General features: G+C 40.0%; 44 protein-coding genes (1 of these 44 only partly in view). 19 read left to right on the forward strand and 25 right to left on the reverse strand.

From position 1 onward, the window contains the following. Positions 1–65 precede the first annotated feature (65 nt). The 3 genes from H6G06_RS21950 to H6G06_RS21960 all read left to right on the forward strand — a co-directional run bounded on the left by H6G06_RS21950 (position 66) and on the right by H6G06_RS21960 (position 2,816). Complete coding sequence (locus H6G06_RS21950) at positions 66–245, forward strand: hypothetical protein (RefSeq protein ID WP_190564043.1); 180 nt, start codon at positions 66–68, stop codon at positions 243–245. 528 nt (positions 246–773) lie between these two features. Then, entirely contained in the window at positions 774–2,480 is a 1,707-nt protein-coding gene (gene kaiC, locus H6G06_RS21955) for a circadian clock protein KaiC (protein WP_190564045.1), read from the forward strand. A 24-nt stretch (positions 2,481–2,504) separates the two neighbouring features. Then, complete coding sequence (locus H6G06_RS21960; RefSeq protein WP_190564047.1) at positions 2,505–2,816, forward strand: circadian clock KaiB family protein; 312 nt, start codon at positions 2,505–2,507, stop codon at positions 2,814–2,816. A 72-nt stretch (positions 2,817–2,888) separates the two neighbouring features. Here the strand turns inward: H6G06_RS21960 and H6G06_RS21965 are convergent, their stop codons facing one another. The 7 genes from H6G06_RS21965 to sipA form a co-directional block, all read right to left on the reverse strand. Beyond that, positions 2,889–3,110, reverse strand: a complete 222-nt coding sequence (locus H6G06_RS21965; RefSeq protein WP_190564049.1) for a DUF4327 family protein — start codon at positions 3,108–3,110, stop codon at positions 2,889–2,891. 85 nt (positions 3,111–3,195) lie between these two features. Further along, a complete protein-coding gene (locus H6G06_RS21970; protein WP_190564050.1) occupies positions 3,196–3,501 on the reverse strand; it encodes a hypothetical protein in 306 nt (101 codons plus the stop codon). A 970-nt stretch (positions 3,502–4,471) separates the two neighbouring features. Continuing rightward, the gene (locus H6G06_RS21975) at positions 4,472–6,340 is read right to left on the reverse strand and encodes a CheR family methyltransferase (protein WP_190564052.1); all 1,869 of its coding nucleotides are present in this window, start codon (positions 6,338–6,340) and stop codon (positions 4,472–4,474) included. Positions 6,341–7,297: 957 nt separating this feature from the next. Next, a complete protein-coding gene (locus tag H6G06_RS21980; protein ID WP_190564054.1) occupies positions 7,298–8,170 on the reverse strand; it encodes a polyphosphate kinase 2 family protein in 873 nt (290 codons plus the stop codon). Between the two features lie 41 nt (positions 8,171–8,211). Beyond that, positions 8,212–8,682, reverse strand: coding sequence for a hypothetical protein (locus H6G06_RS21985; RefSeq protein WP_190564056.1), 471 nt, complete (start codon positions 8,680–8,682; stop codon positions 8,212–8,214). Positions 8,683–9,012: 330 nt separating this feature from the next. Beyond that, on the reverse strand, positions 9,013–9,570 hold the full coding sequence (locus H6G06_RS21990) for a peroxiredoxin (protein ID WP_190564154.1): 558 nt from the start codon (positions 9,568–9,570) through the stop codon (positions 9,013–9,015). A 50-nt stretch (positions 9,571–9,620) separates the two neighbouring features. Then, the gene (gene sipA / locus H6G06_RS21995; RefSeq protein WP_190564058.1) at positions 9,621–9,869 is read right to left on the reverse strand and encodes a regulatory protein SipA; all 249 of its coding nucleotides are present in this window, start codon (positions 9,867–9,869) and stop codon (positions 9,621–9,623) included. 121 nt (positions 9,870–9,990) lie between these two features. Here sipA and gntT point away from each other — a divergent pair, with 121 nt between their 5' ends. Continuing rightward, positions 9,991–11,349 carry a guanitoxin biosynthesis MATE family efflux transporter GntT gene (gene gntT, locus H6G06_RS22000; protein WP_190564060.1) on the forward strand — a complete coding sequence of 453 codons (1,359 nt, stop codon included), beginning with the start codon at positions 9,991–9,993 and terminating at the stop codon, positions 11,347–11,349. Positions 11,350–12,005: 656 nt separating this feature from the next. Here gntT and H6G06_RS22005 read toward each other — a convergent pair. After that, positions 12,006–12,491 (reverse strand): Spy/CpxP family protein refolding chaperone, encoded by a 486-nt coding sequence (locus tag H6G06_RS22005; protein ID WP_190564062.1) that lies wholly within the window; start codon positions 12,489–12,491, stop codon positions 12,006–12,008. Positions 12,492–12,806: 315 nt separating this feature from the next. Here H6G06_RS22005 and H6G06_RS22010 point away from each other — a divergent pair, with 315 nt between their 5' ends. From H6G06_RS22010 to H6G06_RS22035, 6 genes are all read left to right on the forward strand, one after another. After that, positions 12,807–14,015, forward strand: coding sequence for a sensor histidine kinase (locus tag H6G06_RS22010; protein WP_190564064.1), 1,209 nt, complete (start codon positions 12,807–12,809; stop codon positions 14,013–14,015). Then, positions 14,012–14,674, forward strand: a complete 663-nt coding sequence (locus H6G06_RS22015) for a response regulator (protein ID WP_190564066.1) — start codon at positions 14,012–14,014, stop codon at positions 14,672–14,674. The genes H6G06_RS22010 and H6G06_RS22015 overlap by 4 nt, the downstream gene beginning before the upstream one ends. 455 nt (positions 14,675–15,129) lie before the next feature. After that, positions 15,130–15,501, forward strand: coding sequence for a roadblock/LC7 domain-containing protein (locus H6G06_RS22020; RefSeq protein WP_190564068.1), 372 nt, complete (start codon positions 15,130–15,132; stop codon positions 15,499–15,501). Between the two features lie 166 nt (positions 15,502–15,667). Next, positions 15,668–16,207 (forward strand): GTP-binding protein, encoded by a 540-nt coding sequence (locus tag H6G06_RS22025; protein ID WP_190564070.1) that lies wholly within the window; start codon positions 15,668–15,670, stop codon positions 16,205–16,207. Positions 16,208–16,332: 125 nt separating this feature from the next. Continuing rightward, a complete protein-coding gene (locus H6G06_RS22030) occupies positions 16,333–17,262 on the forward strand; it encodes a DUF4388 domain-containing protein (protein ID WP_190564072.1) in 930 nt (309 codons plus the stop codon). A 272-nt stretch (positions 17,263–17,534) separates the two neighbouring features. After that, positions 17,535–18,089 (forward strand): protoglobin domain-containing protein, encoded by a 555-nt coding sequence (locus H6G06_RS22035; RefSeq protein WP_190564074.1) that lies wholly within the window; start codon positions 17,535–17,537, stop codon positions 18,087–18,089. A 122-nt stretch (positions 18,090–18,211) separates the two neighbouring features. On the opposite strand, the gene H6G06_RS22040 is transcribed toward H6G06_RS22035, so the two are convergent. After that, on the reverse strand, positions 18,212–18,646 hold the full coding sequence (locus tag H6G06_RS22040) for a nucleoside deaminase (protein WP_190564076.1): 435 nt from the start codon (positions 18,644–18,646) through the stop codon (positions 18,212–18,214). 247 nt (positions 18,647–18,893) lie between these two features. Here H6G06_RS22040 and H6G06_RS22045 point away from each other — a divergent pair, with 247 nt between their 5' ends. From H6G06_RS22045 to H6G06_RS22075, 7 genes are all read left to right on the forward strand, one after another. After that, the gene (locus H6G06_RS22045; RefSeq protein ID WP_190564156.1) at positions 18,894–19,685 is read left to right on the forward strand and encodes an ion transporter; all 792 of its coding nucleotides are present in this window, start codon (positions 18,894–18,896) and stop codon (positions 19,683–19,685) included. A gap of 224 nt (positions 19,686–19,909) precedes the next feature. Next, positions 19,910–20,989 (forward strand): TIGR04222 domain-containing membrane protein, encoded by a 1,080-nt coding sequence (locus H6G06_RS22050; RefSeq protein ID WP_190564078.1) that lies wholly within the window; start codon positions 19,910–19,912, stop codon positions 20,987–20,989. A gap of 5 nt (positions 20,990–20,994) precedes the next feature. Continuing rightward, entirely contained in the window at positions 20,995–21,828 is an 834-nt protein-coding gene (locus H6G06_RS22055; RefSeq protein WP_190564080.1) for an MbnB/TglH/ChrH family RiPP precursor modification enzyme, read from the forward strand. Then, complete coding sequence (locus H6G06_RS22060) at positions 21,819–22,400, forward strand: hypothetical protein (protein WP_190564082.1); 582 nt, start codon at positions 21,819–21,821, stop codon at positions 22,398–22,400. Before H6G06_RS22055 ends, H6G06_RS22060 begins: the two co-directional genes overlap by 10 nt. A 35-nt stretch (positions 22,401–22,435) precedes the next feature. Continuing rightward, on the forward strand, positions 22,436–23,971 hold the full coding sequence (locus H6G06_RS22065; protein ID WP_190564084.1) for a DUF1565 domain-containing protein: 1,536 nt from the start codon (positions 22,436–22,438) through the stop codon (positions 23,969–23,971). A 593-nt stretch (positions 23,972–24,564) separates the two neighbouring features. Next, positions 24,565–30,483 (forward strand): PAS domain S-box protein, encoded by a 5,919-nt coding sequence (locus tag H6G06_RS22070; protein ID WP_190564086.1) that lies wholly within the window; start codon positions 24,565–24,567, stop codon positions 30,481–30,483. A 231-nt stretch (positions 30,484–30,714) separates the two neighbouring features. Further along, positions 30,715–31,785, forward strand: a complete 1,071-nt coding sequence (locus H6G06_RS22075; RefSeq protein ID WP_190564088.1) for a hybrid sensor histidine kinase/response regulator — start codon at positions 30,715–30,717, stop codon at positions 31,783–31,785. A gap of 119 nt (positions 31,786–31,904) precedes the next feature. On the opposite strand, the gene H6G06_RS22080 is transcribed toward H6G06_RS22075, so the two are convergent. From H6G06_RS22080 to acpP, 7 genes are all read right to left on the reverse strand, one after another. Continuing rightward, the gene (locus H6G06_RS22080; RefSeq protein WP_242039818.1) at positions 31,905–36,266 is read right to left on the reverse strand and encodes a response regulator; all 4,362 of its coding nucleotides are present in this window, start codon (positions 36,264–36,266) and stop codon (positions 31,905–31,907) included. Between the two features lie 69 nt (positions 36,267–36,335). Continuing rightward, the gene (locus H6G06_RS22085) at positions 36,336–37,817 is read right to left on the reverse strand and encodes a diguanylate cyclase (protein WP_190564090.1); all 1,482 of its coding nucleotides are present in this window, start codon (positions 37,815–37,817) and stop codon (positions 36,336–36,338) included. Between the two features lie 68 nt (positions 37,818–37,885). Next, positions 37,886–41,920: a GAF domain-containing hybrid sensor histidine kinase/response regulator gene (locus H6G06_RS22090; protein WP_190564092.1), complete on the reverse strand. Its 4,035-nt coding sequence runs from the start codon at positions 41,918–41,920 to the stop codon at positions 37,886–37,888. A 570-nt stretch (positions 41,921–42,490) separates the two neighbouring features. After that, the gene (locus H6G06_RS22095; RefSeq protein WP_190564094.1) at positions 42,491–43,096 is read right to left on the reverse strand and encodes a DUF4360 domain-containing protein; all 606 of its coding nucleotides are present in this window, start codon (positions 43,094–43,096) and stop codon (positions 42,491–42,493) included. Between the two features lie 715 nt (positions 43,097–43,811). Beyond that, the gene (gene tkt / locus H6G06_RS22100; protein WP_190564096.1) at positions 43,812–45,824 is read right to left on the reverse strand and encodes a transketolase; all 2,013 of its coding nucleotides are present in this window, start codon (positions 45,822–45,824) and stop codon (positions 43,812–43,814) included. A gap of 357 nt (positions 45,825–46,181) precedes the next feature. Further along, entirely contained in the window at positions 46,182–47,432 is a 1,251-nt protein-coding gene (fabF, locus tag H6G06_RS22105) for a beta-ketoacyl-ACP synthase II (protein ID WP_190564098.1), read from the reverse strand. 202 nt (positions 47,433–47,634) lie between these two features. Beyond that, a complete protein-coding gene (gene acpP, locus H6G06_RS22110; protein ID WP_190564100.1) occupies positions 47,635–47,895 on the reverse strand; it encodes an acyl carrier protein in 261 nt (86 codons plus the stop codon). 247 nt (positions 47,896–48,142) lie between these two features. Between acpP and H6G06_RS22115 the strand changes: the two genes are divergently transcribed. After that, positions 48,143–49,048 carry a CoB--CoM heterodisulfide reductase iron-sulfur subunit B family protein gene (locus tag H6G06_RS22115; protein WP_190564102.1) on the forward strand — a complete coding sequence of 302 codons (906 nt, stop codon included), beginning with the start codon at positions 48,143–48,145 and terminating at the stop codon, positions 49,046–49,048. Positions 49,049–49,200: 152 nt separating this feature from the next. On the opposite strand, the gene H6G06_RS22120 is transcribed toward H6G06_RS22115, so the two are convergent. The 9 genes from H6G06_RS22120 to H6G06_RS22160 form a co-directional block, all read right to left on the reverse strand. Next, entirely contained in the window at positions 49,201–49,575 is a 375-nt protein-coding gene (locus tag H6G06_RS22120) for a clan AA aspartic protease (protein ID WP_190564104.1), read from the reverse strand. Beyond that, positions 49,572–49,844, reverse strand: coding sequence for a hypothetical protein (locus H6G06_RS22125; protein ID WP_190564106.1), 273 nt, complete (start codon positions 49,842–49,844; stop codon positions 49,572–49,574). The genes H6G06_RS22120 and H6G06_RS22125 overlap by 4 nt, the downstream gene beginning before the upstream one ends. A gap of 192 nt (positions 49,845–50,036) precedes the next feature. Continuing rightward, entirely contained in the window at positions 50,037–50,462 is a 426-nt protein-coding gene (locus H6G06_RS22130) for a group I intron-associated PD-(D/E)XK endonuclease (RefSeq protein WP_190564108.1), read from the reverse strand. Between the two features lie 110 nt (positions 50,463–50,572). Further along, positions 50,573–51,040, reverse strand: a complete 468-nt coding sequence (locus H6G06_RS22135) for a hypothetical protein (protein ID WP_206754720.1) — start codon at positions 51,038–51,040, stop codon at positions 50,573–50,575. A 570-nt stretch (positions 51,041–51,610) separates the two neighbouring features. Further along, the gene (locus H6G06_RS22140) at positions 51,611–52,564 is read right to left on the reverse strand and encodes an asparaginase (protein WP_190564112.1); all 954 of its coding nucleotides are present in this window, start codon (positions 52,562–52,564) and stop codon (positions 51,611–51,613) included. 146 nt (positions 52,565–52,710) lie between these two features. Continuing rightward, the gene (locus H6G06_RS22145) at positions 52,711–53,211 is read right to left on the reverse strand and encodes a CGLD27 family protein (protein WP_190564114.1); all 501 of its coding nucleotides are present in this window, start codon (positions 53,209–53,211) and stop codon (positions 52,711–52,713) included. Between the two features lie 17 nt (positions 53,212–53,228). Further along, the gene (rsfS, locus tag H6G06_RS22150) at positions 53,229–53,669 is read right to left on the reverse strand and encodes a ribosome silencing factor (RefSeq protein ID WP_190564116.1); all 441 of its coding nucleotides are present in this window, start codon (positions 53,667–53,669) and stop codon (positions 53,229–53,231) included. A 206-nt stretch (positions 53,670–53,875) separates the two neighbouring features. Then, on the reverse strand, positions 53,876–55,147 hold the full coding sequence (locus H6G06_RS22155; protein WP_190564118.1) for a glycosyltransferase family 4 protein: 1,272 nt from the start codon (positions 55,145–55,147) through the stop codon (positions 53,876–53,878). 787 nt (positions 55,148–55,934) lie between these two features. Further along, a complete protein-coding gene (locus tag H6G06_RS22160; protein ID WP_190564120.1) occupies positions 55,935–56,984 on the reverse strand; it encodes a sugar transferase in 1,050 nt (349 codons plus the stop codon). Between the two features lie 248 nt (positions 56,985–57,232). Here H6G06_RS22160 and H6G06_RS22165 point away from each other — a divergent pair, with 248 nt between their 5' ends. Continuing rightward, positions 57,233–57,671 carry the 5' portion of a 7-carboxy-7-deazaguanine synthase QueE gene (locus H6G06_RS22165; protein WP_190564160.1) on the forward strand. 359 nt of this gene lie beyond the right edge of the window, so the window shows 439 of its 798 coding nt (coding positions 1–439); the start codon lies at positions 57,233–57,235; the stop codon falls past the right edge of the window.

Consider the following 57,671-nt stretch of genomic DNA (forward strand, 5'->3'; position numbering starts at 1 on the left):
CTGCTTGGCCAACTAAGTGCCTGGTAGAGACGGGTGAAATTTTGATTAAAAAGGATTTGAGAAACATGAATTACTGTCCTTGCTGTTCTGATTTACTTTTAAAACATATTCGTAATTCGCAAAATTACTGGTTTTGTCGTTCCTGCTGGCAAGAAATGCCAGTCATCAAAATAAATCTTTCAGTTTCTTTGGCAGAAGCTATTTTAGTTAAAATCCCTCGACAAACTCCAAGACTTGTCGCTTAAGAGGGAAGGAGAAAGAAAAAACCTGGATTGTCAAACTTCGCCAAATATCTGTCTAAGGATGCTAAAAATATGTCTCTGTAACTAAGTCAATATAATTAAACATAAAATGCTCAAGAGATAGATCTCCTACTTATTAGACATCTCCGGTAATTAAATGTGCGTAAATGTGCGTGGTTTGAAACCCTTGTAGAGACGTTCCGGCGGAACGTCTCTACCATATTTCCGGAGAGGTCTATTAGAGAATTCCGGGATCTGAGTATATAGTTTTTTAAGTTGAAGCTACAATAAACTGTAACTGTTCACTCTCTGTTTTTCGTTCAAATTACCTTATATAGGCGTTCCCATGCTCGTGAGGTACAAAATTCTTTAGTTTTAGGGAACTCTTAACTCTTAACAAAGAATAAATTGGTGTGTACTTCATTAGACTGGGAAACGCTATAATCTCATCAGATTTATTAGCCAGCATCTATCTTTGCTGGCTTTTCAGTGTTGAAACAGTAAAACCTATTTATTTTCTACCTCTCTCTCATGGTTGAACAAAATACAAGAAGAAACCCTCATCAAAAGGTTTTTCCAAAATGCCCTACTGGAATCGAAGGATTAGATAAAGTTACAGACGGAGGTTTACCCCAAGGTCGTCCCACATTAATTTGCGGTTCTGCTGGCTGTGGCAAAACCCTCATGGGTGTTGAGTTTTTGGTGCGAGGAGCAACAGAGTATGATGAACCAGGTGTGTTGATATCTTTTGAAGAAAGTCCGGAAGATTTGGCACAAAATGTTGCATCTTTAGGATGGGATCTAGAACAGCTAATTCATGGACAAAAATTAGCAATTGACTATATTCACATCGATCCCTATGAAATTCAAGAAGTAGGTAATTATGATTTAGAAGGCTTATTTATTCGCATTGGTAGTTTATTAGATCAAATCCAAGCTAAAAGAATTGTTTTGGATACAATCGAAGTTTTATTTATCAGCTTTAACAATGCCTCAATTGTGCGGGCAGAATTACGGCGCTTGTTTCGTTGGCTCAAACAAAAAGGCGTAACAGCGATTATTACTGGAGAACGAGGTGAAAATACTCTAACTCGGCAAGGTTTAGAAGAATACGTTTCCGATTGTGTAATTAGACTAGATCAACGAGTACAAGATGAACTTTCCACAAGACGACTACAAATTATTAAATACAGGGGTTCTCAGCATGGCACAAACGAGTATCCTTTCTTAATTACAGAAGATGGAATATCAGTTTTGCCAATTACCTCGGTTGCTTTAGAGCATCAAGTGTCAACTGAGCGCATTTCCTCTGGTGTGCCTCGATTAGATACAATGCTTGGGAATGAAGGTTTCTTTCGGGGGAGTAGCATTCTAATTACAGGTACAGCTGGAACCGGGAAAAGTAGTTTTTCTGCCCATTTTGCTGCTGCCACTTGTGAGCGCAAAGAAAGATGCTTGTATCTGGCTACAGAAGAGGCTCCCCAACAAATTCTGCGGAATATGAGTTCACTTGGTTTGGACTTGCAACCCTACGTTGAGCAGGGATTACTTTATTTTCAGGCAGTTCGTCCTACCGCTTACGGTTTAGAAATGCACCTGATGATGTTACACCAATACTTGCAGAAATTCAAAATCAGTACGGTGATCATTGACCCGATGAGCAATTTAACTATCTCCGGTTCTGGACATCAAACCAAAATTTTCTTTATCCGGTTGATAGATTTTCTCAAGTCGCATAATATCACAGTGTTACTCACTAATCTCACTCCCGGTAACAGTTCCTTTGAATATACAGAAATTGGTGTTTCTTCATTGATGGATACCTGGATTGATTTGCGAACAGTAGAAAGTAATGGTGAACGCAATCGAATTTTGTATATACTCAAATCCCGTGGGATGCCACACTCTAACCAGGCAAGAGAATTTCTGATTACATCTCAAGGCATTGAACTGCTGGATATATATTTAGGACAGGGTATGGTTATGACTGGTAGTGCTAGAGCTAACCAGGAGGCTCAAGAAAAATTAGCAGCTACCACACGCGAGCTATTATTAGAACGTAAAAAAAGAGAATTGGAACGCAAAGAATTACTTATAAAATCACAAATTGCTGCCTTACAAGCAGAATTGACAGTTGAACAAGAAGAGTTTAAGATTTTAAACCAACAGGAATTTATTCATCACAACAATCTACAACAAGAACGCGAAATCATAGCTCAATTACGTAAAGCAGATTAGTTAGAAATTAGAGGATTTTTTGTTATGGAACAGTTAAATCAAAATCATCTGCCAGGCTCAGAGATTTGGCTATTACGGCTTTATATTGCTGGACAAACACCCAAATCATTGACTGCATTTGCTAACTTAAAGAAAATTTGTGAACAAAACCTCCAGGGTCAATATCAAATTGAAGTAGTTGATTTGATTCAACATCCTCATCTGGCTCGACAAGATCAAATTCTGGCAGTTCCGACTTTAATTCGTAAATTACCCCCTCCTATTAAGCAAATTATTGGAGATTTATCTAATACAGAAAAAGTATTGCTTGGTTTAGCCATTCAACCACTGAATTAGAAGTAATTAGAGAGAAAAAATGTTGATGATTGAGATTCTATTGCTGATTGTTGTCTGTTGAATTCTTACCTTTTAATCTTCTTCCTGTGGTTTACAAGCAATCAGGTCAATAATTCTATCTCTGAGCAAATATTCGTTTTTTTCTAGTTCATGCTCAAAATCAGCCCATTCACCATCAAGAATATACTTAAACAGTGTATAAATTGGCTGCTGAGGTTGAACAAGTCCCTTGCTTACAAGTCGGCTTGCTCTTTCTTTGATAAATTCAATGTCGTACTTAACAACAGTATCCATAGCTATTTTTTTTGGTTATCCATCAAAAGATTAAAAGACAAAAAAATTTATATTAATCAAGGCGAAAATTAAACTCATGCAAGACTCATGCAGGTGAAGATAAAGTTGTTGTTTTTTTATTGGCAACACCATTATTTCTCTTCAGAGAACCCAAACGAGCTAATTTCATATTGGGTAGGGGGGGATAGAAAGGAGTCAGGCCAACTTCGGCAGAACTTGGTATATTTGCATCTGTGCCAGTCTTGCCTGCCGATGGTAGCGTTTTCCCAGCGTTTCTTGCTGCACCTTCAGGAGTTATGATGGTTCCACCACAAAGTTGCTCAGAGGAAGTATCAGTTAGTTCTTCGACTAACTCAGTGATGGATAGAATAGCTGTCTTGTTAGTAAACATTTTATCGCCAGTTCCATTTCACTAGACACTTGACAAGAATAAATGAAATTAATTACTTTTGGAATGAACCTTAAGAGATAATTATTTAGTTAGAGGAGCTAATCTAGAGTAGCTAATCGCTACGCTACCGCTTACTGCTATTACCCTCTTTGTTCAATTTATTTAGGGTTTGCTGAGAAAGTCTTCTAGTGGAGGCTATACTGTTCGGTTAAGGATTTTTGTAGGTTGGGTTGAACAAAGTGAAACCCAACAAACCCTTGTAAATGTTGGGTTATGCCTTCGGCACACTGCGTGAACATTCCTCAACCCAACCTACATAATTTCATTTTTTGAGCTTAACCGACAAGTATTGCTAGTGGAGGTAGGCAACAGGGAACAGGGAACAGTTTTAAGTGTTGAGTAGGGAAAAATTTTCCTTTGAGTAAGACTCACAGGACTTACACACTGGCATATTAAGTAACTTGGCACAATTAAATATAAAACCTCTCTCCAAACCTCTCCCCTACCAGGAGAGAGGCTTTGACTCCCCCTTCCCTAGCAGGGAAGGGGGTTGGGGGTTAGGTTTATATTATATTTTTTAACGCCCACTTACTTAGCGTTTCCTAATCACATGAGTTATATCATACAGGACTTACGCAAAACAGAACGGAAGTAGGGGTAATACCGCAACGGGCAAGCAAGCTACATGAATTACCTCTACCCAAGAATCAGGTTTTGAGTTCAATCTTGCGTAATACCAATTTTATGTGAGGCTGCACAGAATGATGACATCAATAGACATCTGGTGGTAATTAAATGTGCGTGGTTTGAAACCCTTGTAGAGACGTTCCGGCGGAACGTCTCTACCATATTTCCGGAGAGGTCTAATAGACTTGTCCATCTTTATCTGTGTTTATCTGCGTTTATCTGCGGTCAATTATTCTTGATATCTTATTCTATGCAACTTCATATCAATTTGGTATAAGTTCTGTTATTGATGAGAAATCATACTTCTGATTTTATCTACATCTGCCATAATCAATACGACTCCTTCTATTTTTTTGTCGATTAGGGGAGTGAGAGCGACATAACATTTGATTTGTCTGCCACGGCGATTAGTAGTGTCTAAAATCATTTCTTGGAAATCTGTTTTACCTGCTAGGATTTCGCAGATTGGCGATCGCAAATCTTCCACAGGCAACCCAATATCTAAGATAAACAGAGACTTATTTATAACTTCATCATTCCGTAAGCCCCATAAATCTTCTACTAAATGATGCCAAATTAAAATGTTAAAATTTTTGTCAATGACAAGCATTCCTGTTTGCAAACTTTTGAGAATGGAAGTGATAAAAATATTGCTACGGTTAATTTCTAACGTGCGATCGCTTAACTCATAATTGATTGTCTGTAATTCCTCATTGGCAGATTGTAGTTCTTCATTCATTGTTTCCAGTTCTTGATTGGTAGACTGGAGTTCTTCGTTAGTAGTTTCTAATTCTTCATTAGTAGACTGAAGTTCTTCGTTAGTGGTTTCTAATTCTTCATTAGTAGACTGAAGTTCTTCGTTGGTGGTTTCTAAATCTTGCTGAGAACGTTGCAGTGCTTCTTGAAGTTGAATATAACGGGTGACATCATTAAAGGTGATGCTGACACCTAATAAGCTGAAATTATCGTCTTCCAGAGGTGTAATCCGCACATCCAAATATTGCTTTTCTGAGTTAGATACATAGCGTTCTACATTTGTGATATTGATGGGACGGCGTTCTTTATATGCTCTTTCAATCAGCGATCGCAACTCTATGGGTCGATAGGAAAGTTCCAAATCCTGAAATGGACGATCTAAATCCCTCTTTGAAAGACCAAACAAAGTGCGGGCTGGCTCGTTAAGCATCACTAATACACCATCAATATTAATGACTATTTCTGCCACTGGGACTGCATCAAAGGCTAACTCTCGCAGTCGAATGTGTTTAGATAAACCACGGCTAGAGTCATCTTCTGGTGAATCTGGAATCTCCAAGAGGCGATCGCGTATATTTGGTGATGATATCTTAGTAAAGATCCGGTTTTTCAAGTCTACAGAGGTGAATAAATTGGAATACATCAACAGCATCTCTGCTTTACCTAAAAACAGATAGCCAGTATCATTCAAGGCAAAATGAAAACGAGCCATTATTCGCCCTTGAACCTCAGAATTGAAATACATCAACGTGTTGCGACACACCAGCAAATCTAACCGAGAAATCGGCGCATCTAGAAATAAATTATGACGACCAAAAATCACACAACGACGCAAGTCTTGACGGAATATATAATTATTCCCCACTAAATCAAAATATTTATCCCGTAGTTCCGTGGGTACAGTATCGAGATCTTTGGCTAAATATACAGCTTGACGAGCTTGGTTGAGAGCCTCTTCATCAATATCTGTAGCATAAATTTTGACTCGCTGACGAAAATCTTCTGCTCCCAATGCTTCAGCCAACAGTATTGCTATAGTATAAGCTTCTTCTCCAGATGCACAACCAGCAGACCAAATACGAATCTGCTCACTATTCTTTTTCCTTTTAATGATATTAGGAATGACTTTATTTCCTAAATATTCCCAAGTAGAAGCATCTCGAAAAAAATCAGTTACATTAATCAAAATAGTATTGAACAAATAATTAAATTCTTCTGGGTGAACTTCTAGATAGTCTACATAATCATTAAAGTTATCTATGCTTAGTGATTGTAGGCGCTTATTTACTCTACGCAGCAAAGTTGAACGCTTATAGCCAGTGAAATCAAAACCCCGATTTTGTCTGACATGAATTAGGAGATTTTCAAAGTTGTGGTTTTTTTCTGAGGAATTCATAGGATAAAAAATGCAGAATCAGATTTCAATATGTTTTGGTGTTTTATGCGGAGTAAGCATAATTTCAATGACAAGCAATTAGTGTTTCACTCTTTTCTGTATACAAAATTAAAACCACACTACCAGTAAACTAGACTCACATCTTGCACCAGGCGACTGGAAGTCACGGCTATACATACAAAACCCACCTGCGTGGGTTTCAAACCCTTGATTTTCCGTGAGTCCGTGCAGACGGACTTACTTCGTATAGCAGTATCTTTCTAATCACCAGGGCTTGGTGCAAGATGTGAGTAGACTTAGTAATCTAACATCATCAAAATTAAGAAAACCGTACCCTAATTTTAAAATCAACCTCAATTTATTCATTTTTTCCAAACTTTTAAGCATTATTCATAATCAATATAACTCTTGGAAATCGTTACATCTTAATACTTTCAATCATGGTAATTTAAGGATATGCCCTACAGGAAATTTCATCTTTTAGTACCCCATTACATTACATATCATTTCTTGCTGCCAATAATGGAAAAATCTACAATCCTTTATAATAACGGAAACTTTTACTCTATTTATATATTAATTTTTTGTAGCAATTTCATCTAATTTTTATTATTTTATAGAATTTTCTACGACTTATGCAAGTGTCACATCCAACATCTCTTGTAGAATGCCTCAGACTGCACGAATCCTGTCAAGAAACAGCTAAATTCTTCAAATTCCCCCTTTTTAAGGGTGAGTTAGGGGGATCTGAAGATATTTGATACATCAAAAAAGACTTTTAAAACGTCCTCTTAGAGGATGTTTTAAAAGTTTTGAATGTATAAATAAACCCCTCTCCAAACCTCTCCCCGACGCGGGGAGAGGCTTTGAAACCCCCATTTCCTCGTAGGGAAGGGGGGAAGGGGGGTTAGGTTGCCGAAGATTATTGGTTTCATCTAATACTTTTCAAACAACCTCTTAGTCAATTTCACTTTCTAGCATTTTTTTAGCTTCTAAAAGCTTCTGCTTATACTCTTCACTAACAATAGGATATTGTAAATTTAATTCTCTTAATTTAGCGCAGATAATTTCCGAGACAACCAAACGTGTAAACCACTTGCGATCAGCAGGAATAATATGCCAAGGAGACCATTCCGTGCTAGTGTGGTTAAAAACATCCTCATAAGCCATCATGTAATCATCCCAAAATGCACGTTCTCGCACATCGTTAGCCGAAAATTTCCAATTTTTTTCAGGTGATTCAATTCTGTCTAAAAAACGTTTTTTCTGTTCTTTTTTCGAGACATTGAGAAAAAACTTGAGAACAATAATCCCATTATTTACCAAATATTTTTCAAAATTATTAATTTCCTCAAAACGCTGCTGCCATATTTGATTACCATCACCAATATAGTGAAGTTTTTGTTTTTCCAGAATTTCTGGATGTACGCGCACCACCAGTAATTCTTCATAATATGAACGGTTAAATATACCAATTCTCCCCCGTTCTGGTAAAGCCTTCATCGAGCGCCACAGGTAATCATGATCTAATTCTTCATCACTGGGTGCTTTGAAACTAAAAACCTGACATCCTTGAGGATTTACCCCAGACATCACGTGTTTAATAGTGCTATCTTTGCCAGCAGCATCCATCGCTTGAAAAATAATCAGCAAAGCATAAGTATTTTGAGCATAGAGAATATTTTGATAATTAGCTAATTCTTTAATACCTGCCTTTAATTTTATTTTCGCCTCCGCTTCTTCATGAAATTCAGCTTTATAACTTGGGTCATAATCATTTATTAAAGAAATCTTAGCCCCAGGATAAACAATAAAAGGATCATGATTCATCTGCAATAGCACCTTAGTACAACTCAACTCTGAAATTGTGTCTAACTTTTGTGGTAATGACGCATTACTTCTCTACCAATTATAAACATTCCTGTCACACCCAGACAAACACACCCTATATATGGATACCAATATTTTCCTATTTGCTCAACTGTACTTAATTCCGGATGTAAGGTATTTATGTACAGTAATAATACCAGAATCATCAACGCCCCAAAGCCGACAAAAGTTAGACCAATATAAATCCTTGCGGGTTGCAGTTCAAAATCGCTAATATTTTTAATATCGATTGCGGCTAAATCCTGAAGTAATTCTTCTGCTAAAAATGATGTTAATTGCAATTTTTTACTCATTTTTGGCGGTAAAATCGAACTGAGTGTAGCTACAGTGGGGCGACGTAGCCAAGCCTCAGTATCTCGTAACAATTCTAGAGGCTGACGGCTATTTGTTGTTTGAGCAAGTTTGTTATTATCTGTAGCAGTTGGGGTAGTAGCTTTGCTTTCACGGTTCATACCTACTATGGCTGATGATAACCAAGAATATCCACTAGCCTAGCGGATTTTCATGGGATTGGTGATAACTCAATAGACATCTGGTGGTAATTAAATGTGCGTGGTTTGAAACCCTTGTAGAGACGTTCCGCCGGAACTTGTAGAGACGTTCCGCCGGAATTTGTAGAGACGTTCCGCCGGAACTTGTAGAGACGTTCCGCCGGAACGTCTCTACCATATTTCCGGAGAGGTCTAATAATTAAGTTGAAACTTATCAGTGATACAGCACTTTGCGTAGCGGCTAGGTACAAGAGGTCAGTTAGTCGCGCAAAGTGCTGGAACTGACAACTTCTAAGAATCAGCGGACTGTAACTTTTCCAGTCGTGCTAAAACTTCTGTACTGTGAATATTGGGATTCACCTTGACAAAAGTCTCCCGGATCATCCCCTGTGGATCAATGATAAAACTATGACGCATAGATACATAGCCAATCCAAGAACCATAAGCTTTACTGACTGCACCATTAGTATCCGCTAACAAGGGGAATTTTAGCCCTTCAGAATCACAAAATTCCGCGTGGGAATCAATATCATCCGCACTCACACCAATAACCTGAGTGTTTTTTTTCAGATATTTGGGTAAGTCTTGTTGAAAACGCCGCGCTTCGATAGTGCAACCAGATGTAAAATCTTTGGGATAAAAATACAAAACTACCCACTGACCACGCAAATCAGAAAGGGAAATTTTGCCATCTCCTGTGTTGGTGGGTAAGGTGAAATCAGGCGCTGGTTGGTTGATTGCAGGTAGTTTACCACCCAAAGCATTAGCAGTGGGGGTAAAGTTCAACCAACTGATTAGGGATAAGCAGGTGGCAAATAAAATAGTGATAAAAGTGCGACGAGAAATCATTTTGCAAACCAGAATCATAACTTAACACAAGTTAACATTCTTGCTGACTGCTATTCTGGATCAGGCTGAGATGCAGGCGGATTTTCTGTACTTTCGATGTATTGGCTATCGATGAGGAAAGTACCTCTAGTAAAGCGTACACCCCAATATCCACCGGGGCGACGGTCAATAACTATACCTTCTTCACCAATGCTAATCACTTCAGGCGGACGTAACATGGGCATGGGGTCAGCAGTTTTGACGTATGGTGGTAAGGCAACAACACGGACTTTACTACCCATGGGGAATTCTTGAGACATTTTCCAATATTGAGAAAGTACAACAATTTCTCACTTTTAACAGGGTTTTGCTGCATTTTCCACATCTGTTTTTTGATGATGGCAATAAACTTCAGTAGTGCTAACTTAAATCAAAAATGCTATGCCTGATGCCGTCTCAACTAAATACGATTTTTTACCCCGATTTTATCGGCTTGCAACTGTAAGTGTGTTGTCTAATCTGATGGTTCCCCTGGCAGGGTTGGTAGATATTGCCTTTTTGGGACATTTGGCAGATATCCGTCACTTAGCTGGGGTGATTTTGGCAACTATTCTTTTTGACTACCTTTATCGGGTTTTAAAATTTATGCGGTCGAGTACCAATGCTCTGACTGCTCAAGCTGCGGGACTGGATGAACCAAAAGCTGTGCTATTGGCGGGATTACGCAGTGGTTTAATTGCCTTATCTGTAGGGTTAGTTATTCTACTGTTGCAATACCCTATACAGAAGTTTGGTTTTTTTGTTTTGAGTGGTTCTCCAGCAATTGAAGCTTCTGGAGTCGATTATTTCAACGGAAGAATTTGGGGCGCACCTGCTGTTTTGCTCAATTTTGTCCTCTTTGGTTGGTTTTTAGGACGGGAAATGAATGGTGTAGTGCTGCTGATGTCTATCGTTGGTAATGGTTCTAATGTGTTGCTTGACTATCTGATGATTGTTAAGTGGGGTTGGGAAAGCATGGGAGCCGGTTTAGCAACAGCTTTAAGTCAGTATTTGGCGCTAGGAGTTGGTTTGGTTGGGGTTGGTTTGAGTATCGAGTGGCAAGTGTTACCAGATGCGCTGTTAGGAATGTTTGATTGGGTAGCACTTAAAGATACTTTTGCTCTCAAGAGTAATATTTTGATTCGATATGTAGCGATGATTTCTGCCTACTCTATTTTTACTAATCTCAGTGCAGTGCTAGGAACAGATGTTTTAGCAGAAAATGGCTTGCTGCTGCAAATTGCTTTTTTGAGTCAGTTCGCAGTTCAAGGTGTGGGAGTGACAACGCAAACCCTGACTGGCAATTTTAAAAGTAAGGGCAATCGAGAACAGATGATCCCATTGCTAACTGTCTCTATGGTGGCAGGTTTGGCGATCGCTTTGCCCTTTGCTTTTATATCTATGATTTTTCCAGAGCAAGTTTTTGGGCTGTTGACTAATCACCCAGAGTTAAACACCAACATTACTAAGTATACAATCTGGCTGTTACCTGTTTTGCTAATTACAGCGATCGCTTTCATTCTCGAAGGTTACTTTATCGGTTTAAAGGCAGGTGCAAGCTTACGTAACGCTGTATTACTGGCTTTTTTCGTGGGTTTTATTCCCCTAGCGATCGCCGCTTGGTATTTCCACAACAACCACCTCTTATGGGCAACTCTTGTCTCTTACATGACAACTATCATGGTAGCATTGGCGATACAGCTACCCCAAACTTTGAATGCCCAAGACGTAGAAAATCACCAACCTCTAGCTAATTCTTAACTAGACTCAATCAAAACAATTGACTATTTTTTAAACATTATCTGAGGTAGGGTTATATCTAACAATACAATCCTGATGTGATAAGCCATAAGTAAGTGGGCGTTAAAAATTGTCGTGATGACAAGGGAACAGGGAACAGGGAACGGGGAAGAGGGTTTTGGTGAATTTACTTTTTGTTACATACTACTCTTCGAGAAGCCGCTACGCGTCTACGGTTTTTTCCCGCCGACTTACTTAGCTCATTTTTATATTCTTCTTTCTGACTCCTGAGTCCTGAATTCCTATATTCTATTTTTTCTTGAAAAACCCTACAGAAATCGCAAACATCATGAGTAATGGGAAAAAGGCAAGAGGCAGAAGTTCTTTAATAGACCTCTCCAGAAATATGGTAGAGACGTTCCGCCGGAACGTCTCTACAAGGGTTTCAAACCACGCACATTTAATTACCACCAGATGTCTAATTGTGATTTTTGACTTTTGACTTGATTAGGACTTACGCAAGTGTCACATCAAACATCTCTCATAGGTTACATCAGACCACATAAATCCTTTCAATAAACCGATTTTTGACATCTGACGCACCCTACTAATATGCCAGTTGCGTAAGTCCTGTTGATTTATCTCCCCAGTTCCCCTTTTTAAGGGGTTGGGGGAATCTAAAGAGAATTATTACTACCTTGTTGACGACGTGATTTCCAATTCTGCTGCATTTGTTTCATTTGTTCCCGTTGTGCTGGAGTCAAGACAGCTTCCATCTGTTGTTTTGATGACTCCTTAATTTCCCGCATTCTAGTTTTTTGTGCTTCAGTTAAATTCAAGGAAGCAAAAATATCTTTTTTCCCTCTTCCTCTACCTTCACCCTGTGAACGTTGATTTTGAATTTCTTGCATTGCAGCTTTTAATTGTTCTTTTTGTGCTGTAGTCAGAACTTTATCTATTTCTGCACGGGTATTGCTGCGAATTTCCTGCATTCTGGCTTTTTGTGCATCACTTAGTCCTAACTTTTTCCAAGGACCTTTTTTTGCGAATTCTTTACCTGCTTGAGGAGAAGGGGTGGTTTCTTGCGCTTGCGCTACAAAAGGGGTTGCGGTTAAGGTGAGAGCAAAAGCAGCAGCTATAAATGATAATGTCTTACTTTTCATAAATTCCCTTGTGTTTTTCCTGGTTGGATGTCACTATAATATGAAATCATCCCCTGTTAGCACATGAGTAGAAAGTCACGTCTACAACCATGACTTTAGTCATGTTTCAAATCCGAGAAATATATATCACAATAAAATAGTAATAACTTAAAAATACAGAATAAGCTCATCAACAAGCTACGCTCACAGAATTAAGAACCCAAAATCAACAAAGCTTATAGCCATTGGGTTGATGACTTGAACAAAATATATATTGTGGAAATTCTTGTGCTGGCAAGCATTCTCTGACTCCTGACTCCTGACTCCTGACTTTTTATGTCTCGTCCTATCCTAATTAATAATCATCCATTTCGGTTTCTGCTTTATTTAGAATGGGTATTGCTGGGGCTTTCCGTATTAATGGTAATTTTGCCCTCACCATCACCAAAATTTGCTGCATCGTTTCCTGGGTTAACTATCTGTAGTTTAGCATTTTTTGGGTTGATGGGTTTAAGATTACCTACCAGTAATCAAGTTGAGAAAATTCTATATACAGCTAGTGAAGTATTTTTAATTTTAATTACGGGTTTTTTCGGCGGTAGAACAGCTAGATTATTTCCTTTTTTATACTTAATTTTGGTAACTCGCAGTTGCTTAATTTTTCAATTGCCAGGACGTTTAACAGTTACTTTTTTATCCTTTATTTTCTTTTTAATGACACTGAAGACTCGCTTGCCACCTCATAAAGTAGGACCAGTATTACAAGATAAATTTCGTTTTTTCAGTTTTAGTTTAGCAGTTTTATTTGGATTAAGTTTAATATTTGTTTTACTATTGATGAATGCCGTCTTATCTGAACGTGAAAGTCGAGATAAATTAGCTCATGCTAACGAAAAACTCCGTCAATATGCCCTGAAAATCGAAAATCAAGCTACCTTAGAAGAGCGCAACCGCATTGCTAGAGAAATTCATGATTCTCTAGGACATTCTCTTACTGCTTTAAATCTACAATTAGAAACCGCGTTAAAACTTTCTAAGTCTGATATGCCGAGAGCCATGACATTTTTAGCGACAGCTAAGGAACTGGGAACAAAAGCGTTACAGGATGTCCGTCAATCAGTTTCTACTATGCGATCACACCCTTTACAATCACAATCTTTAGCAGAGGCTATTGCTATCTTAGTAGAAGATTTTCAACGTGCCAATGGGATTTTACCAACTTGTCTAATTTCTCTAGAATATCCACTACCCACAGAAATGAGTATTCCCATTTACCGGATTATTCAAGAATCATTTACAAATATTTCTAAATATGCGAAAGCCACATCTGTACAACTAAAATTAACTACAACAAATCAGGCTATTAAATTAATAGTTAAAGATAATGGTAAAGGTTTTGATATCGCACAAAATACCAGCGGTTTTGGTTTGCAAAGTATGCGCGATCGCACTTTAGCTTTAGGTGGGGAATTTACTATTAATTCTGCTCATGGTGCAGGTTGTCATATTATAGTTACTATTCCTTTAACTAGGGAAAAATCATGATTAAAGTTTTACTGGTAGATGACCAAGGTTTAATTCGTCAAGGTTTAAAAGCATTATTAGAATTAGAAACAGATTTAGAAATAGTTGGAGAAGCCGAAAATGGAGAAGTTGCGATTAATTTAGTGGAACAATTACACCCAGATGTAGTTCTGATGGATATCAGAATGCCCATCATGGATGGAGTTGCAGCAACCAGAGAAATTCAAACCCGCTTTCCGACTACAAAAGTTTTAGTATTGACAACTTTTGATGATGATGAATATGTCAAAGCCGCATTACAGAATGGAGCAATGGGTTATTTACTTAAAGATACACCGTCAGAAGAGTTAGCTGTTGCTATTCGCGCTGTTGATAAAGGATATTCTCAACTAGGGCCAGGAATAGTCACAAAACTTTTAACTCAGTTTCCACCTACAGCACGCAACCCAACACCATCCGTACCACCAAATTTAACCGAATTAACACCTAGAGAGAAAGAGGTTCTATACTTAATTGCTACAGGTGCTAGTAACCGTGAAATTGCTCAGGAACTCTACATTTCTGAAGGAACAGTCAAAAATCATGTTACTAACATTTTAAGTAGACTTAATTTGCGCGATCGCACCCAAGCAGCTATTCTTGCTAATACATTTTTATCCCACTTAGAGCCACATACTTAACTACATTACTACCTGATATTTCTGAGAATTATTGCTGTTTGAAAGTGACTGGATGTATAGCATATTTTTGCGTACTCAGCAATATTATTGACAAAAATTCATACAAATTTCATAAAGACTTAACCTAATCTAAAAGTACCAGGCTCCAGTGTAAATTGTCCAGCAAGCCCTCCCTGCCTGTATTTCCGAGCCTAAGTCAAAAAAAGAGATTGTTTATATTTACTTAACTTATAGATGGGATAACTTAAACTAAATTCAGTATTTTCCCGGTATGAGATTAACCTTTCCTTCAGCATAATATAAGTCAATGGGGAACGGAAGCAGCAGCATTCATTTACACATTTTCACTATTGCTAAAAAAAGTAACAGGTGCATAATCCAATAAAGATGTAGGTCTTTGATCCCCGATTTGCTCAAATCCCCAACTCAAATTTAGAAAAATAGAGAATACCAATATGGCCATCAATACAGAAAAACTGAGCATGATTTTACAAAACTTTGTAGCATCTACAGCTGATGTTCAAGGAGCAGCACTTGTCACCCCAGATGGTCTATCTTTAGGTGCAAGTTTGCCTGGTGGAATGGACGAAGAAAGGGTATCAGCAATGTCGGCATCCATGCTATCTTTGGGTGAAAGAATTGGGGTTGAGTTAGCTAGAGGTACAATTGAGCGCATCTTTGTAGAAGGTAAAAAAGGCTTTGGTATTTTAACTGGTTGCGGTGAAGATGCAGTATTCCTAGTTTTGGCTAGTGAATCTGCTAAACAGGGTGTATTAATGCTAGAAATTAAACGTGTTCTTACAGAACTCAAACTAGTTTTGGCCTAAATGCTGTATATCAAAGTTCACGCAATTATAAGTTCCCTTCTGGAAAAATACAGATAAAGCGAGGGAACTTTCTACCCAATACCAAAAAACTATCAACGACATTTAGGAGCGTAGTCAAGCTAGTGAATAATTACTCATTATCTGTTTATTTATGGAGTAAATAAACATGGAGATTATGCGCTTAATTGTCACGGGATCTGTAGGTGCGGGTAAGTCCACTTTTATCCGATCTGTCAGTGAAATTGAAGTAGTAGATACAGATACCCGTGCCACTGATGAAACCGCATTACTGAAACAAAGAACGACTGTTGCCTTTGACTTTGGTCGTCTGCAATTTGGTCCTGAGATGGCTCTACACCTTTATGGTACACCTGGACAGTCTCGCTTTGATTTCATGTGGGATATTTTGATTCGCAAAGCTCATGCTTATATCGTACTCATAGCCGCACATAGAGCCAGAGAATTTCGTTATGCACGTAAAATCATTAACTTCATGCAAGACCGGGTTGAGATTCCCATGATTATTGGTTTAACACATACCGATTGTGCTGGAGCTTGGTCTGAAGAAGATGTGTACCTTGCTATTGGATATGTTGATGAGGCTGAACGACCTCCTATGGTTAGAGTCAACCCCAATGAAAGAGACTCTGTAGCTGAAGCAGTCATTGTCTTAGTGCAGCATTTGATGGAAAGTTGTCCAGTTTAATCCCAGAGATTCTGGTTTTTTAGGAAAAATTCCTAAATGAAATAAAAGGTTTTTGAGATGAATTTGCCCAAGGATATTTTTCTGATTATTTCCATATTTTAATCCTTTTATACGGGAGGTAAATTATGACTATTACTGGTAACTTTGCAGATTTTTCCTTACCCGAACTACTTCAGTTTTTAGATCAAGGTAAAAAAACAGGTATACTTTACATTGAATTTTTAGCTGAAGAACATGATAAAAAGAAAAAGCAAGTTTATTATATCTGGTTACATCAAGGTCGTATAGTCAGCGCATCTGATCGATTAGATCAACAAGGCTTAACATTAATGATTGCTCAAAGGGGGTGGATCAGTGAGCGAGTAATATCCAGAGTAACTCAAATTTCCTCTTGTTTTATTAACTCACCACTGGGGCTATGCTTAAAGTCTCAGGGACTGTTGCAGCCAGAACAACTGAAAGTGCTATTTAATAGCCAAGTTTTGCGTCCAGTATGTGCCTTATTCCAAGTCAAGGACGCTCTATTTAGATTTGAGCCAACACCAACATTACCTCTAGGGGAAATGACTGGTTTGAGTATGTCCGCAACTGAGGTCATATTAATTGGTCTGCGTGCATTGCGAGATTGGAATGCTTTAGAAGAAAAACTTCCAGACCCAACTTCAGGTTTGTCAGGTTTGATGGTCAAACAGCCCAAACTACAGCTAAATGCTCAAGAATGGCAAGTGTGGGAATTTGTTAACGGGCAGGTTTCTTTACAGCATATTGCTAATCAACTGACAATACCTATAGCAACCGTACAACAAATTGCTTTCCGACTGATTGTAGTTGGTTTAGCAGAAGAGTATTTTATGGTTGCTGCTACACCCACTTTCACTCTGGAAGAATCTATTTCTGCGCCCACTCCCACAATCACTTTCCCAGAACCAGTACCGGAGACTGTACCTGCAAGTAGACCCACAGCAAAATCTCCAGAAAAGTCCACAGAAAAGCCATCTGTTAGCCAATCGTTTCTCAAAAATTTAGTAGGTTTTCTTCGTAGTAAAACCTCATAATTAAAAAAGCAATTTTGGTGCAACATTTAGGCATAGATTAATAATACAAGGTGCATAATTTGGCAACTCTGGTAAAAGAGAAAAAATAAACATATAATCTTTTACAGAGTATACAAAAGACTTAATTCAACAAACAGGTGAAAATTGACAGATAAGAGGTGACAGGTGAAAGTGGGGAGAGAATCACCACTAAAAACTGACAACTCATAACTGCTAACTGCTAATTGCTAACTGGATTTACTCACATCTATACTTTTTAAGGAAGGAAAATTATGACTATGGAACCTACCGCTTTTATGACCATGATGGAAAAAAGAATTGGTTTAACTTCTGAAGATAAATCTATTCTGAATTCCAATGCGGATTGGGGGAAAGGAATTGCTTCAACCATGGCAGATCACTTCTATACTTACTTAGGACGTGATGAAGAAATGAATGCAATTTTAAATAAAACCGAAGGACGAATTCATCGGTTACATGAAACATACATTAAATGGTTTCATGAAATGTTTACAGGAGTCGATGCTTGGGGTGAATCTTATGCTAACAGTCGTTGGCATATTGGGCTTGTTCATGTCAAGATTGGAATTGGACCTCAACACGTAGTCCCAGCGATGGCAATGGTCGTTCATGAAGTTGGTAAACTCTCAAAAGTTGATGCCAAATCAGAAGAATTAAAAGACGCATTGGGTAGAATTTGTATGATTGATCTAGCTTTTATTGAGCAAGCTTATGTAGAAGTTTCCTCATCTGCGGTGCTTAGAGAAACTGGTTGGTCAGAAGCCTTATTCAAACGTCTTATTGCTACTGGTGCATCCTCTATGTAAGCGCAAGTATGGAAAATTAATCAGATTAAATTAATCAAATTTTTTGTGCTTATTTTTTCTCAAACTTGTTGCCTTTAGCCATAAACTCAAACGCCCTGGTATATTATATTGCCGGGGCTTTTTTAGGCAAATAATTCTAGACATTCGTGTCTTAAAATTCCTTTTGTTACCTTGATGTTTCTAAATGATTTAGCTATAACTTCTTCACAAGATATATTGATTTGTCCTTGATTAATAGAAATTAAATCTGCTATGGAAGCACCATAGATAATCTCTGATATCCCCGTCCATACACAAGCTGTAGCACACATGGGACAAGGTTCACCTGTGGTATATATACAATAGCCCTCTAAAGAAGGGTTTTTTAGTTTAGTAGTTAAATTGCGAATGACATTAATTTCTGCATGGGCTGATGGATCACTGTCTCGCCTAACAGTATTATAAGCTGCTGCAACTACTTGATTATCTTTAACTATCACAGCACCATAAGGTGAGTCTCCTTTTTTTGCTTCTTCTATGGCTAAACGCATAAAATATTCTTGGTTTTCTTGGTTCATGTTCACAGGAGATTTGAACAGGATAATCCCCTATAATAGCTCATGTTTGGTGTTATTGCCGTGAATTATGTATTTTTTGCCATAATGGTAAGCATTCAGCCGTAAGCGCAGCTATGTCTCCAGGGCTTTACAGCTATTAGCCAATAAAACCCAGAGTGTCAAACTTGATAACTTAACGAAAAGCCCGCCTCCTATATTCCTAATATGGCAACTATTCTGACTCCTGACTCCTGAATTCTTGCGTATGATGTTACTAAATCGAGAAAAAATAGAATTTTACTTAACAGACTTAGAAACACCAATTGGTAAAGTAATCAATTTAACAATTGCGTTTTTAGTTTTATTATCATCAGGAATTTTTGTAGCGGAAACTTATAATATTTCCAATGATGCTCACTTAGAATTAAGGGCATTAGATACGTGCATATTAATAATTTTTATTGGAGAATATTTGTTACGCTTATGGAGTGCGGAAAATAAAATTAACTATATTTTTAGCTTTTATTCGGTTATTGATTTACTGGCTATTTTACCATCTTTAATCGGCTTTGTAGATATTAGGTTTATCCGCTTATTGCGATGGTTCCGAATTTTGCGTTTAATCAGGTTTATAGATAGTAGATTTTTATTTGGTAGTATTAGCAGCGAAGATGGCGTAATTTTTACGCGGATATTATTTACTTTATTTGCAATCATCTTTGTTTATTCTGGCTTAATTTATCAAGTTGAGCATCCAGTTAACCCACAGAACTTCGGCACTTTTTTAGATGCCTTTTATTTTTCAGTGGTGACAATGACAACTGTAGGATTTGGAGATTTAATACCAATCTCTGAATTAGGGCGTTTACTCACCGTATTGATGATTTTAACAGGAGTAGCGTTGATTCCTTGGCAGGTCGGAGATTTAATTAAACGCTTAGTAAAAACTGCTAATCAGGTACCAATTGTTTGTGCAAATTGCGGTTTAAGTTTTCATGATGCAGATGCAGAATTTTGTAAAAGGTGCGGTACTAAGTTGCCGTTGATAAATGTTGATTAAGAAAGAAAGTAGCAGCAGTGAGATACAGTCTTTCACCAAAAAGTAAATTCACCAAAACCCTCTTCCCCGTTCCCCGTTAAGAGTTCCCTGTTCCCTTGTCATAACGACAATTTTTAACGCCCACTTACTTATAGATTTACAAGGATTATGACTATTTTTCCGTAAAAGCGGTGACTTCTAATGTATAATCTTAACGGTGAAAGTAATATCAAGGATAAAATATCATGGATATATTACTACATAACCCAATTGCAGATATGTACGGTCCAGAGTTTCTAGTGTTTTATGGTTGTGTGATTGCCATAACTTTGTTCATCTGCTGGCAAATTGTACAAAATCCTACTCATAATAAACCTCTGCCCTTAATTTCTGCTGAACCAGACCCATATCAAATTGCTTACTTGTCTTCAGGTGTAACAGGTGTGGTCAGAGTAGCAGTTTTAAACTTAATTCAGTTAGGTTATTTACAAATCAAACAAAACCGCATTAATAAAATATCTAATCATCCACCTGTATCTCAATTACAGCCTCTAGAAAGTGAGGTTTTTTCGGTTCTTAGCAAAGATATTTTTCACTCTTTATGGTTGGCAAATGATACGTTAGAAAAGAAGGTCGAGGAATACTGTCATATTTATCAGCAGAAACTGCTTGATGAAGAATTGCTGTATGTAGAAGATGGGCAAAAATCAAATACCAAAGTTGGCTGGATTGGAGCAATAATTATTCTTAGTCTAGGCTCTTATAAGTTAACGATAGCCTTGAGCCGAGGATATTCTAACGTGGTTTTTCTGATTATTATGGCTTTTGTTTCTGTGATGGTTCTGTTTACATTGGTAAATAATCAGAAACAGCAATCGCGCCTAAGTTATCGAGGAATAGCTTATCTGCAACAACTGAAACAAACTTTCTTGCAGTTAAAAGGGAAAATTCAACAAACTAGTAATGATACCCCTTCTGCCCTCGACTACAACTTAGTCGTAGCACTATTTGGTATTTCTGCCCTTGCTGGTAGTTCCCATAATTCCTTAAAAGACGCATTTTCTTCCCTAACAGACTTGAAAGCTAGTAGTTCACGCAGTAGTAATTCACGTAGTAGTAATTCACGTAGTAGTAATTCACGTAGTAGTAATTCACGCAGTAGCGGGAGTTCTTGCAGTAGCGGGAGTTCTTGTAGTAGCGGAAGTTCTTGCAGTACCGGGAGTTCTTGCAATAGCGGTAGTTCTTGCAGTAGCGGTAGTTCTTGCAGTAGCGGTAGTTCTTGCGGTGGTGGTTGTGGTGGTTGTGGTGGTGGTGGTGGAGATTAAAAATAATGCTATCTCATCTACCAACTTTAGGTGTAGGTTTAGGTTTTCGCCAACCTTTCAAAAGTGATTTATTTCTGAATCGTCAACAGGTTGATTTTTTGGAAATAGTTGCCGAACATTATTTAGATGCGCCACTGGAAAAACACCAGGAATTAGAAGTATTAGCGGCGCATTTTCCTATTATTCCCCATGCCATTAATTTATCATTAGGCAGTGCTGAAGGTTTAGATATAGATTATTTACGCAAATTAGCAGCATTGATTCAACAACTTAATCCTCCTTGGTGGAGTGAACATATCTGTTTTACCAAAGCGGGAGGGATTGATATTGGGCATTTATCACCCCTACCCTATACCCAGGAAGCAGTAAAGATACTTTGTCGCAACATAGCCCAAGTGCGTCGCTGGATTGATGTACCATTGATATTAGAAAATATTACTTATATGGTGCAACTTCCCGGTGCTGAAATGACAGAAGCTCAGTTTTTAACAGAAGTTTTAGAACGTTCTGAATGTGGATTATTGTTAGATATTACCAATCTCCATACTAATGCTGTAAATTACGGCTATGATGTTGATGATTTCTTGCAACAATTACCTTGGGAACGCATCGTACAGTTACATTTTGTTGGTGGGCATTGGCATGATGGGATATTGATTGATAGCCATTCCCAATCTACACCTGTCGAAGTTTGGGAATTAATGAATAAAGTCGTAGCTTGTGCATCTGTGAAGGGGATTGTGTTAGAAAGGGATGAGAACTTACCGACTTTTGCAGAATTGTCTGGGGAATTACAACAAGCGAGAGAAATTGGCAGGAGTCATGGCAAATGGGTTTAGTAGAAACTCAAAAATTTTTCGCTCAGCTTTATACTAATTCTCAGTTGAGAGAGCGTTTTTTTGCTAATCCTGATGTTGTCGGTTTAGACTTAGGATTGAGTTTAGATGAAATACAACAGTTATCTCAACTTTCAGCTAAGGATGTGAATATTTTCGCCAACTCTCTCAAATGGAAACGGTTGGGAGAGGTACGAGAATTATTACCACGGACTGCGCGAGTATTGGGTAAAGATTTTAATGCTTTATTTTGGCGATATGCAGAGACTTATTTACCACCAGGAATAAAAAAACATCAAAATGATGCGATCTCGTTTGCTAATTTTATCGTCAAAACTGCTCAGGAAGAAAGTATTGAACCTGCATGGATTAGCGATTTGGTGCGTTATGAAAAAACCTGGTTATTAGCTTATAAATCTCATCTTTACTTGCAAATCTGCTGGTTCAGTTATGCCATTCACCTTGATTGTACAGTAGAACCAACAATTGCAATTTGGTGGCGTTTATCAGTGCAATCACCTTTGCAACATTTTGTTATGGGTTTATCACCCCTCACATCAAAACTCAATCATTAAGTTAATATGTCTATGTCTTGTTTAAGAGTATAATTATGACCCAAACATTTTACGTAAATCCTGTTACGGGTGCTGATACTAATCCTGGTAGCCAACAAGCCCCATTCAAAAGCATTACTAAAGCTTTACAAAAAGCTACTATTACCAATAAAATTCAACTTGCAGATGGTAATTACAATGCTGCTAGTGGTGAAACCTTTCCTCTCACTGTAGCCGTTGGCGTGATAGTAGTAGGTAATGAGGCTAACAAAGGTAAAGGCGTTTTCATCGAAGGTAGTGGTAATTATTTGAGTCGTACTTTTGCCGGTCAAAACGTCACCTTTGTATTATTGAATAATGCAGAACTGCGAGGGGTGACTGTAACTAATTCTGCTAGTCGTGGCACTGCTGTCTGGATTGAATCGAGTACACCTACCGTCGCTAATAGCACTTTTACCAAATGCAACCGTGAAGGAGTTTTTGCCACAGGTGATGCTAACCCTGTGATTCAAAGTAATATTTTTAGTGAAAATGCTGCCAATGGTATTTCCATTGCCAAAAATTCCCAAGGTCAATTTCAAGGTAATATCTGTGTGAAAACAGGTTTTGGTCTTGCTATCAGTGATACTGCATTTCCCACACTTACAGATAATAGAATTTACGAAAACCGTTCTGGGATAGTAGTTTCTGGTAGTTCACGTCCTATATTACGGAATAATCTTAGTGAAAATAATACTGATGATGGTTTGACAGTAATTTCTAATGCTTTACCTGATATCGGTAGTACCAATAGTCCTGGTGGTAATATCTTTCGTAGTAATGGTAAATTTGATGTCCAAAATGCCACTACCAACACTCTGGTTTCTCTGGGAAATCAAATAGATGCGTCTAAAGTTAAGGGAAAAATCGAGTTTGTTGGGATTTCAACGCCAACACCTGCACCAACACCTGCACCAACACCAACGCCAACACCAATACCAATACCTGTACCAACACCAACACCAACACCAACACCAACCAATACATTAACTGATATTGGTAATCATTGGGCAGCTGCGTTTATTCAGGAATTAGTCAGACTCGATATTATCAAGGGTTATCCAGACCGCAGATTTAAACCCGATGCAACCATGACAAGGGCGCAATATGCTGCATTATTGGTAAAAGCTTTCAACCCACCCAATAAACGTCCTGTGATCAACTTCAAGGATGTGTCAGATAAGTTTTGGGCATTCTCAGTTATTCAGCAGGCATATCAAGGGCAATTTCTTTCTGGTTATCCTAATAATACCTTTGCTCCTAACCAAAATATTCAGCGTGTACAAGTAATTGTTTCTTTGGTAAATGGACTGGGGTTATCTGCAAGTTCGGCAACCAGCAATATATCTTTCGATGACCAAGCAAAAATTCCTAGCTACGCCAAAGATGAAGTAATAATTGCTATGCAAAAACGGATGATTGTTAATTATCCAACAACGAAATTACTAAACCCTACCCGCGATGCTACACGGGCTGAGGTAGCTGTGATGGTGTATCAAGTTTTGCTTGATGCTGGTCGTGTAGCGGCCATTAATTCACCTTATATTGTTTAGGACTTACGCAAGTGTCACATCAAAATAAATCCTGTTAATAAACGGATTTTTCACATCTGACGCACCCTACTAATATGCCAGTTCTGTAAGTCCTGTTGTTGTTTAAAAACCTCTACAAGTAGGGGGTTTAGCATTAGACCTCTCCGGAAATATGGTAGAGACGTTCCGCCGGAACGTCTCTACAAGGGTTTCAAACCACGCACATTTAATTACCGGAGATGTATATTGCTAAACCTCCACATCATTTTATGTTTGGTTGATTAGTTATAATTAACGATAAATCGCAATAGTGGTCGGTTAAACGGTAAAAGAGCAAAAAAATCTTTAACTCTTACCCATGACGCTTTTTCCCCAACAAATCAAAAATTCAAGGTATAAGAGGTTGTTTGAAAAGTATTAGATGAAACCAATAATCTTCAGCAACCTAACCCCCCTTCCCTACGAAGGAATGGGGGTTTCAAAGCCTCTCCCCGACGCGGGGAGAGGTTTGGAGAGGGGTTTATTTATACATTCAAAACTTTTAAAACATCCTCTAAGACCCTATACAGTAATAGTATTCCCCCGCAAAACTCCACACCCTACCTCAGACATCAATGTTGTTCTCTTCCCTGATTGAAGCAAATAATCTCGAACAGGCAGTTGCTGATACTCCGTTAGTTGTGACTGCGGATACACTAGCATCTGAGGCGATCGCCCTCATGAGTAACGCCAGGGGAAGTTGTACTTTGCCGGAAGAGGCATCTGATACTAGTTACCTGTTGACTGATTGCCGTGCTAGTTGTGTACTAGTGATGCAGGAAACTAAGCTACTAGGAATTTTCACAGAGCGCGATGTGGTGAGATTGAGTGCGGAGGGGCGACAAATTGCAGGAGTGGCGATCGCTGATGTCATGACTCACTCTGTAATCACTTTGAGGCAGTCGGAGTTTACTGATATTTTTGTGGCTCTCAATTTATTTCAACGCCACCGGATTCGTCATCTACCGATTTTAAATGATCATGGGCAAATAGCAGGACTGCTCACCCATGAAAGTTTGCGTCAACTGCTGCGTCCTGTAGATCTGTTGAGATTACGTCTGGTATCGGAAGTTATGAGCAGTCGCATTGTTAAAGCTACTCCAGAAACTTATGTGTTAGATATCACCAAGTTAATGGCGCGGGATAACGTCAGTTCGGTGATCATTGTCGAAGAGGAAAATTCTTTGCTGATGCCAGTAGGTATTATGACCGAACGTGATATTGTTCAGTTTCAGGCATTAGGGCTGGACCTACAGAGCATTCAGGCAGGGGCAGTCATGAGTAGCCCAGTTTTTTCTTTATCTCGCGACGACAATCTCTTAACAGTATTAACGCTGATGCAGTCCAGGCGCATCAATCGGGTTGTGATTACTGGTGAACAGGGAGAACTACTAGGGATTGTCACCCAAACTACCTTACTACAAGCCTTGAATCCTCTGGATATTTATAGTTTAGTAGACAATCTCAAGCAGAAGGTATCACGGTTAGAGGTAGAAAAGCTGGAATTATTGCAGATTAGAAATGCAGAACTAGAGCAAGAAGTACAAAAACGCACAGCAGAGTTACAGTCACAAGCCGAACGGGAAAGGTTGTTAAGCGGGATTACTAGCCGAATTAGAAGATCATTGGACTTGCAAGAAACCCTGAATGCGATCGCTCTTGAAATACGACAATTTTTGAATTGCGATCGCGTACTTGTTTATCAATATCATGGCAATGGCACTGGCATCATTATTGCTGAAGACGTGAAACCAGGATGGTTATCTTTACTGGGGCAATCAGTCAGTGATCCTTGTTTTACACCCGATTGGATTGAACAGTATATTAATGGACGAATTCAAGTTGTTGAGGACATTGCCACAGATGATATGAGTCCCTGTCATCGGCAATTATTGGTAAGCCTGCAAATCAGAGCTAAGATATTGGTTCCGATTGTTGTTGGTAATCAACTCTGGGGATTAATGCTGGCTTGTCAAAATGATGCTGCACGAATTTGGCAACCAGAAGAAACAGAATTACTGGAACAACTATCTATTCATCTTGCCATTGCCATCCAGCAAGCCGATCTCTATCATCGGCTTCAGCTAGAACTTCAAGAAAGACAACGTGCCGAAGCTGCTTTAGCCGAATCTGAAGAACTTTACCGCACCACCCTGAACAACATTTCTGATGCCTTATTTATTACGGATGACCAGGGTAAATTTACTTTTATCTGCCCTAACGTCGATATTCTCTTTGGCTATTCAGTAGAGGATGTGGCTCAGATAGGCAACATTCAAGTTCTCATCAGTCAAAATTTATTTGATCCGCAGCAGTTAGCCTTCTCTGGTGAAATTACCAACATTGAGTGCGATATTTTCGATCAACAGGGTAAAAAACATACAGTTTTAGTGAATGTCAAGCAAGTAAAAATTGGTGCCGGGACGCTGCTTTATTCCTGTCGGAATATCACTGAACGCAAACAAGTAGAAAGAGCATTACAAGATAGTGAAGAACGCTTGCGAACCATCGTCGAAACCAGTGCCAGTGGTCTTGTCACCGTGGATCATCAAGGTAAGATAGTATTCGTCAACCCTGCGGCTGCGAGGATGTTTGGTAGAGATATTGAGATCCTTTGTGGCTGGCCCTTTGCGCTTCCTTATGATTATGATAGTCATCGAGTAGAAGAAATTGAAGTGCTGCAAGCATCTGGCCAGCGACGCACGGTGAATATGCAAGCTGCGGCCATTGCTTGGGAAGGTCAAGATGCCTTTTTGATGTCACTGTCAGACATTACCGATTTAAAACAAACTGAAGAATTATTGCGTCAAAGTGAAGCCAAATACCGGCTGTTGGTGGAAAATCTGCCCTTGGGTTTGATAGTTCATGGAGTCGATACCAGTATTCTCACCTCTAATGCTAAAGCCTGCGAACTGTTAGAACTAACTATCTCCCAAATGCAGGGGAAAACAGCCTTAGATCCGGCTTGGTATTTCTTTAGGGAAGATGAAACATTGATGCCACCTTCAGAATACCCAATCAATCAGGTGATTTCCACACTTCAACCCCTGACAAACTATGTGGCTGGGGTAAATCGACCCCAAAGCAAAACCCAAATTTGGTTATTGGTGAATGCTTTTCCCGAATTTAACAGTGATAAAACCCTCAAACAAGTAGTAGTCACATTTGTTGATATTAATGAAAGACAAGCTGCATTAAAAGAACGCAAGCTGGCAGAAATTGCCCTCAGAAACAGTGAAGAACGGTTTCGACAAATAGCAGAAAACTTGCCAGAAGTAATTTGGATGACCAATATAGAAAAGTCGGAAATCATTTTTGTCAGTCGCCAATACGAAAAAATTTGGGGTCGGAGTCTTGAAAACCTTTACCAGCAACCTAAAACTTGGATCGCTGCTATTCACGAAGATGATCGAAAACGGGTAATAAAAGCAATACCAAATCAAACTACACTAGGTGAATATGATGAAGAGTACCGGATTATTAAACCTGATGGCATAGTGCGTTGGATACGCGATCGCGCCTTTCCTATCGAAAATGAAGATGGGAAAGTCTACCGTATTGCTGGTTTTGCCGAGGATATTACCCAGCGCAAGGAGGCAGAGGAACAGCTTCGACAACTCAATGAAGAACTAGAAGCTAGAGTAGAACAACGGACTACTGCTTTACGAGAATCACAGGCTATGCTGCAATTGGTCTTAGATACTATCCCGCAGCGTGTATTCTGGAAAGATCATCAATCAGTGATTAGAGGTTGTAATCGCATCCTTGCTGAAGATATTGGTCTAACCCCAGAAGAAATTATCGGACGAGATCCTTATGATATATCTGCAACTCGTGAAGAGGTGGATTTTTACCTAGAATGCGATCGCCTGGTACTCACAACCGGTAAACCACAACTGCACATCCAAGAAACTCTGCATAAACCGGATGGTTCTTTAATGTGGATAGAAACTAATAAAGTACCATTGCGGGACGCTGACGGTAATATTATTGGCATTCTAGTAACTTATGAAGATATTACCAGCCGACGCACGGCGGAAGAAGCCTTACGCTACAGTGAAGAACGCTTCCGCATTGCTTTAAACAATTCCCCAATTGTTGTATTTAATCAAGACCTTGATCTGCGATATACCTGGATCTATAACCCCGCTTTGGGCTATAAACCTGAAGAAGTGGTTGCTAGGTTTGATACTGATCTGTTTCTACCCAAAGATGCCGAAAAATTACAAACTTGGAAACGTCAGGTGTTAGAAACAGGTCAAGGCATGAGAGAAGAAATTGTCATCGGTACAGAAGATAATTTTATTTGCTATGTCTTGACAATTGATCCACTGCGCGATCGCCATGGCGAGATAGAAGGTGTAACCTGTGCAGCCCTTGATATCACGGACAGGAAAAAAGCGGAAATGGCTTTGAAAGAAAGTCAGTATTTAATTCAATGTATCACCGAAGCCAGCCCAGATATTCTTTACATCTACGACTTGCAGGAAAAACGCAACATTTACATTAACCGAGAAATTGCGCGATTGCTCGGCTATTCTCCCGCAGAAATACAAAGCATGGGGACAGAATTGTTTTTACAACTCGCCCATCCCGATGATATCCCCAAAATGGCTATCCACCATGCTCGTTTTGCCACAGCTAACGATCAGGATATCTGGGAAATTGAGTATCGGATGCGCGATCGCCAAGGCCACTGGCACTGGTTTCTCAGCCATGATACCCTATTTAGCCGGGATGCTGAAAATCAACCTAAACAAATTATCGGTGCGGCCTTAGAAATGACAGAACGCAAGCAAATGGAAGCCGAATTACGCCAAACTAACGCCGAACTTGCTCGTGCTACTCGCCTCAAAGATGAATTTTTAGCTAATATGAGTCACGAACTGCGTACCCCTCTCAATGCGATTTTGGGGATGTCAGAAGGGTTATTAGAGGGGGTGTTTGATGAAATTAGCGATCACCAAACACGAGCAATCAAAACGATTGAACGCAGCGGTAAACACTTACTAGAATTGATTAATGATATTCTTGATCTCTCAAAAGTTGAAGCAGGCAAACTAGAACTGCAACTCGCTCCCGTTGCTTGTACCTATCTTTGTGATTCTAGTTTGACATTTGTTAAACAACAGGCATTGAAAAAAAATATTCATATAGCTGTAGATATCCCCCCGAATATACCAGATTTAGTTGTAGATGAACGTCGTATTCGTCAAATGCTCATTAACTTGCTCAACAACGCCGTTAAATTCACTCCTAACGGCGGCAGCGTCAAGTTACTGGTACAGCAGGAAATGGGGAGCAGAGGAGCAGAGGAGAATAACTTTATATCTAGTTCCCAGTCCCCAGTCCCCAGTCCCCAGTCCCCAAGTCAATGGATTTGCTTTTCAGTAATTGACACCGGAATTGGAATTGCTAAAGAAGAGTTAGATAAACTGTTCCAACCTTTTGTGCAGATCGATAGCAGTCTGAACCGTCAGCACAATGGTACAGGATTGGGTTTAGCTTTGGTACAGCGACTGGTAGAATTGCATGGGGGTCAAATCACAGTAACTAGTGAGGTAGGTAAGGGTAGCTGTTTTACAGTTCGTATACCCTGTATGGCAGTGGGGAATAGGGACAAAGAATTGGGAACAGGGAAAAAAACTTTTACGAAATACCCAATGCGTAATCCTAACACCGAAAATTCTCACGTGCTGATTATCGAAGATTCAATAGTTGCAGCAGAACAGGTAGCCAGATATTTGAATGAACTGAATCTGCAAACCACCATATATACTAAGGGTGAGGGGGCAGTTGATGAAGCCATACGTCTTTGTCCAGTGCTGATACTTTTGGATATCCAGTTACCCAACTTATCTGGATGGGAAGTTCTAGGGCAGCTAAAAGCACATCCAGAGACTCAAAATATTCCTGTAATTGTCATTTCGGTAGTTGATGAGCGATCGCAAGCATTATCTTTAGGCGCAAGTGATTACTTCGTTAAACCTATTAGCCGCGACCAAATCCGCCAAACATTAAATAAACTTCAACACCCAGATCATTCCTCAACAAATGCACTGATTATTGCTCCCACAACTACCCCAATAGCCTCACCAATTGAACCGAACGCCCCACATCTCATCTTGCTGGCAGAAGATAACGAAGCCAATACTGCAACCATCTCCAACTATCTAGGTGCTAGGGGATATAACATAATTATGGCAAAAAATGGTCAAGCAGCTGTGACTCTCACTAAAGAACAACATCCCAAGTTGATTCTTATGGATATCCAAATGCCTGGGATGGATGGATTACAAGCCATACGTCTCATTCGTGCTGATCACCAGTTTATAGATACGCCAATTATTGCCTTGACAGCCTTAGCCATGCCGGGTGATAAAGAAAAATGTATTGCAGCTGGAGCCAATGACTATTTAACTAAACCAATAAAGTTGAAATTTCTAGTAGAGAAGATTCAACAACTATTAAATCAGGGAATAGGGAACTCTTAACAGGGAACAGGTGAGAGTGTAAGAGGTTGTTTGAAAAGTATTAGATGAAACCAATAATCTTCAGCAACCTAACCCCCCTTCCCCCCTTCCCTACGAGGGAATTGGGGTTTCAAAGCCTCTCCCCGCGTCGGGGAGAGGTTTGGAGAGGGGTTTATTTATACATTCAAAACTTTTAAAACATCCTCTAAGAGGGAATAGGGAAAACTGATAACTGATAACTGATAACTGATAATGGAAACGCCAGCAAAAATTTTAATTATTGATGACGAACCTGATAACTTTGATGTTATTGATGCACTATTAGATAGTGAAGGTTATGAATTAAGTTATGTTGCTAATGGACTGCAAGCCCTTAATCTCCTAGATTCTTTTCAGCCCGACGTGATTTTGTTAGATGTGATGATGCCGCAAATGAATGGCATTCAATTCTGTGAGAAATTCAAGTCAAATCCTCAATGGAAACATATTCCAGTGATTATGGTTACGGCTTTGAATTCCAAAGAAGATTTATCTGAATGTATAGCTGTAGGTGCTGACGATTTCATCAGTAAACCTGTGAATAGCATGGAACTGCGAGCGCGGGTGAGATCTATGCTACGCATCAAGCAACAATATGATGCTCTCCAAGAAACTATGCACTTTCGGGAAGACCTCTCTAATATGATTGTTCATGATTTGCGGAATCCCTTAACCTCAATTATTCTCTCTGCAGAAATGTTGCGCCTTGGCAATTTATCACCTGAACGTCAGTTTCAAAAAAGCAGTCAGATTATAGCATCTGGACAACAATTGCAATCGATGATTGATAGTTTGCTACTGATGGCGAAATTAGATTCGGGAAAGTTGATTCTTCAACGCACAGATATTGATATCTGTGAACTCTGTTCCTTAGCAATATCTGATATTCAAGCCGCTGTAATTCAGAAAAATATAGAACTAATAACTGATTTGCCTAAATTTGGTGGCAGTATTAGTTTGGATGTTGATTTGTTCCGTCGAGTAATTGATAATCTGCTCTCTAATGCGATTAAATTTACCAAACCAAATACTCAAATTGTTTTACACGCTGATTATCCAGCACCAGGACGAGCTAAAATTCAAGTAGCTGATTCAGGCTCAGGAGTGCAGGAAGAATTACGTCAAGTTATTTTTGAGAAATACGAAATCGGCAGTTTCAAACAAGCAGCATCTCAGATTGGCTTAGGTCTTGCTTTCTGTAAAATGACGGTAGAAGCACATGGCGGAAAAATCAAGGTAGAAAGTAATCAACCACAAGGAGCAATTTTTACAATTGAGATTTGATAGGAGGCAGGAGGCAGAAGGCAGAAGGCAGAAGGCAGAAGGCAGAAGGCAGAAGGCAGAAGGCAGGAGGCAGAATAAGAAATTTCTCCCCATCTCCCCATCTCCCCAGTCCCCAGTCCCTATTCCCCAGTCCCTATCTTCTCTCCATATCTGCTCAATGCTTGAAACAAATCCGCAATTTGAACTGGTTTACTAATGTAATCATCCATGCCAGCAGCCAGACAAATTTCGCGATCGCCCCGCATAGCATTAGCAGTCATGGCGATAATATAGGGGCGCTGATTAGCTTCCCATTGCTGACAGATTCTTTGAGTTGTTTCCAGTCCATCCATTTCCGGCATCTGCACATCCATCAACACCACATCATAAGTCTGACGATGCAAAGCTGTGAGAACTTCCAGCCCATTAGCTGCTACATCAGCCCGATAACCAATTTTCTTGAGCATTAATAAAGCAACTTTCTGATTAACTACTGTATCCTCTGCTAACAGAATCCGCAAAGGTAATTTTTCTGCCAAATACCAATCCAATTCTGGCGTTTTAGGCTGGGAAATATGAGCTTTAATTGGCTGATTCATCAAAATCTGGGACAGGGCATTATAAAGCTGAGATTGTTTGACAGGTTTAGTTAAATAAGCAGCTATCTGGATATCAGCACATTCTCGGCTAGTTTCCGCTTTAGCCAAGGAAGTGAGAATAACTAGGGGTATGGTTTGACAGTTTGATTGCTTGCGGATTTCCTGTGCCAAGGTGATTCCATCCATTTCCGGCATCCGAATATCTAAAATAGCCATATCAAACTGATTACCCAAACGCAGTTGTTCTAAGGCTTCCTGTGCTGAAGCAGCGATATAAGTTTGCATATTCCAAGACTCCGCTGTGAGCTTGAGAATTTTGCGGTGAGCCGGATTATCATCTACGATTAACAACCGCTTTCCAGCTAACTGCACTGAGTAAATCGATAATTCCTCGGAGGGAAAATCAATATCTCCTGGGGCGATAACAGTAAAATAAAATTTTGAACCCTGATCAGGCTGCAAAGAAGAAATTAGTGATTCATTTTGCCATCGCAGGTTGGGATTACCACCAATACATCCCTGACTTTCAACCCAAAGAGTACCGCCCATCATTTCACTTAACCGCTGGCTAATCACCAAGCCTAATCCTGTGCCACCATATTGTCGGGTGGTGGAAGCATCAGCTTGGGAGAAGGGTTGAAATAATCGCTGCATTTTATCTGCGGGAATGCCTATTCCTGTATCTTTGATGGCAAATAAAATTTCGTAAACAATGAAGACTGGCGATTGGGTAATAATTTTGGCAATTCCTGGGGCTGTATTGGCAATTGGTTTGGCGTGTACTGAGAGAATTACTTCTCCTGTTTTAGTGAATTTAATGGCATTGCCAAGAAGGTTCATCAGTATCTGACGCACGCGGGTCAGATCGCCAATGATTCGAGTGGGAACTTGAAGATCGATCAGATAAGCTAGTTCAATATTTTTTTCATCTGCTTTTGGGGCTAAGATATCAAGCACTTGCTCGATACAATTTCTCAAATTAAAAGATTGTTCTTCTAGTTCCAACTTGCCTGATTCGATTTTCGAGAAATCGAGAATATCATTAATGATGGTGAGCAAAGCTTCTCCACTAGACCGAATTGTTTCCACAAAGTCCTGTTGTTGGGGAGTGAGATTAGTATCTAACAGCACTCCTGTCATCCCAATAACAGCATTCATGGGGGTACGAATTTCATGGCTCATCATCGCCAAAAATTCACTTTTTGCGCGGTTAGCAGCTTCTGCTGCGTGTTTAGACTGTTCTAAGGCAGAGTTTTTTAAAGTTAGTTCTGCTCGTTGCCTGGTTTCTTGTTCTAGCAGTTGAGCTTGCGCTAAAGCAATACCCAATTGAGCAGCAACGGCTTCTAGTAATTCAATTTCTTCTGGAGTCCATTGGCGAAAATGGCTACATTGGTGTAAACCAATTATTCCATTGGCTTGGTCTTGATAAGAAATGCGAATTGCTAACATGGACTTGAGTCCAATTTCTCGACAAATAGGTTCAGTTGCCTGGAATAAGGGATCAATGTACACATCAGAGGAAGCGATCGCCTGATCCTGCATGATCAATGTTGTTACGTGGGGATTCCCTACTATAGGAATCTCCATCTTCATATTTAGGATAGAGGAGTAACCAGAGAGAACATACTCTGCTACCAGAGGAATATGGGGTATAGGTTCGCGAATATAAGAGTGAATCAGACAGCGATCTGCTTTAAAAGCTTGTCCAATTTCTGTGGCTGATGTTTCAAATATTTCTTGAATATCTAGACTTTGACGGATTTTTTCAGTGATTTTTTTTAGCAGTAAAGTTCGCTGCAATTCTTGTTCGAGTGCATATTTTACTTGCATACGTTCAGTAATATCGGTGTGTGATCCCACCATCCGCACTGCATTTCCTTCTTCGTCCCAGAGTGCTTGTCCCCGGTCAAGTATCCATTTATAGCTACCGTCTTTACACTGGACTCGATGCTCACTAATGTAAAAGGGCGTTTTCTTGGCTAAGTGATTTTGAATTACCTGTATGACCCCATCTATCTCTTCTGGATGAACTCGCTTAGACCATTCATCAACATGGTTGGTAATTTCATAGTCTTCATAGCCTAACATTTCTTTCCAGTGAGCAGAAAAGAAGACTTCGTTGGTTTTTAAGTTCCAGTCCCAAATACCATCATTATTACCTTGTAGTGCTAGTTGCCAACGTTCTTCTTTTTCCTTGAGCGCCGCTTCTGCTTCTTGCCGTTTGGTAATATCGTTTTGAATGCCGATAAAATGGGTTAACTCTCCATTGTCGTCATAAATAGGCGAAATACTCAATTCATTCCAAAACAATGTGCCATCTTTTCGATAGTTGCGAATGACAACATTGCAACTTCTTCCGGTTTTAATTGCTGTTCTTAGTTCATGTAATCCTGGTTGATTAGTTTCTTGACCTTGCAAAAATCTACAGTTGTATCCTATGGTTTCACTACAGGTATAGCCTGTAATTTGCTCAAAGGCTGGGTTGACGTAAATAACTGGATGATCTGGGTGTTTAGCATCAGTAATCACAATTCCGTTGTTGGTACTAGCAACAGCCCTTTCTCTCAATTTTAAGGTTTCTTCAACTAGCTTGAGGTCGGTAATATCAAACATGAAACCCCGCAGTATGATTGGGATTCCTTCTTCTTGAACTACATTCACGATATCTCTCAACCAAATAATTCTGCCATCTGCTGCGAATATCCGATATTCAAATTGATGATTTTTGCATTGTGCTGTTAGTTTTTGGCAAAATTGAATGGACTTTTCTCGATCATCTGGATGTAGATGATTCAACCAAAAATTTTCCTCATACCATTGTGAAATTGGGTAGCCTAGCAATGCTTCCGCTTGCAGTCCAACGTAAGTAAATTGCCAGTCTTTTATGTCTAATTCCCAGGGAATAACTTTGGTTGTTTCTAGTAATTGCCACAATCTATTTTCGCTGCTACGGAGGTTGATTTCTGTTTGTTTATGTTGAGATATAGTCTGAGTTAGTTCTTGGTTAATTGCAGCTATATGCTGTTGATTTACGAGGATGGCTTGAACAAAATAGGTTAATAATGTGAGTGTTCCTGTCCAGAAGATGCCAGCAACTAATACTACTGTGGGTAGGGGTGTGCGTAATTCTCTTAATAGTTCTGGGGTAGGAGAAATAATAATTTGCCACTTCAGGTTATAAGAATCAATTTTTACTGTTTGCTGCCACGGTGATTTTATCATCTGTCCACCATGACTGTAAATGAATTTCTGCCCGTCAAAAATTCGCATTTGATAACCATTAGGTGTCTTTAAAACCGAATCCAAGAGTGATTGTGTTTGAAAAACTCCTAAAATAAATCCATCAAATTTATTATTTACAAATAGGGGAATATATGCGGCAAAAACTCTACCACTCTGAACCAGATTAACTGTATTTATAAAAGTAATTTTGCGGTTATTTTTTGCTGCTTTTAATGCTATCTGTCGTTTGGTTTCTTGACTCAAATCCAGATTTCGTGCGGATTCATTTTCCGATTTGGGGACAATCCAGCGAACTTGATATGATGGATCAACCCATTGGATGGCTTGATAACCTTTGAAGTCTTCTATATAGTTGGTTGCATCTGCTGACCATTGCTGATAAGGAGTACCACCACTATTTTCCCAGCGTTGTCCCATGCGCTGTAGTGCGATAATTCGAGTATCTAATTCGTTGGTTAACTCTGTTTTAATTGTTGTCCCTTGCTGTTGAATTAGTTGTTGAATATGATTTTGCTCTTCTTTTAATAGTCTGTGCCAGATCATAGTTACGATAACTAAAGATAAAGTTCCTACTAATAGTGGTAGAAATTTTTGTCTGCTTAATAATTTAACTATTTTCAAGCTGTTATTTATTTTAAAAATATCCATGTCATTAGTCATTAGTCATTAGTCAGGGAATAAGGAATAGGTAACAGCAATAACAGAGAATTGACCCATTTCTTATTCGTTTTAAGAAGTGGCAATAACAAAACAATTACGACCTGATTGTTTGGCCTGATAAAGAGCTTGATCAGCCTTGGAAATTAAAGATTCAGGATAAAGTTGGTCATTAGGAATCAAGGTAGCAATTCCTAAGCTGATGGTAACATATTGGCTAACTTGAGAACTAATGTGAGCAATAGCAGCACTTGTGATTTGGGATCTAATTTCTTCAGCTATGTGAACTGCTCCTTCAGTATCTGTATGGGGAAGAATTAATACAAATTCTTCTCCTCCATAACGTGCTACTAAATCAGCAGGACGATTTATGGATTGATTAATAATATAGGCTACTTGTTTCAAGCACTCATCACCAGCAGGATGTCCATAAGTATCGTTATAATTTTTGAAAAAATCGATATCGCACAAAATTAAAGATAATGGTAATTTTTCCCTTTTCAGTCGTTTCCATTCCTGAAATAATACTTCATCAAAACAACGACGATTGGCAATTTGAGTTAAACCATCTATATTTGCTAGTCGTTTCAATTCTTGGTTAGCCGCTTCTAATTGTTGATAAATATGTGCTTGTCGAATACCTATGACTAGCTGATCTGCTAGTTGTTTAAGCAAATCTATCTCTAACTGCTGCCATTGACGGGGTTCAGAACATTGATAAGCAACTAATAATCCCCACATATTTTTACCTTGGACAATGGGAACAACTAAATTAGCTTTGGCTTGCAACTCACCAAGTAAATCAAGTTGACATTGGGGAAAACCTGCCGCATAAATGTCGTTAACAACATAAACAGTACCTTTTCTATAGTCTTGTCGACATTTTTCCACGAAATAGCAATCTTTGATTTCTTTTCCTAATGTAGGTTGCCATTCAGAACCTACTGATTCTACCAACACAATTCCGCTACCATCTGGCTGCAAACGATAGACAATTACCCGGTCAGTTTGCAGCAATTTGCGGACTTCAGTGACGGTGGTGTTGAGAATTATCTCTAAGTTTAAAGATTGACGAATTTTATGAGTAATTTTAGCAATTAGTTGTTCTTGTTCTATCTTGTGCTTTAATTCTTTCATAGCCCAACTCATCTGCAACAGACGACGAACTCTCTGACGCAATACTGCCCAATGAATTGGTTTAGTAATATAATCACTCGCACCAACAGCAAAGGCTTTGTCCACAGAATCTGGGTCATCCAGTCCTGTAATCATCAATATCGGAGTTGTTTGGCCAAAGTCATCTGTAAAGTTGTCCGTAGCCAGGGCTTGCAATTGAGCGCAGCAAGTAAAACCATCCATAACAGGCATCATGGCATCTAAAAGCACAATATCTGGATGTAATCGAATATAAATATCTATGGCTTCCTTGCCATCACTAGCTTCTATGACCTTGTAGCCTTCTTTTTGCATAGCTTGGCGTAGCTGCATCTGTATAACTAGGTCATCGTCTACGACCAAAACCAAGGGTTTATTTGTGTGTAAGGAAATAGTCATACAAATTCAGTAGAGCGAAAAGTTTTCAGTGAAGACAGGGTTCGGGGTGAACAACTATGACTGTATTTTCACGAGCATTCCATCTGCAAAGCTAACTTTACTTTCTCATATTCGGTTTCCATCTGCTGTAATATTTTTGGACATTGGTCAATAGTTCCATTCTGATTGAGAGTTTCCATATTTTTGCAAAGATTAGATAACTGGATAGCGCCCACGGAAGCACTGCTAGACTTAAATTTGTGAGCTAATTGTTTAATTGTAATTGTGTCTGCTTGCTTGATCGCTACGCTTAGAGCTACTAACAATTTTTCAGCTTCTCGTAGATAAGTGTTCATTAATTCGGATAAGAAAACAGTAGCATCTTCACCTGCCATATCCCTAACTGATTGCAGGATACGAAGATCAATTGCCGCATCCGGACTGGAGGCAGCTAGTTTTTCGACTGGCTTTACTTCTTGCTTTAGTTCTGGGTGGTAAATGTTAAAAAATGATTGTTTATTTAAACTTTTTTTGCAGTCTAATGGACATTGGGTGAGTACCCTAACTAGTTCTTCTAATCTAATTGGCTTGCTGATATAATCATCCATGCCTGCCTCAAGACAAATTTCTTTGTCACCCTGCATTGCATTTGCAGTCATGGCAATAATTCGTGGTTGTTCGTCCCAATGCCACATCCGGATTTGTTTAGTGGCCTCTAACCCATCCATTTCTGGCATCTGCACATCCATCAAGATCACATCATAGGATTGACGATGCAAGGCAGATAATACTTCTAACCCGTTGCCTGCTACATCGGCTCTCAAACCCAGCTTGGCCAAAACTAAAGTCACCATTTTCAGGTTAACAGGATGGTCTTCTGCTACTAAAATCCGTATTGGCAAATCACCTAAATAGGGAAAGGTTTGGACAGCATTTTTGTCTACACGGCTAAATTTAATCGGTTGCTGATTAATAAGATTGAGCAAACTGTTATAAAGTTGGGATTGTTTAATGGGTTTATTGAGGAAAGCTATTCCTTCTCTGGGGGTATCTGGATCTTCTTCTGGCTGGTTGATATCTTTTAATAGTAGCAAAGGTAGTGTGTGGGCATTTGGTTGTTGACGTATTTCTCTTGCTAATGCCAAACTATCAATTTCAGCAAATTGCATATCTATAATTGTAATGTCAAATTGTTCTTTTTGCAGGCATGACAATACTTCAGCAGCTGATTTCACTGTACGTACTAACATTCCCCAAGACTCAGCTTGCATTGTTAAAAATTGCCGATGAACCGGATGGTTTTCCAGAATTAGTAACTGTTTGCCGTTGAGTTGATTTGCTGAATTGATGAAGTTGATTGGTTCAGAATGAGGATCTGTGGGGACTGTGATTGTGAAATGAAAAGTAGAGCCTCGATCTATCTGGCTTTCCACCCACATTTTTCCCCCCATAATTTCACTTAATCGGTTGCTGATGACTAAGCCTAATCCTGTGCCGCCATATTTGCGCGTCATGGAGGAATCAACTTGACTAAAAGGCTTGAATAGTCGATCTATTTTTTCTGGGGCAATACCAATACCTGTATCTTTAATGGCAAACTCGATTTCATAGAGTGGGAAAGTCTGCTCTGGTGTTGCTGTTGCTAATTGTTTTGCTGTGACGGTGACAATGACTTCGCCTCTATTGGTAAATTTGACAGCATTACTCAGCAAATTCACTAAAATTTGTCGTAGACGGGTAATGTCTCCAATGATAATGTTGGGTGTCTGGGGAGTTAATAAATAAATTAGTTCTATTCTCTTAGCTGCTGCTTGGGGAGCTAATAAATCTAAAGACTCTTCTACACAATTGCGTAAACTAAAAGGCTGTGCTTCTAAATCTAGCTGGTCAGATTCTATTTTTGAGAAGTCAAGAATATCGTTAATTATTGATAGTAGAGCATCTCCACTGCTGCGGATGGTGGTGACAAAATCGCGCTGTTGTGAGTCGAGGTTTGTATCAAGTAGTAACCCGGTCATGCCAATAACGGCATTCATGGGAGTACGGATTTCATGGCTCATCATGGCCAAGAATTCGCTTTTAGCTTTGTTGGCACTTTCTGCTTGTCGTTTCGCTTGTTCTAGGGCAGAGTTTTTAACAGTTAGTTCTTGACGCTGTTGTTTTTCCTGTTCTAAGAGATCAGCTTGAGAGATGGCAATTCCTACTTGTGCTGCGACTGCTTCTAGTAGTTCAATTTCGTCTTGTGTCCAACTACGGAAGCGATCGCACTGATGTAAACTAATTGCTCCATTCGGTTCTCCTTGATAGGATGTGCGAATTGCTAACATGGATTTCAAACCAATTTCCCGACACATTGGTTCCATAGTTTTTAATAAGGGATCTGCATACACATCTTCCGAAGCGATCGCTTGATCCTGTGTAATCATTACTTCTCCATAAAGATTGCCGGGAATGAAAATTTCTAAATTCAGTAAGGATTCATAACCTATATCTAAATGTTCAGCAACTACAATAATTCTAGGTATAGGATCAGCAATATAACTGTGAATCAAGCAGCAATTCACCTGGAAAGCCTGGCTAATTTGATTGGCTGTAATTTGAAAAATTTTTTGTGTATTTAAACTTTGGCGAATTTCTTCTGTAATTTGTTTTAGTAGCAATGTGCGATTAAATTGTTGTTGCAGTGCTGTTTCTGCTTGTTGACGAGCGAGTTCACTACCTACCCATTGTGCCATCAGCATCAATAGCTCTTTTTCTCCTGATTTAAATGGCTTTTGTCGAGGTTTACGACTGGAGAAACTGAGAGCGCCATACAATTTTCCCCCGATCATGATTCTGATGCCAATGTAAGCTTCTATCTTGAATATTTGATAGGCTGGATGCTTGCACCATTCAGAAGCACCAGCGTGAATAATGGTAATAGGTGCGTCTGTATTTATAACTTCATTGCAAAACGTCTGTCGGATATCAAAAGTATCTCCTGATTGTAGTGAATTATCTGGGGTTTGAGCAAGTAATACGTGATAGCATTGATTGTCATCGATATGGCCAAGAATACCCAATTCCATATCAAATGTTTGACAGCCTAGAGCTAAAAAACCTTGAAACCGTGATTCAAAATCTAAATTTTGAGATGCTACTTCATATAAAATTCGCAGGGCAGCTTCACTTTGTTTTAATTCTAATTCGGAGATTTTCCGTTCAGTAATATCTCGATATTTCCATAAGTGACCACAATAATTTTCTTCCGGAAAAATCGGTATATAATAACGTTCTAATATCCGACCATCTGCAATCATCAGTTCATCAACAACAACACGCCCATCTGATTTTATTCTTGATACTTGCTCAAGAAAATTTTCTGGTTCGGCAAATAATTCTTTTTTTTCTGCTGTAAATTTAGTTCCATTTACTCCAATCCAATCTTCGGGTAAATCCTGAATACCAAACATATTACAAAATTCTTGATTGATCAAAACTATTTGGTTTGATTCATTTTCTACCAGAACACCAGCTTGCAAGTTTTCAATCAATGCTGTCATCTGTGAGGTTGTAGCACGTAATTTTATTTCTGCTTGCTTGCGAACTGCAATCTCTGCGTGTAGTTGTTCATTGGCAACACTTAAAGCTTCAGTCCGCAATTCCACCCGGTTCTCTAGTTCCGCATTAAGTTCACGAAATTCTGTTTCTATATGTTGGCGTTCTCTAATTTCGTTATGTAGTTCTTTGTTTATTTGCTCTAATTGTTTCGGACTGGGTAGAGATATAGCGATAGGTATCAAATGTATTAGTTCTATGGCTGTATAGCAGGAAATCAGGGCTGCAATTGCTTTAATAGTACCAGATAGCCAATAATATGGATACCAAAGTGTCCATATTGCTATTAAGTGGGTTGTACCGCAAGAAATAATAAAAGCTCCAAATAAGGCAAATATACTCCTGAATGGTAAATCAGGACGCTGTTTAATAAATTCCAGTATCACCAGAGGTATGGAAAAATACGCTAGTGCAATTAGTCCATCGGAAATGATGTGCAGAGACACCAAATCTTGTTTCCACAGGTAGCACTGTCCATGAGGAACAAACATTGTTATCAAAAATAAGTTATTAAAAAAGTTCAACATGGCTGCTCCCTGGAAAATAGCGACGACGAGATGCAGATTTTATCAGATGGTTCTATTAGACCTGTTTGATGTCATCTTGTCTATCGGGCATTGGTGTGAAGCCAAGATTTAATTGCTTGTTATTCTAAGCAATTTTACTATTTATATCATGTCTGGCAAACTAGTAATGATTATTACCGCATATGTGCAGAAATCTGTCAACTCTCTCAAGCACTGCTCAGAGCTAGAACGCTCTCCTGCTACGTTAATTAACAGACAACTAGTCAAAATTAAATATAAAACTACAGCAGGAGTCAGGAGTCAGGAGTAAAACTGGCTTTGTGTATAGGTTTGAACTTAGATTCTGTACCTCATTGAACTGCAATCTGCTGTAACTACTGGCAAATGGAAGTGGCTCAGTTATGTTCATCAAGCCCACAAAGGGCTATCAATACTATCACATATAAATATTAACAGCAGCCCAAAGTCAGCAAGCCTGACTTTGGGCGCTAATTACCCTATATTTCATATTTCTAATCCAAAACACTCAGTGAATTAACCCCACTTTTCACAGTGGGGAGTCAACATCAGTTACTTGCACTTGCGATATTTAATGTGATAAACCAAACCACGGTGAGCTAGGTCAAAGGAGTCAACGGTCGCCATCCCTTGACCATTAGCGATCATTGCAGCATTCACTCGCATATTTACACTATCGCCACAGCCTGACCAGACATCACCCACAGTCACTAATTTATCTCGAACGTTGTAGTCAGCTTCGCCTCTAAATGTCCTGGAAAAAACAGGGCCACGCTGACCAGCAAAAAAATACTCTGCTCTCAGTCTGCCAGTTGTGGAGGGAGCAACATACCCCCGATAATCAGCATCGTAGAGGGAAACTTGAAAGCCTTGGGGTACTTGAATCGGAATGCTCAAGTTACAGCTTTTGCGTGTTTCTGCTGATTTATTCCCTAGAGCTATAAATTTATCAAATAGAATACTTAGCTCTTGACCATCGGGGCTGACGTTTACACTAGCAGACCCTTCAGGGCAACCGTTACCACCATATTCTGCGTTTAAAATTTTCACTTTGTCGTTAGCAAAGGCGGGGCCGACAGAAGCCGTCATGAGTGTAGCCGCAGCTAGAAAAGTTTGTACAAACTTGACAGATGTATTCTGGAAATTTTGATGCTTCATAACTCACCTATTTTGAGTAGGTTAAATAGTGTTACAGCAGTTTTCATGTATTTAGACCACACCCTAAATTAATATATTTCTTCCTTTGCGCCTAATCTTACGAAAGATGCCTATGGCTGCCGTAAGGGATAGGCTAAGAGCAATTGAGCGAAACTATCATTCAAATTGTGGTTTGTTTACCTGAAAATGACTGTAAGTGAAGAACTTTAGACCAAAGCTGTTATGTCAACAACTTTACAAATATCAAGACTGAGATTAGTTTGAATTTGATTCCGAGCAAACCAAATTAGCAAACAAACTTAACCTTTTTCTCATAATTCTGCACTTTTGTATTTGTTTCCAGCCAGAAGTATTAAATTATCCACATTTATACCAGGAGTCAGGAGTAAAACCCTTTTGTAGTGGGAGTTTCATTATCAATTGATGTCCTAACCACCCTGTCCATGGCTTTAACCAATCTTTGTGATGAGAATTTCTGTAATTTTCTCAACGCATCTTTTCCCATAAGAGAATTCCACTCCATATGTTGAGGCAATATAGGAATCATATTTGATTCTTGAAAAACACTCCGTACACTTCCCCTGTTCCCTCTCTACACAGATCAAAAATCAAATACCAGTCCTATATGGCACTCTAATTCAATAAATCACGCCACAAAAAAGGGCAGGATTTTCATCCCACCCCCCAAAAAATAAGAGAAATATTCTGTTGCTGATTAACCCAATAATGCCTTAGCTTTAGCTAACACATTATCAACTGTGAAGCCAAACTTCTCCAGACAAATACCACCGGGAGCGGAAGCACCAAAGGTATCAATACTCACGGTATCACCTTCAGTCCCAATATACTTATGCCAACCGAAGCTACTAGCTGCTTCCACAGAAAGACGCTTGGTGACTGCTTTAGGTAGAATTGATTCTTTGTAAGCTGCATCTTGTGTATCAAACAAGGTGGAAGAAGGCATAGAAACAACGCGCACTTTCTTACCTTCAGCAGTGAGTTTTTCTGCTGCGGTGACACAGAGGCTTAATTCTGAACCAGTACCAATTAAGATGATATCTGGTGTACCAGCACAATCTACAATCGTGTATGCGCCCTTAGCTACACCTTCAATAGATGTACCAGCTAAATTGGGAACATTTTGACGGGTGAAAGCCAAGAGAGTGGAAGCATTAGCTTTGGATTTGGCGATCGCTATGCTATAAGCACCAGAGGTTTCGTTTCCGTCCGCAGGACGAATCACAGTCAAATCCGGAATTGCACGCAAAGAAGCTAAAGTTTCAATGGGTTGGTGAGTTGGACCATCTTCACCTTGACCAATTGAATCATGAGTCATCACCCAAATTGAGCCAGCTTCAGAAAGCGCAGCCAAGCGGATGGCAGCACGCATATAATCTGTAAAAATCAGGAAGGTCGCACCATAGGGAATTAAGCCTGAACCATGCAACGCGATACCGTTACAGATTGCGCCCATAGCGTGTTCCCGGACACCAAAGTGAAGATTCCTGTTTTGGAAATGTCCTTTCTGGAAGTCGCCAAAACCTTTGATTTCAGTCAAATTGGAGTGAGTGAGGTCAGCAGAACCACCGATGAGTTCAGGTAACACGGCCGCCAACTTGTTGAGACAGATTTCTGAATGTTTACGGGTGGGCTGCGCTTTATCTTCGGCTGTGTAGGTAGGTAGAACTTTGTCCCAACCTTCGGGCAGTTTACCGCTAACGAAACGTTCAAATTCTGCGGCTTCAGCGGGATATTTAGCCTTATAGTCAGCAAAGGTCTTGTTCCATTCACCTTCGGAAGTTGCACCACGTTCTACAGCCTTACCTAAATGGTTGAGGACATCTTGTGGAATTTCAAAAGGTGCGTATTCCCAATTTAAGTTTTTGCGGGTTGCGGCTGTTTCGTCAGAACCCAATGCAGCACCGTGAATACCAGCGGTGTTTTGCTTGTTGGGAGAACCATAACCGATGGTGGTTGTCACCTTGATCATGGTGGGTTTGTCGGTGACAGCTTTTGCCGCTTCAATAGCTTTGGAGATTGCGTCTAAATCGGTGTTACCGTCTTTAACGTGCAGAACGTGCCAGCCGTAAGCTTCAAACCGTTTAGAAACATCTTCAGTGAATGCCACATCTGTAGAACCATCAATGGAGATGTGGTTGTCGTCGTAGAGTGCGATGAGTTTACCTAAACCCCAGTGTCCAGCGATAGAAGCCGCTTCACCAGAAATTCCTTCCATGTTGCAACCATCACCCAAAATTACATAGGTGTAGTGGTCTACAATTTTGGCATCGGGTTTGTTAAATTTAGCGGCGAGGTGTGCTTCTGCTATGGCTAAACCGACTGCGTTAGCAATACCTTGACCCAAAGGACCAGTGGTTACTTCTACACCAGCTGTAACAAAGTTTTCTGGGTGTCCAGGAGTTTTAGCTCCCCATTGACGGAACTGCTTGATATCTTCAATACCGACGCTATCGTAGCCTGTCAGGTACAGCATGGCATACTGTAACATAGACCCGTGACCAGCAGACAAGACGAAGCGATCGCGGTTGAACCATTTGGGATTTTTGGGGTTATACCGCATGAATTTATCCCAAAGGACGAAAGCCATCGGAGCAGCGCCCATCGGCAGTCCAGGGTGTCCCGATTTGGATTTTTCTATGGCATCAACAGCCAAGAAGCGAATCGAGTTAATACAAAGTTCTTCGAGGGATTGGGTTGCAACAGCCATAATTTCTTGTTTTTAACGACGGGTTAGGACTCTTTGTAGCTTTCTGTTTCTGGGGTCATTATAAAGCGATCCCACCATCCACATCATCCCATTCCTGCCTGTAGATGGACAAGCGGGATCTTCTGAGTTTCAGGTGATGAATACAGCTAATAATTTGGTCATGCCAAACCCTTGGTTCAGCTGGGAATGATATATATAATACGCTCCACAGGTTTACTTCAGGAGGCTGGGGATTGGGTACTGGGGACTGGAGACTGGGGATTGGGGACTGGGGAGAATTATCTTCTGCTTGTCAACTGTCAACTGCCAACTGCCAACTGTCACCTGTCACCTGTCACCTGTCACCTATTCCCAAAATTACTGGTATTTCTTAAAGGCCAAAGTGACGTTATGACCACCAAATCCAAAGGAGTTGGATAGTGCTACTTCTACTTTTTGAGCGCGGCTGGTGTGGGGTACATAATCTAAGTCACATCCTGGATCGGGGTTATCCAAATGGATGGTGGGGGGAATTTGGTCATTGGCGATCGCCAAGACTGTCGCTACTGCTTCTATTCCTCCTGAACCACCTAACAAATGACCTGTCATGGATTTAGTAGAACTAATTGCTATCTTGTGGGCATAATCATCGCCCAAAGCCTTTTTAATTGCTGCTGTTTCTGTGACATCATTGGCTGGGGTGCTGGTTCCATGAGCATTGATATAGCTGATCATTGCTGGTGTCAGTTCACCATCTTTAAGTGCCAGTTCCATTGCTCTAGCTGCACCTAAACCACCAGGTACTGGGGAGGTCATATGGTAAGCGTCGCAGGTCATGCCATAGCCTACCATTTCCCCATAAATACGAGCGCCACGACCCAGGGCGTGTTCTAATTCTTCGAGAATTAAAATTCCCGAACCTTCACCCATAACAAAGCCATCCCGATCTTTGTCAAAGGGACGACAGGCAGTATGGGGGTCATTCTTTGTGGAAAGCGCCCTGGCTGCTGCAAATCCTGCTACCGATAATGGTGTTACTGCTGCTTCTGCTCCGCCACAAATCATTGCTTGAGCATATCCATTTTGAATTAAGCGAAAAGCATCACCAATGGCGTTGGAACCAGCCGCGCAAGCTGTAACAGAACAGGAATTTGGACCTTTTGCACCAGTATGAATTGCTGTTAATCCGGCTGCCATGTTGGCAATCATCATCGGTATCATGAATGGACTACAGCGATCAGGCCCCCGGTTCAGGTAGATTGTTTGCTGGTCTTCTAATACTTTAATTCCTCCAACGCCTGAACCGATCATGACACCTATTTGTTCGGCGTTGAGGTCATTGATAACTAATTGCGCGTCTGATATAGCCTGTTTAGAAGCTGCGATCGCAAATTGGGCAAACCGATCTGTGCGCTTGGCTTCTTTGCGCTCCATGTATTCCTGCGGATCGAAGTTTTTCACTTCCCCCGCAATGCGGCAATCGTGTTTAGACGCATCAAATGCTGTGATGTAGTCTATGCCATTACGTCCGCTTAACAATCCTTCCCAATATTCAGATGGTGTGTTCCCAATAGGAGTAATCGCGCCGACACCAGTTACAACAACGCGCTTACGTTTATAGTCTGTCATGATTCAGTTAAAGGTGGCGAAAAACCAGCAAGTAAAACAATTAATATTGCTGTTAGCGTAGTTGGGCATAGCCCGTGGCAAGTTACGAGTTCTGAGCCAAGTAATTTTGGTTGGTAACTGGCTAGTGGTAATTGGTGATTTTCAACCCACTACCCATGACCTATTACCAATTACCCATTACTACCCGCACTCAGCTAAAGTTTTAAGCAGATGCAGTAGCTTTTTCGTTAATATAGTTCACCGCATCTTCAACTGTTGTAATTTTCTCGGCAGCTTCGTCAGGGATTTCAATGCCAAATTCTTCTTCCAAAGCCATAACCAACTCAACAGTATCCAAGGAATCAGCACCTAAATCTTCAGAAAAAGTCGATTTTAGCTTGATTTTATCGATCTCGGTACTCAGTTGTTCTGCGACAATTTCCTTGACTTTCTCAAAAATCTCTTCTTTCTCTTTTCCACTCATAGATAAAAGTCCTTAACCAGTTGTTATGATCTGCTCTTTATGGGCAATGTTTTTTTGAGCATATACATCTTATCGGAAAGGGTGATCCTGAGTACAGTTATCAGTTACCAGTTATCACTGTTCATTGTTCACTGCCTCCTCATCCCCTACCCCCCAAACTCTCTGTCCACCGAAAACTTTTCAATTTATTGATTGTTAGATTTGTTGTACCAGGGCGATCGCTACCCTCTAACTCAAACATAATTTTATGCTATCTCAAACCCTAAAATACGCTTACTACCCCGGTTGTGTTGCTCAAGGAGCTTGTCGGGAGCTTTATCTATCTACTCAGGCACTTACCCAAGCTTTGGGTATTGAACTCATTGAACTCAAAAAAGCTGCTTGCTGCGGTTCGGGTACGTTTAAGGAAGATTCCCAATTGTTAGAAGATACCGTTAATGCTAGGAATATCGCTCTAGCGGAAGAATTAAATCTACCTCTTCTCACTCATTGCAGCACTTGTCAAGGTGTCATTGGTCATGTTGATGAACGTCTCAAAGGATGCCAAACAAGTAATCCAACTTATGTTGATCAAGTTAATGGGCTGTTAGAAAAAGAAGGTTGTTCTCCTTATCGGGGTAGTACAGAAGTTAAACATCTCCTCTACGCTTTAGTCACAGATTACGGTTTAGAGGAAATTACCAACCGTGTCACCCGCAAGTTATCTAACCTCAAATGTGCAGCGTTTTATGGCTGTTATCTCCTCCGCGCTCAAAAATCTATGCCCTATGATGATCCGTTTCAACCAGAAGCAATGGAAAATGTGTTTCGGGCTGTGGGGGCAACGCCCATATATTATCGTGGTCGTACCCAATGTTGTGGTTGGCCTCTTTCTAGTTATGCGACTACCGAATCTTTTAAAATGGCAGGAATGCACATTGAAGAAGCTATATCAAGCGGTGCTGATTGTATTGTTACTCCTTGTCCCCTGTGTCACCTAAATTTAGATTCTCGTCAACCAGAAGTAGAAAAGGTCATTGGTAAAAAGTTAGGTTTACCAGTTTTACATTTACCTCAATTAATTGCTTTGGCTTTAGGAGTTAGTCCTAAAGAATTGGGTTTAGAAAGACATATTGTTTCGACAAAACCAGTGTTAGAAAAATTGGGATTTTAGGTAATGGGTAATGGGTAATGGGTAATGGGTAGTTCTTGATTTTTTACCATTACCCTATTTCTTTAGTTTCACTCCTGACTCCTGATAGCGTAGCGTGGCGTAAGCCATATTCTGCTGTATGTGGTGATTCGCATTCTTAATTGGAAAAAAACTCAAGATAACGAAATTGCATCAACTAGAACTTTACCACCTTCGTGAAAATCAATACTAAGATGATAATCTTGAAGTAGTGCAGTTCCTATCAGTGGACGACGACCCATAGCTAAAACTGCCACATCGCGCTCTATACCATTCCATAAAATAGTTGCCAGATAAACATCAGTTGCAATGTTTGAATTATCTGCAAGATTGGCGTTAATCCTGGTAACATAAGTCAACCCAAGTTTGGCTATTGCAGCAGGTGGCAAAGTCAAAAAACCTTCAAATCCTGTATCTACTATGCACTTAATTTCTATGTTTGGATTTCCTGGAAGACATAAAATTATACCTATTTGAGCTTGAAGCCCAGCTACAGTTCCATTTATCACTCTACCGTCCTAACCAATGTACCACCAACTGCATAGACGGCATTAAACCCAATTCTTTCCGTCCAAAGTGCTGCATCTGCTTGTTTGCTTCTTAGCCGCAGACTCGTTGCAAGTAAATCATCACCTATTTCATATTCGCCAGTCTCAACATTTATTGAGATAATTTTGCCAATATTTTCTGGTGTTTCTACTTGAGGACGAATGCTATTTTCATAAAGTTCTTTGCCACGTTGGGTAATTTTATCGTCACTAAGTTTGGGCTTGGACATACAGCCAATATCCTTTCTCTTCAAATTCCATATTTTTCTATCCCAATTGTAAAACAGTCGAATTCGCAAACAACAAATTCAATTTGACTGTCTCCGGGAAGCCATGGAAGATGTGCTTCGCACCGCGTCTTAACTACCCTGTTTGTTGCTACATCACTTCCTGTTTTTATGAATTACAATTGGGTCAACATTTTATGCGTTTATGATTAATTCCCAAGCATTGCGATATTCTGCTGAACGAGGTTTGCGCTGTCTTTTTTCAGCCTCCACAAGATGTATTTCACTTCCATAGCTAATAAAAACATCCACAGGAAAAATATAAAAAAGGTCAAGGTTTTCTACATATACCAACGCAAAATCAAAATCAGAGGGTTGATAAATATCCCTAATCATGATCTGTCTATTTGTTTTTGTGCGTCGATTATCTACTACATAATTACCAGAAGGTTCATCAAACCAAGCATATTTGACTTGTATTTTAATTAAATTTCCCCCAACGTCAAATACTAAATCGTAAGGTAGTCTATCACCAACAGGTTTTAAAACTCCCCAACCACGTTTTAAGGCATGAAGAATAGCTGCTTGTTCTGCTATGTCTCCTCTCAGCTTTGTGTCCATATTAATTGCAACTGCCAATACTATACATACCCAAAACATCTAGCTTGGGAAGCTACAGATCACTTCTCTAGCTAGAATTAGGTAATTTTTGAAGTCCAGAAATTCAATAATTAAAGCTTGTCTTTAATTTCTTCCCAGACATGGATAACACCTTCAATCCAGCCTTGGTCATAAATTTCATATTCAAAATCATCCTCTTTTTCATATCTTTGATAGTTATAAGCCTCTAACCAAACACTTACAGGTACTCCGTGAATCATTCCTGGAAATTGCTCATCTATATCTCCTCCCTCACCAACATACTTAAGTGTTGGATAATTTAGTTTCTCTGTTGCGTCTGTTAACCCATCCTTAAAACCAGTTTCCTTCCACTTAGCACTTATTTCTTGCTTCTCTTTTCGCAACCGTGCGATCGCTTTTTCAATTGCTGGAATATCCGTCTTTACCTTAATTTCTTCAATCTGAACTGCTAAATCAATTGCTTGTTGACATATACCAGAAACGTTAAGGTTCTCTTTAAAGGTTTGCAAACGCTCATGGAGATTATCGGGAAGTGTGATTGTAATTCGTTGAGCCATGTTCATACATACTGCCTTACTAAGTATTTACTTGAAATTCTAGTACATACTTTCGTCTATAGTCAATACTGTTTAAGTTTTTATTTTTTGGTAAATACTTTTAGGATTAGTATTTACTATTTTTCCATAGGCTTCAAATACCACATAAAACAAAACCCTGCAATCAATTAAGATTACAGGGCTTTGTTTTTTAATTTGGTGGCGGGAAGTGGATTTGAACCACTGACCTTCGGGTTATGCTTACCAACTACAACTTTCGTTGCCTAGTTAAACTAGTTTGTGGTCTGGACTGTCCCTTCACCCTCGTCATTAACGTTAGGGTGTCTGCCTTCCAGTCTCTACACCTTCCCCATTTCTGGAGCTTGGTTCGGGATTACCGCGCTATTGGCTTCCCCGAGTTTGACAGATAAACACACACAAGTTACTTCGTGTGCCGCCCAATACAAGACTAACTGATAAGCGTTTAGTTAATCTTAAGTCTTGAGCCCGACGAGCTACCAGGCTGCTCTATCCCGCGTTGCTTTTGTCTCTCGACTTCTTTAATATAACGCGAAGTCAAAAGTTTGTCAACTACAAAAGCGATAATTCTCCAATTACCTCCAAACGCTTGTATTTCCCCAGGTTCATAAACTTCTCGGCCAGGCTTTGGGCGATGCTGGGACTAATCCAACCCATTTGTTGAAGCAAATGAATAGCTACGGCATATTTGGCGCGTTTAGCACCATCCATAACTTTAATAGCCAATCCCATACCTTCACCAAGTCTGCCAATGCACTGTACTCCTTCGGCTCCAGCTTTACTGACCAATTCTCCTGGAGTTAAGCGCATCAGTTCTGTGTCGAATTCGCCTTCCCCAGCCACCATAGTAGGATGGTGATTCATGGCGCGGACAATGCGTTCCATATCCAAGTTATTGCTGGAGGCGAGTACAGCATATAAAGAGGCCATGTGACCGAGTTGCATAAGATATGTAGGTGCGCCGCAGTCGTCATGAACACCGATAAATTCTGCCGCTGGCATTCTTAGTAAATCTGCCACCTTAGTCAGAATTAACTGCTGGACTGGGTGTTTGCGGTCTAAATAGTTAGTTAAAGGCCAATGGCGTTGCTGACAAACTGCTAACATTCCGGCGTGTTTACCAGAGCAATTGTATTCTAAACTACTGCGCTTACCTTGAGGAATGGGACAGTGTAAAGCAGTGGGGTCAAGGTCAGCCCGCCAGAGGATGTTAAATACTTGCCGCACCTGTTCCATGCTGCCTTTGTGGGAACTGGTCATAATTGCCAAGTCGCGATCGCTCAAATCATACCGTTCCAGTGTGCCTGTGCTGGTGACAGCCAATGCCTGAAATGGTTTGAGGGCAGAACGGGCAAATGCAGCGGTTTCAGCGTTGCCAGCAACAGACAGAACTCGTCCCCGTTCGTCGCTGACTACAGCCTGGACTATATGCCTAGATTCGATAATACCTTCACGCAGCAACCGGACTTCCAGTGCTGTGGCTTGTGTTCTTTTTCCCATTGTCATGGGTTTATATCTATTTTGTGAATTGTTCAGTTGTCAGTGGGAAAAGGCAATAGGCACTCTTGCCATAGGAAATAGTTTATTATCCCCTGTTTCCTGTCAAGAGTTCCCTGTTCCTAATGAGTAATGACTAATTACTTATGACTAATTTATAACAAATGCCAAACTATAGTCCCAATAAGATACATTAAAGCCAAGACAGCAAAGGTAATTTGTAAGCGTTGGAGAATGGGTTTAATTTCGTAGGAGACAATGAGGCGATCGCGGGTGATAACTTCCTGGGGTTTTGTCCAAGTTTGTCCATCATACCAACCGGATTCTTCATAAAATACTGTGGTGCTGTAGAGGCGATCGCGCACATAGAACCAACCCAAATACAACCGCACTAATACCAGCACTATCCCCACACTAGCAGCGGCTGCCCCACAGAGGATAAAATGAACAATCTGCTTTTGTGGAGGAAAGCTGGCCGCTGCTACTGGTCCTGCCACTGCCCAAGACCAACCCCAAATCCAAAAAATCTTGGTGAGATAACTACGCCAGCTTAAGGTAGTATCCCGAAATAGCCAGGAATTTTTTAATTCTTCGTACTCATTCAGCGGTTGTTGTTCTGTCGGAACTGGGCAGTTAGAAACCGAGGATCTCATCATCTTTGCTTATCCTCAACCTAATCAGAGTTTGGTAACGATATGCGTTCTGCATGAATCCAGAACGCTTCTAAATTATAAAACTCCCGTTCCTTGGGCATCATGATGTGAACGATCACGTCGCCATAGTCTTGCAGTACCCAACTTCCCTCAGCTTTTCCTTCGGTTCTTAAGGGACGGCGTTGCAGGTCGGTTTCGACTTTATCTTCTATGGCTGCGGCGATCGCTCTGACTTGGACCCTAGAATAGCCAGTCATCATCACAAAGTAATCAGACAGGTAAGACACTTCTGCTAATTTGAGCAATATAATGTCACCTGCTTTGCGTTCTGACCCAGCTTCGGCTATGGTTCTCGCTAATTTTTCACTTCCATCATCAGTTTCAGCCATGGCGCTGTTTACTGTGTTTCTTGTCCGTGGGACAGATTCTAGTGGCAAATTTCCTTGAAAATAATCAGTCATTCAACCTCAGGGGCTTGTTTCTTCTTGTTACAAATTGTCTGATGTAGTTACAAACAACTTGCAATTGTGTGAATAGGTTTTTTTGAATACTAACAAAAAAATAGGTGTTGATGGGGCTGATTTGACAATTCTCTGGTAGTACAGCAACTATCAGACGTGATGTATCTGTGATCTGTCCAGGATTGCCACCACAATACTCTAAATGCTTAAACTTCCTGTTTAGTGACAGATTGGGAATGAATTGCTTTGCCATCTGCTGTCAAGGAGTAAAATAAAGCCTCATACTGATTTAAGGCTTGCTCAAAGGCATATTGCTCAACAGCATACTGCCGACTATTGTCACCCAGAGTTTTTACCTTTTCCGGGTTTTGGTACAATTCTAAAATTGCCGTGGCTAAGGCTTGAGGATCTTCTGGAGGAATCACAACTCCACCGCAGCTTTGTTTAATTGCTCTAGCTGCAGTCCCATTTTCAGGTACAGATCCCACTAAGGCTCTGCCACTGGCAAGTAAAACCTGAATTTTCGATGGCATATTGAAGGAGATCACATTTTTCTTTTGTACTACCAAACCCACATCTGCTGCTGCTAACATTTGTGGTAGGTCTTTGCGGGTTTGAAAAGGTAATAACAAAACATTATCTGCACCCCAGTCTAAACACTGCTGTTGTAATCGCTGCAAACCTTTACCTTCACCAACAACCACAAAAGCAATTTTTGTGATGTCACGTAATTTAGCAGCAGCTTTAATAACTGTTTCTAAGCCTTGTGTTAAGGCAATGTTACCCGAATATAGCACCACAAATTTGCCCTTGAGGTTATGTGCTGCGCGAAAAGGGCTGTCTTCTTTTGGCAAGGGGCTGATAAAATTTACATCAACCCAGTTGGGAATCTGCACGATTTTATGGGCTGCTACACCCTTGGAGAGCAAATTTTCTACAAAGCCATCAGCAATAACACTAATTTTAGCGGCGGCGGAGTAGGCAAATTTTTCTAAGGCCGTGAATATTTTGATTAGTAACTTATTTTTCAGCAGACCGACGTGGATGGCTGCTTCGGGTAATATATCTTGTAGATTTAAGATGATTGGACAGGCGCGTAACCATCCTAAAACAGCAGCGGGTATGCAAACAGGCAAAGATGGGGAGGTTAAAAGAATAACATCTGGCCGCCAGCCCATCAGCGCAGGTAAAAAACTGGTGACTACAAAACTAGCATCCAGCAGCACCCGATCTAATAAATTAGGTTGGGGGCGAATCCACACATAACTGCGTTGAATTTGAACACCATTTTTATGTTCTGTCAAATAAAATTTGCCCCGATATTCCTGATAAATTTGACGTTCAGGGTAGTTGGGCATAGCTGTGACTACACGCACTTGATGTCCACGTTTCACCAGTCCCTCTGCTAATTCAGTCATTAGCGGAGCGATACCAATAGGTTCTGGGTGGTAGTTGTAAGAGTAAATTAAAATCCGCATAACAAATTAGTCAAAGTTCCCTGGTTGTTTCTTGAGTGACAATAATTATCTGTCGTTAAAGCTACCCTGGAACATTTTAGCTCCTAGAATAAGTTTATTCTCTCTTTATACTTCTTATTTGTCAGTAAATTTTCGTTGAAGATTACGTAAATCTTGATATCAAGTTCATAAAGAAATAAGATTTAGGCTTTTCCACGAGTATCCATTAAAGTTGATGACAGAGTTTGTATTTTTGAGTTTTATTCAGACGATGAGTACCTATTATTACTAATGCAAATCCTTGTTTACTGAGAAAAGCTATTGGCTGTATTTGTGATATTCTTGTTTTGAGGAAACGATAGGTGAATTAGTTCCAGATAACCGTTGGTTGAACCTTGAGAATTATGGATGCTGTACACCAGTTTTATTGGGAGTGCTACTGGTAAGTTCAACATCCCCCAGTCCCTGCTCCCTTGCCTTTTGGCTCCAGCGCATCAGCCTTATTTTGTTGGTTCGGGGTAACGATGGTTTAAGTGCATCTTTGCTTTCGCTACTCATTTGAGAATTTCAGCAAGTCCTAATTATCCTGCTAACTGCTATAAATCCTGACCTTAAAGCAAAATTTACCCAGAGCCGCTTTGATCAGCTTGGGTAAATTTTGCAATGTGATTTGGTATGTTTTAACTTGAACAGTAAACTGTTTAGGGCATAATGCTGGGAGATTTACACCCGCTATCAACGCCTGAAACCTTCTGTGTAGGGAACCAAAACGGCGGTGATGAAACTGATAATTGATAACTGATAACGGTTAAACAGCACCACTGTTTTTGTTAAACAATATGGCTATAGTTTTGAGAATCAGCTTTAAATCGTAAACCAAAGTCCAATTTTTTTGATACTGCAAATCCAGGCGAATAACATCCTCAAAACTGCGTACTGTTGAGCGTCCATTTACCTGCCATTCACCAGTCATCCCCGGTTTTACATCCAAACGTTGCCACTCTGGTACTTCATATCGTTCCACTTCATCGGGGGTAGGTGGCCTAGTGCCAACTAAACTCATTTCGCCTTTCAGCACGTTCCAGAATTGCGGCAGTTCATCCAGACTTGTACGGCGCAAAAAGCGTCCTACTCTGGTAATTCTGGGATCGTTATCATTTTTAAAGAAAGCACCTTCTACTTGGTTTTTAACTTGAGATTTCTTGGCTTCCGCATCGACACACATAGAACGGAATTTCCAAATAGGAAAACGCTTACCCATCCACCCACAGCGAGTTTGTTTAAAGAAAATCGGACCGGGATCGTTGATTTGAATGGCGATCGCAATAGGAATGAATAAAAATCCTGTAATTACTAAACCTACCAATGATCCCACTATGTCAATCAGTCTTTTCATCCAGGAGTCCACAGAAGGATGAGTCTGAGGTAGGGGATCTGGCTTCCGAGTGACGGTTTTCCGATTATCTTCAAGATTCCTAGATTCTATGGGTTCGACGCTGTTCGGAGACTCAATAGAAAATACCTGATCCAATCCTGTGAGGTTGAGGACTGACATAACTTGGGGGGTAGCATTACGAAGTAGGAATGCGATCCCCTGTTCCTGGGCATATTTAAAATTACTCACCAAAGATCCTAAACCGCTGCTATCCATAAAGATAGTATTTTGGAAATCAATGATAATTTGCTGGGGATGTGAATCAGCCTCGATTAAGTTTTGGCAGGTTTGCTTAAAGCGAACAGCCTCAAGCACGCTCAAACGCATCGATACCTGCACTATTGCTGTGTCGTTCAGGTAAGTAACTGGGAAATCTGCCTCTGTGGGTTGGCTACTCATGAAGCTATGCAATTTAGTTGCCATCTAAATCTAATCTGCCAAACATTATTTTGTCCGGGAAAATTGCTTAACTTAAATTTGAAAAAGCAGGATTAAGGATAAGTGGCTAGTTTTTAGCAAAGAGATTGGAGATCGCTGAATACGGTTCACAATGGAACAAGAAGCTAGAAACCTACTTGTTGTTTGTTGTGCTAAATCTCTGTGAGCGGCTTCGCTACACCGTAAGTGATAGCTTTGCTCGCCGTAGGCATCGCTCTACTATCTATTATCTCATGATTGCTAAAACTACAGTTAAACCTACTGCACGCCTGGTTGAAGTTTTTTCTGCTATTCAAGGAGAAGGACTCAACGTCGGGACACGTCAGATTTTTATTCGCTTCGGTCTTTGTGACTTGCGTTGTCACTTTTGCGATAGCGCCCATACATGGGATGCACCCTCTCGATGTAAAATAGAGCGTTCACCAGGATTACGAGATTTTGAAATCCACTCTAATCCTATTCCTCTGGCTATGTTGATAAAATGGGTAGAAAGGCAAAATTTACCTTCTTTACACGATAGTATCAGCTTAACTGGAGGCGAACCACTTCTTCATGCTCCATTTTTGGCACAATTTCTACCGGAAGTGCGATCGCTGACCAATTTACCCATATATCTGGAAACTGGAGGACATCGCCCTGAGCAATTGGCTATGCTTCTCCCCTACCTTGACA

Source organism: Anabaena sphaerica FACHB-251, from assembly GCF_014696825.1.
Classification (GTDB): domain Bacteria; phylum Cyanobacteriota; class Cyanobacteriia; order Cyanobacteriales; family Nostocaceae; genus RDYJ01.

Coding starts and splice junctions, on each gene's coding strand:
- H6G06_RS21950 (WP_190564043.1), top strand. CDS start 66: ATGAATTACTGTCCTTGCTGTTCTGATTTACTTTTAAAACATATTCGT.
- kaiC (WP_190564045.1), top strand. CDS start 774: ATGGTTGAACAAAATACAAGAAGAAACCCTCATCAAAAGGTTTTTCCA.
- H6G06_RS21960 (WP_190564047.1), top strand. CDS start 2,505: ATGGAACAGTTAAATCAAAATCATCTGCCAGGCTCAGAGATTTGGCTA.
- H6G06_RS21965 (WP_190564049.1), bottom strand. CDS start 3,110: ATGGATACTGTTGTTAAGTACGACATTGAATTTATCAAAGAAAGAGCA.
- H6G06_RS21970 (WP_190564050.1), bottom strand. CDS start 3,501: ATGTTTACTAACAAGACAGCTATTCTATCCATCACTGAGTTAGTCGAA.
- H6G06_RS21975 (WP_190564052.1), bottom strand. CDS start 6,340: ATGAATTCCTCAGAAAAAAACCACAACTTTGAAAATCTCCTAATTCAT.
- H6G06_RS21980 (WP_190564054.1), bottom strand. CDS start 8,170: ATGAATCATGATCCTTTTATTGTTTATCCTGGGGCTAAGATTTCTTTA.
- H6G06_RS21985 (WP_190564056.1), bottom strand. CDS start 8,682: ATGAACCGTGAAAGCAAAGCTACTACCCCAACTGCTACAGATAATAAC.
- H6G06_RS21990 (WP_190564154.1), bottom strand. CDS start 9,570: ATGATTTCTCGTCGCACTTTTATCACTATTTTATTTGCCACCTGCTTA.
- sipA (WP_190564058.1), bottom strand. CDS start 9,869: ATGTCTCAAGAATTCCCCATGGGTAGTAAAGTCCGTGTTGTTGCCTTA.
- gntT (WP_190564060.1), top strand. CDS start 9,991: ATGCCTGATGCCGTCTCAACTAAATACGATTTTTTACCCCGATTTTAT.
- H6G06_RS22005 (WP_190564062.1), bottom strand. CDS start 12,491: ATGAAAAGTAAGACATTATCATTTATAGCTGCTGCTTTTGCTCTCACC.
- H6G06_RS22010 (WP_190564064.1), top strand. CDS start 12,807: ATGTCTCGTCCTATCCTAATTAATAATCATCCATTTCGGTTTCTGCTT.
- H6G06_RS22015 (WP_190564066.1), top strand. CDS start 14,012: ATGATTAAAGTTTTACTGGTAGATGACCAAGGTTTAATTCGTCAAGGT.
- H6G06_RS22020 (WP_190564068.1), top strand. CDS start 15,130: ATGGCCATCAATACAGAAAAACTGAGCATGATTTTACAAAACTTTGTA.
- H6G06_RS22025 (WP_190564070.1), top strand. CDS start 15,668: ATGGAGATTATGCGCTTAATTGTCACGGGATCTGTAGGTGCGGGTAAG.
- H6G06_RS22030 (WP_190564072.1), top strand. CDS start 16,333: ATGACTATTACTGGTAACTTTGCAGATTTTTCCTTACCCGAACTACTT.
- H6G06_RS22035 (WP_190564074.1), top strand. CDS start 17,535: ATGACTATGGAACCTACCGCTTTTATGACCATGATGGAAAAAAGAATT.
- H6G06_RS22040 (WP_190564076.1), bottom strand. CDS start 18,646: ATGAACCAAGAAAACCAAGAATATTTTATGCGTTTAGCCATAGAAGAA.
- H6G06_RS22045 (WP_190564156.1), top strand. CDS start 18,894: ATGTTACTAAATCGAGAAAAAATAGAATTTTACTTAACAGACTTAGAA.
- H6G06_RS22050 (WP_190564078.1), top strand. CDS start 19,910: ATGGATATATTACTACATAACCCAATTGCAGATATGTACGGTCCAGAG.
- H6G06_RS22055 (WP_190564080.1), top strand. CDS start 20,995: ATGCTATCTCATCTACCAACTTTAGGTGTAGGTTTAGGTTTTCGCCAA.
- H6G06_RS22060 (WP_190564082.1), top strand. CDS start 21,819: ATGGGTTTAGTAGAAACTCAAAAATTTTTCGCTCAGCTTTATACTAAT.
- H6G06_RS22065 (WP_190564084.1), top strand. CDS start 22,436: ATGACCCAAACATTTTACGTAAATCCTGTTACGGGTGCTGATACTAAT.
- H6G06_RS22070 (WP_190564086.1), top strand. CDS start 24,565: ATGTTGTTCTCTTCCCTGATTGAAGCAAATAATCTCGAACAGGCAGTT.
- H6G06_RS22075 (WP_190564088.1), top strand. CDS start 30,715: ATGGAAACGCCAGCAAAAATTTTAATTATTGATGACGAACCTGATAAC.
- H6G06_RS22080 (WP_242039818.1), bottom strand. CDS start 36,266: ATGACTAATGACATGGATATTTTTAAAATAAATAACAGCTTGAAAATA.
- H6G06_RS22085 (WP_190564090.1), bottom strand. CDS start 37,817: ATGACTATTTCCTTACACACAAATAAACCCTTGGTTTTGGTCGTAGAC.
- H6G06_RS22090 (WP_190564092.1), bottom strand. CDS start 41,920: ATGTTGAACTTTTTTAATAACTTATTTTTGATAACAATGTTTGTTCCT.
- H6G06_RS22095 (WP_190564094.1), bottom strand. CDS start 43,096: ATGAAGCATCAAAATTTCCAGAATACATCTGTCAAGTTTGTACAAACT.
- tkt (WP_190564096.1), bottom strand. CDS start 45,824: ATGGCTGTTGCAACCCAATCCCTCGAAGAACTTTGTATTAACTCGATT.
- fabF (WP_190564098.1), bottom strand. CDS start 47,432: ATGACAGACTATAAACGTAAGCGCGTTGTTGTAACTGGTGTCGGCGCG.
- acpP (WP_190564100.1), bottom strand. CDS start 47,895: ATGAGTGGAAAAGAGAAAGAAGAGATTTTTGAGAAAGTCAAGGAAATT.
- H6G06_RS22115 (WP_190564102.1), top strand. CDS start 48,143: ATGCTATCTCAAACCCTAAAATACGCTTACTACCCCGGTTGTGTTGCT.
- H6G06_RS22125 (WP_190564106.1), bottom strand. CDS start 49,844: ATGTCCAAGCCCAAACTTAGTGACGATAAAATTACCCAACGTGGCAAA.
- H6G06_RS22130 (WP_190564108.1), bottom strand. CDS start 50,462: ATGGACACAAAGCTGAGAGGAGACATAGCAGAACAAGCAGCTATTCTT.
- H6G06_RS22135 (WP_206754720.1), bottom strand. CDS start 51,040: ATGGCTCAACGAATTACAATCACACTTCCCGATAATCTCCATGAGCGT.
- H6G06_RS22140 (WP_190564112.1), bottom strand. CDS start 52,564: ATGACAATGGGAAAAAGAACACAAGCCACAGCACTGGAAGTCCGGTTG.
- H6G06_RS22145 (WP_190564114.1), bottom strand. CDS start 53,211: ATGATGAGATCCTCGGTTTCTAACTGCCCAGTTCCGACAGAACAACAA.
- rsfS (WP_190564116.1), bottom strand. CDS start 53,669: ATGACTGATTATTTTCAAGGAAATTTGCCACTAGAATCTGTCCCACGG.
- H6G06_RS22155 (WP_190564118.1), bottom strand. CDS start 55,147: ATGCGGATTTTAATTTACTCTTACAACTACCACCCAGAACCTATTGGT.
- H6G06_RS22160 (WP_190564120.1), bottom strand. CDS start 56,984: ATGGCAACTAAATTGCATAGCTTCATGAGTAGCCAACCCACAGAGGCA.